A 55,720-nucleotide genomic window follows, 5' to 3' on the forward strand; every position below is an offset into this window, starting at 1 on the left:
GGAATGATTACACAGGCGTTCCGGATAACGTCCTGTCGCGTTTCTGATACAAAAAAGGGCAGTTTTCCAACACATTACAGAGTATTGCTGGAAAGCCTACTGAAGCGGTACAATATGTTTATTTTGCATATTGAGGCTAAGCGATATGCGTAAATCGCATGGCTAAAAAGCATCGGTCTCAATGGCAACACTGCCGGATTGACGGTTTTGAGCCGCTCGGGCACCGTGTCGTTCATGCCACAGCTATCCTGCCACTCACCTTTCGGGGCCCTTACCATCAGTGAAGATGAGGGCCAGATCGTCGCTCTGGACTGGGGTTGGGGGCGCGATCAGGAGGAGACTCCACTTCTTCTGAAGGCCCGCGATCTTTTGGAGCGCTATTTTGATGGGGAATCGGTCGATTTCGACACGTTGCCCTATCGTCCTTACGGGACTCCATACCGCCAGAAGGTCTGGGACGCGTTGCGCCGGATTCCTTACGGCAAGACGCGGACTTATGCGGATATCGCGGCCGAGGTCGGTGGGTCTGCGCGGTCGGTTGGCGGAGCGGTTGGAGCGAATCCGATTCCGATCTTGATCCCCTGTCACCGTGTTGTCGGTCGGGCGGGGCTTGGCGGATATTCGGGACTGGGAGGCATCGCGGACAAGCATGCCATGCTGCATCTGGAAGGTGTGCTGTAACAGACAGGCTTTCCCGTCATTCCGATAGACCGGACAACAAAAAAGGGGAGCCGGAGCTCCCCTTTTTCATGTCGGCCATGCTGATTCGGGATCAGTTGTTCATGGCGTCGAAGAAGTCCTGATTGGATTTGCTGTATTTGAGCTTGTCCAGCAGGAAGTCCATGGCGTCCATCGTGCCCATCGGGGCGAGGATGCGGCGCAGGACCCACATCTTGGACAGTTCGGCGCGATCGACCAGCAGTTCTTCCTTACGCGTGCCCGACTTGGTGATGTCGATGGCGGGGAAGGTGCGCTTGTCGGCGAGCTTGCGGTCCAGAATGAGTTCGGCGTTGCCGGTGCCCTTGAACTCTTCGAAGATCACTTCGTCCATTCGCGAGCCTGTGTCGATCAGGGCTGTTGCGATGATCGTCAGCGAGCCGCCTTCCTCGATGTTACGCGCGGCGCCAAAGAAGCGCTTGGGGCGCTGCAGGGCGTTGGCGTCCACACCGCCGGTCAGCACCTTGCCCGAGGAGGGGACGACGGTGTTGTAGGCGCGGGCGAGACGTGTGATGGAGTCCAGCAGGATGACCACGTCGCGCTTGTGCTCGACGAGGCGCTTGGCCTTTTCCAGCACCATTTCCGTTACCTGAACATGGCGGGTTGCCGGTTCGTCGAAGGTGGAAGAGACGACTTCGCCACGGACCGAGCGGGCCATGTCCGTCACTTCTTCCGGGCGTTCGTCGATCAGCAGGACGATCAGGAACACTTCGGGGTGGTTGGCGGAGATGGAGGCGGCGATGCTCTGGAGCATCACGGTCTTGCCGGTACGGGGCGGGGCGACGATCAGGGCGCGCTGGCCCATGCCGATCGGCGTCACGAGATCGATCACGCGCGGGGTATAGTCGCGCTGGTCTTTCTTGCCCTTGCCGCGCGGAGAGGATTCCGTGACGGCGGCTTCGGACTGTTCGACTTCCATCTTAAGGCGACGCTCGGGGTAGAGCGGCGTGAGGTTGTCGAAGTTGATGCGGGTCCGGACGGTTTCCGGGGCCTCGAAATTGATTGTGTTGACCTTCAGCAGCGCGAAATAGCGCTCGCCGTCGCGCGGGGCGCGGATCTGGCCTTCAACCGTGTCGCCCGGGCGCAGGCCGAAGCGGCGGACCTGCGTGGGGGAGATGTAGATGTCGTCGGGGCCGGGAAGGTAGTTTGCTTCCGGGCTGCGCAGGAAACCGAAGCCGTCCGGCAGGATTTCGAGCGTGCCTTCGCCGTAGATCGCCTGATCACGCTCGGCAAGGGTCTTGAGAATGGCGAACATGATGTCCTGCTTGCGCATGGACGAGACGTTCTCGATCTCCAGTTCCTCTGCATAATCCAGAAGGTCGGCTGGGGATTTTTTCTTGAGTTCGGCAAGATGCATGAAAGACGCGCCTTGATGTGCCGGTAGTGGCAGACCTGATAGGGGGAGGGATGCGCGACCGTACAGAAGGCGGGGCCACTGAACGGGAGCTGCTTGTGTCAGGCGGTGATCTGTGAGGATTTCGCAGGACGATGGAAGCAGGAAGCATCCGTAAGGAAAGGGAGACCGGGTGACAGGACGCCACCGGAAAGTCGTCCTTCGCTTACCGGAGCGCGCGAAGCAGTGTCAAGACTCCTGCGCAGGCTCCGGATCACTTTGATCTATGTCAGATGTCAATCAGACCTTCAGCATGGCCTCCGCAGTGCGCAGCGAGAGCGCCATGATCGCCAGAGCCGGGTTGGCAGCGGCGGCGCTCGGGAAGATCGAATGATCGGAGATCCACAGATTGTCGATATCGAAACTGCGGCCCACCGGATTGACGACATTGCTATCGGCGTCCGTGCCCATGCGGCAGGTGCCGATCATGTGGGCGGCGCGGTCGATGACGCGGATATCCTTTGCGCCCACGGCCTCCCACATCTGCGTCAGCAGGCGGGCGGCGTGGTGGTGCATGGCCCATTCGTTGGGGCCGTAGGAATGTTCGATCAGCGGTTTGGGAATGCCGAAAGCATCCTTTTCGTCCGAAAGCGTGACACGGTTTTCGGGGCGGGGCAGGCATTCGCCGTTGATGCCCATACCGGCGGAGCGGTTGTATCCGGCGAGCGCGCGAGCGAAGGCCGGCCCGCGTGTCGTGGTGCTGCGGGCGAGGTTCTGGCCCCATGTTGCGGGCATCATGCCCAGTGACTGAACGAGGTAGCCGCCTACGAAATCCGCGTCTTTGGGGCGCATCATGTCTTCGGTGATGGTCAGGGACGGGTAGCCGCGATTGGGGCGGATGTCTTCGTCGAACTCGCCCCAGACCTGTGTGGAGACATGGGTCATGTAGTTCTGGCCGACCTGGCCGGAGTTGTTGGCGAGACCATTTGTCAGGAGCAGGCGCGGGGTTTCGACGGCACCGGCGGCGAGGACGAGGCTTGCGCATTTCTGGCGGTGCTCGACGCCGTTCTGGCGGTAAACCACGCCGGTCACGCGGCCAGAGCTGTCGCGTTCGATCGTGTGGGCGAAGCAGCCGGGGCGGAGTTCCGCACCATAGGCGACGGCCATGGGAAGCCATGTGTTGTCCGTGCCCGATTTGGCACCGTTGCGGCAGCCCTGATGGCAGGCGCCGCAGTTGGCGCAGGCGTGGCGGGTGCCGAAATGCGGCTGTTCGATATCGCGCGTGATGAGAGCGGCGGGGCCGTCTGCGTGGCGCAGGCCGAGCGCGTCACAGCCTTCGCGCATTTTCAGCGCGGCGGAGTTGGCGGGCGGGGGCGGGTAGGCATAGCGGCGCTCCGGGTCCCATGGGTAATGGGCCGGGCCGGAGACCCCGATAAAGGATTCCACGCGCTCGATATAGGGCAGCAGTTCGTCCAGACCGAAAGGCCAGTCCACGCCCTTGCCGGTTTCGGTGTGCAGGTGGAAGTCGCGGGCGTCCATGCGCGGCATGAAGGCACCGTAATGGAGCATGGAGCCGCCGAGGCCGGTGCCGCTGTTATTGCCACCGAATGCCTGTGGGTTTGTGCCTGCGGAGAGGCGTTCGTGCAGCCAGTACAGTTCGCGGGCGGCCACTTCGTCGGGCGTGTGTCCTGTGGCGGGGAAAGCGGGGCCGGCTTCCAGCACCACGACGCTTTTGCCGTTGCGGGCGAGTTCTGCGGCCAGCGGGGCGCCACCGGCACCGCTGCCGATGATGAGGGCATCGACGATGTCCGTTTCGGCGAATGTCTTCATGAGGGGGCTGTTGCTCATTCGCTGGAGTCTGCCATCTGGAGAAGGGGGGCGGTGGCTTTGGGTTCAAAGGACTCGCGGCTGTCGGGGCCGACGTTTGTGAAGCCCTGAAAGACGGTGTCGCCGCCGGTGAGGCTGGAGGAGATACCGAGTGCCTGCTGGATGCGCGGGTCGCTCATGATGCAGTCCACGACCTCGCCACGCAGGTCTCCAGACCAGCGTTTCATCTGGGAAGCCGTGAGGCGGCCGTCGTGTTCGAGACCGATCTGCCCGTCCATGACGGCGTCGAGCAGGGCGCCGCGCAGGTCCGGGGCCAGATGGATGAAGGCGAGTCCGTGCTGTTCGGCTGCGACGTCGTCGAGGGTCAGGAGAGCGGATTCCCAGGCTTCGGCATCGGGCGGGAGGTCCGCGAAACGCCAGCCGTCACGCGGGCCGGAGAGCGCGGCGTCGATCCGGACTGTCATGGCGATGTCGGTACTGTCAGGCAGGATTTCGTCCAGCGGGAGCAGGACGGGCAGCAGCGCGTCGAGGATGGCATAGGCCCGGAGCGATAGGGTGCGCGGCTGTGCGGTGGAGACCGAAAGCCGCGATGTCAGGATCTCGCGGGTGCGAGTGGAAAGATGATCGGAGTCCAGAATTTCAGGACGGTCGGGCGGGTGGGACATTGCGGCCTCCTGTGTTTTGGTTTCAAAGTCCGGCGACGGGGATGGTTCCGCCTCCCGCTGGGAACGAAGATGCAGTATCCTGCATTCTTAACCTTTTCCGGACAGAGTGCCGGGTACGGCACAGACATTTCCCCGCTTCGCGGCGGGACGCAAGACAGGGAAGCAGCATGACGGTCGAAATCAGGGTTCCGGCGCTTGGAGAAAGCCTGACGACTGCGACTGTCGCGCGGTGGCTTAAAAACTCCGGCGACTATGTGCAGCATGACGAGACCATCGTAGAGCTGGAGACGGACAAGGTCAGTGTTGAAGTGACCGCGCCGTCCGCCGGGCGTCTGGAAGACTGTGTGGCGATGGGCACGGAAGTCGAGATCGGCGGGCTGCTCGGGGTGGTGGATGAGACGGCGGAGGCACCTGCTGCGGCCGAGCCCGCTCCCGCGCCTGAAGCTGCTGCTCCGGCTCCCGAACCCGTTGCGGCTCCTGTTGCATCCCCTGCGCGCATCACATCTCCTGCTCCTGAAGCGCCGAAGCCTGTCTCTGCTGTCCCGGCCCCCAAGCTGTCGTCGCATGAAGCGCGGGAGCGTCGCGTTCCCATGAGCCGTCTGCGTCAGACGATCGCGCGGAATCTGAAGGCGGCGCAGAATACGGCGGCCATTCTGACGACGTTCAACGAGATCGACATGTCTGCCGCCAAGGCGCTGCGGGCGGAATACAAGGACGAGTTCGAGAAGAAGCATGACGGTGCGCGTCTGGGGTTCATGTCCTTTTTCGCGCGGGCCGTGGTGGGTGCGCTGAAGGATTATCCCGCGATCAATGCGCAGATCGAAGGCGATGAGATCGTCTATCGCGATTTCGTCAATCTGGGCATTGCGGTGGGAACGGAGCGCGGGCTGGTGGTGCCGGTGCTGCATGATGCCGACCAGATGAGCTTCGCCGAGCTGGAGCGTCGGATCGCCGATTATGGCAAGCGGGCGCGGACGGGCGGGCTGAAGCTGGAGGAGCTGTCGCACGGGACATTCTCCATCACGAATGGCGGGATTTTCGGGTCTCTGCTCTCTACGCCGATCCTGAACACGCCGCAGTCGGGCATTCTGGGGATGCATGCCATTCAGGACCGTCCGGTCGTGCGGGACGGGCATATCGTGATCCGACCGATGATGTATGTGGCGCTGTCCTACGATCATCGGATCGTAGACGGGCGGGAAGCCGTAAGCTTCCTCGTCCGGATCAAGCAGCTTGTGGAAGATCCGAGGCGCCTGCTTCTGGATCTGTGATGCCTTTTGCGTGGCTGGTGCGTTGAAGATGTTCCAGTCATGCCGAACGCCGGACAGGTCTCTGTTCCCTCGCGTTCTGTTTGTTGTTCCGAACCCGAGGATGGTGCCCTGAAGATGCGTGATGTTTCCAGACTGACGCGGTTTGCAGTTCTGTTATGTGCGTCCACGACGATGGTCATGGGATTGTCACCGCTGACGGCCTGTGCGCGGCCGGATGGCGCGGGGCCGGAATTGTCCGGCCATCAGCCGGATACGACGCCGTCGCTGGGGGTATCGGTTCCGCCGCCAGCCAGCAATCCGCCGACCGATACACCGCCACGGCCCGATCTGGCACCGCCGCCTCTGGATATTCCGGATCTACCGGTTGTGTCCGATGAGGCCGCGCGGGAGGAGGCGTCGCGTCTTGCTGTGCTGATGAAGCATAATATCAAGGGGTTCAGCACCTATACGCCCGAACGCCGCCGGGCGTTCCTGACGCTTGCAAAGGAGCAGGTGACGCAGGCGAACATGCCGATTTCACGGCCGCAGCTTATTATGGTTGTGGATCGCAACGAGCAGATCCAGCATCTGGATTACGTTCTGGCATTGCCGGATGCGCCGTGGGAGTCTCTTGGCGGGACGCCGGTTTCAACCGGGACGACGGGGCGTAAATATTATTACATTACCCCGATCGGTGTTTTCCAGAACACGGCGGACCGTCTGGGCTACCGGGCGGAAGGCACCAAAAACAAGAACGGAATCCGTGGTATCGGCGCGAAGGGATCGCGCGTGTGGGACATGGGGTGGCAGACGGCGATGAAGGGCTGGCTGCCGCGACATGAAACCGGGCAGATTCGGCTGGAGATCCATGCGACGGACCCGCAGTTTCTTGAATGGCGTCTGGGGCATCCGGCGTCGGAAGGCTGCATTCGTATTCCGGCGACCATGAACAAGTTCATGGATCATTATGGTTTGATTGATGCTCTCTATGAACAGGCTGCGAGCTACGATCCGCGTTTTCAGGCATTGCTGCCTAAAGATCGGCAACCCACGCCGATTGCGGGAGATTTGGTGGTTGTGGTGGATTCAGGACCACTAACTGAACCGAAGATTGACCCTATTGCAGATAAAAGGCCGTTACCGTAAATATAAAATAAGAAATATTTCAAAATAAGTATGAAGATTTGAAGTAAAGCGTGTGAATGTTTTATTTCAGGAACGGTAAAGCGGTTTTCCTGACCTGAAGCCTTCCGTATGGAGTGCGCGCCAATCACTGGAGCCCACTCCCCATGACGTTCAAGATGCGTAACCATATCCTGCTTTCCGGGTGCTTTGCCGGTGCCCTGTTTCTGGGAGGAGGCGCGCAGGCTGATGTTCCTGATGCAAAACAGAAAAAGCATGAAGAGCATAAAACCAGAAAAGAAAAAGACGCGACGCCCGGTGTGGAAAACCTGACCGTTCTTGGTCATGCTGCGCGAATTGCGCCTGCGACAGTTCCGCTGGACATTACGGAGCCGACATCAAAAATTCAGTCCGGCTTTCTGAGCAACAATATTATTCCGCTTGCCAGCATCGACGACATCATCCGCTTTCAGCCGAGCGTTTATTCCCAAAATCCTAACGGTCCCGGAATGGGTAAAGCGGAGGCGATGAGCCTTCGTGGGTTTCAGGACGGCCAGTACAACATGACGTTCGACGGTATTCCGTTTGGCGATGCTACCGATCTGCATCACACGACATCGTCTTTGTTTATTTCGCATTTCCTTGGAGAGGCGCAGATTGATCGCGGTCCGGGAACGGGCTCGACGATCGGCAATGCCACCTTTGGTGGCACGATGGGTTTCACGTCCAAGACGCCTCCGGCCAAGAGGGGTGTGTCGCTGTATGGAACTTATGGTAGTTTTAATACGCGTGCAGGCGGTATCGAATTTGACAGTGGCAAGACGCGTTTTGGTCGGGCGTTTCTCGACATGCAGCACGAGGAGACGAACGGATATCTGACGAACTCGGCAGAGCGCCGGAGCAATCTGATGTTCAAGGATGTGATTGATCTTGCGCCCGAGACGACGCTGACATTTGAGACGACCTATAACAAGGAGTGGCAGTTTACGACTCAGGGCGCGACGCTCGCGGAATATGCGAAATACGGAGAGAATTACGGGCTGTGCAACGACCCGTCTAAGCAGTGTTATTATGGATATAACCCCAGCACCTACACGTCCGATTTTGATTACGTCAGTCTGAAAAGCCGTCTTGCGTCGTGGCTGACGATGGAAAACCAGCTTTATACGAGCGGTTTTGAGCATGATTATACGGAAAGCACGGATGCCAGCCAGACGAGCACGGCTGCGAACGGGGTGACGTTCTACAATACGGCTGGGAAGAAGGTGGCGACCTATGCCAATGATATTCCCGGGAAATATGCGGACGCCAAGTTCCGTTCTTATGGCGATACGTTACGGTTCAAGGCGCATACATCCTATGCTGATGTTTTGTTTGGCGTATGGGCGGATGTGCAGAAGGACCGTCGCTACACTTACGCGCTGGACTTGAGTAAAAATGCGATACCGGTTCCGTCCAAAACCGGGTCGGCTTACAGTTATGATATTTCGGATCTGAACACGACCATTCAGCCCTATCTCGAACTGGATATTCACCCCTGGAAGGGGGTGTTTATCAAGCCGGGTGTGAAATATTCCATGTTCACAAGGGACTATGATGCGGCCATCAACAAGTCCACGAAGGTGCCGCTGAATGATACGCAGCATTATGGATCTTGGCAGCCGTCTATTGCGATTAATCAACGGATTATGGAAAACTGGAGCGCTTATGCACAGATCGCGCGCGGTTTTCTGGCGCCTCCGATGTCGGTTTTTCAGGTGAAGTCGGTTGGAAACGTGAAGCCTGAAACGACGCTGAATTATCAGGTTGGGTCGGTCTATCACGGCAAGAACTGGATGCTGTCACTGGATGGATATTATATCGATTTTTCCAATTATATCGCCTCTGCACAGATTAAGGTCGATGGGATCGGAACGACATCCACATACGTGAATAGTGGCGGCGCGATTTATAAAGGCATCGAGCTTGAGGGGCAGTATGTCATTGGATATGGCTTCTCGCTTTATGGCAATTACAGCGTAAATGATGCGCGCTACAAACATAGCACCGTGCGCGTTGCGACGACGCCGGATTCATTGGCATCGTTCGGTCTGCTTTATGAAAATCCGAAGGGGCCGTATTTCTCGCTGATGGGGAAATATGTCGGGCATCACTGGGGGCTGGACAGTACCACGAATGCGGCCGGAAATGCGGTGTTTGAAAACCAGTACAAAATCCACAGCAATGTGACGGCGGATCTGGCGCTGGGGTGGCGCATTCATAATATCGGTGGTTTCATGCGCGACGTGACGCCGAGCCTCAAGATTTCCAACCTCTTCAACAACCGCTCCATCAGCGATTTTGCGGGCAACCAGTCTTATGGTGATGCGCCGCTTTACTGGCGTCTGGCAGGGCGCAGCGTCTTCTTCAACATGACGGCGACTTTCCCGTGAAAAAGACGCACTCTGTCGTTCTGTTGGCTTTGTTCCTGACGGGATGTTCGGGGGGTGCCTCTGTGCCGTCGGGGCCTGTTCTGGAAAAAGTCGTGCTGCTGTCGCGGCACGGAATCCGCAGTCCGACGGCTTCTTCGGGGGCTTTGCGCGAAAAGACCGGTTTTGACTGGCCGGAATGGTCTGTCGCGCCCGGAGAAATGACGCCGCATGGGGCTGTGGCACTTGGGGCTATGGTTCAGGCTGTCCGGACGCATTATGTGGATCTTGGATTTGATCCGTTGCGATCCTGTTCCGATAGTATGCGGATCTGGGCGGATGGCGCGGATCATCGGACGCAGCAGACCGGGCAGATCTGGGCACGAAATTTGACTCTGGACTGTCATGTTTCTGCGCAATGGCAGGAGCATGGGCCAGACCCTGTGTTCAATGCCATTTCGGCTGGACGCGCGGTGCCGTCGAAGCAGGAGACGGAACGGGGGTTTGCTTCCATGCTGCCTGTCTCAAAGAGTTCGAATGTTCGGCGTGGTTTGCAGGCTTTGCAGACATTGATGGCGCCCGGCGGGTGTGACGGTGCCTCGCATACGGTGTGGTGTCTGCGCGATGATGCCGTACTTGAATGGAAGAAAGGCGCGCCGCGTCTCTCCGGAGGGGTGGCGACGGCTGGCATGGCGGCGGAGAGTCTGTTGCTGCTGTATTCCGAGGGCTTTCCGCTGGATGTTTTCGGGTCTGCCAAAGCGGATGTTCCGGGGCTGCTGAAAACCGTTCTGCCGGTTCATGAAGCAGAGAGCCGGATGTTGCGGCGTCTGCCTGTCGTGGCGGCGGCGCGTAACGGGGTGATGGCTGAGAGCATCCGGGCGTTTCTGGCGGACCGTCCGGTGACGGAAATTCCGGGTGTGCCGGACTCCACGCGTCTGCTGGTTCTGGCGGGGCACGATACGAATCAGGATGCGCTGGCGGCGATCTTCGGACTGTCATGGACGTTTGACGATCAGCCGGACAGCACCGCGCCGGATACGGTTCTGGCGTTCGAGCGCTGGCGTTATCCGGACCGGCACGTTGTGGTCAGAGTGCGGATATTCCATCAGTCTCTTGAGGAACTGCGTGCGGGGCAGGCGTCCGGTGTGGAGCGTTCGATGCAGACGCTTGAGCCGGGGAAGGCAATCCTTCTCTGAGGTCAACGTTTCATAAAAAAAAGCCCGGCTATCACCAGCCGGGCTTTTTTCGTGATGGAGAGGACGCGGATCAGTGCGTCCAGTCAGCCGGAACCTTGCCGCCATTCTTGGCCAGTTCGGCATAGACCTGCTTGATGAGCCAGACATTCATCGTTGCGGTGTCGTCCGTGCTGCCCGAATAATGCAGTTCGCCTGCCAGTTCCTTGCGGGACTGGAGCGAGCTGTCGAGGCCGAGCAGCTTCAGGAGATCCACGATGGAAGTCTTGTAGTTCAGCGGCTGGCCAGCATTTGCTGCCAGACCGGACAGGACGGCGTCCACATCCACGGGCGCTGCTGCCGGGGCTGCTGCGGCGGCCGGAGCAGCATCAGCCGGAGCGGCTGTGGTGGAGGGTGTGGCGGCTTCTGCATGTCCGAAGATCTTGGACATGATCGTGCTGAAAAGACCCATGAGTGTAACTCCTGTTGGTTAAGGAAATCGGGAAAGGGCGCAACCGGGGTTTCGCCCTTCCTGACCGGCCTCGTCTTAGTAGCGGTATTCTTCGTGCTTGAACGGACCGTTGACGGGAACGTCGATGTAGTCCGCCTGTTTCTGTGACATTTTGGAAAGTTCTGCGCCGACCTTTGCGAGGTGCAGGGCAGCGACCTTCTCGTCCAGAGATTTCGGCAGGGTGTAGACCTTGACCTCGTACTGGCCGGGCTTTGCCGTCCACAGTTCGATCTGTGCCAGGGTCTGGTTGGTGAAGGACGCGGACATCACGAAGGACGGGTGGCCCGTTGCGTTGCCCAGATTCACCAGACGGCCTTCGGACAGAAGGATGATGCGGCGGTTCGGCGCCAGTTCGATCTCGTCAACCTGCGGCTTGATGTTGTTCCAGCGATAGTTGCGCAGGGCTTCGACCTGGATTTCGCTGTCGAAGTGACCGATGTTGCAGACGATCGCACGGTCCTTCATCTCGCGCACATGGTCGATCGTGATGATGTCCACGTTGCCGGTGCAGGTGACGAAGATGTCGCCGCGCGGGGCTGCGTTTTCCATCGTGACGACTTCATAGCCTTCCATGGCGGCCTGAAGGGCGCAGATCGGATCGACTTCTGTCACGAGCACGCGGCAGCCTGCGTTGCGCAGGGAAGCAGCGGAACCCTTGCCCACGTCACCGTAACCGGCAACCACGGCGACCTTGCCAGCCATCATGACGTCCGTGCCGCGACGGATCGCGTCCACGAGGCTCTCACGGCAGCCATACAGGTTGTCGAACTTGGACTTCGTGACGCTGTCGTTCACGTTGATGGCCGGAACCTTCAGCGTGCCCTTCTTGGACATTTCCCACAGACGATGCACGCCCGTGGTCGTCTCTTCGGAGATGCCGCGCACGTCCTTGAGCATTTCGGGGTACTTGTCGTGCATCATGATGGTGAGGTCGCCACCATCATCGAGGATCATGTTCGGCGTCCAGCCATCGGGACCATGGATGGTCTGCTCAATGCACCAGTTGAACTCCTCTTCTGTCAGGCCCTTCCAAGCGAAAACGGGGATGTTCGCGGCGGCGATGGCGGCGGCGGCGTGATCCTGCGTGGAGAAGATGTTGCACGACGACCAACGGACCGTGGCGCCGAGGTCGATCAGCGTCTCGATCAGAACGGCGGTCTGGATGGTCATGTGCAGACAGCCGGCGATGCGGGCGCCCTTGAGCGGCTGTGTGTCCTTGTACTCTTCGCGAAGAGCCATCAGGCCCGGCATTTCGCCTTCGGCGATGGAGATTTCCTTGCGGCCCCAATCTGCCAGAGTAATGTCGCGAACCTTGTAATCCTGCGTCGTCATGAAATGGCCCTTGCTGCCCATCTTTGGATGGCTGCCTGTATAAAGGCTTGGCGGACCCGCGCAAAGGGCGGGCCCGGCAATAGGCTTTTACCTCTTATTCCGGCGCGGACGTCTTGCTTGGGGCGGACGTCTTTTTATGCGTGTGATGGTGCTTGCCGGGAAGCGTGTGTACGTCCTTCTGGTTCGACGGGACGGGGCCGGTTTCGTTCGTGCTGCGGGTCATGGGGCTGGGGGCCGCGGGAGCGGGCTGGTCCGGCTGTTCCGTTATGGTGCGCGGATTGGTCGGCAGGGCGTTGTTCGGCTGGCTGACCGTAGAGTTCTGCGCTTTCTGGATCGCGGAGGTCGAGGTCTGTGGCTGGTCGTTGCTGGGTGCGCTGACAGCCTGAGCCATTGCAGGAGCGGCGATTGCGGTGCCGAGCAGAAAACTTGTGGCGAAGAATGCTGTGCGGATGGACATGGATATTCCTTTCCGGAGGAGCGCGCCCTTATGTCGGGGCTGACTCATTGCGATATGGTGTTTTAACTGTCTGTTTGGGGTGGAGTTGCATTTTCGTGACGGTTTGGGTGCGGAAAGGCGGGTATATTGCGTCTGTATGCAGGGCATGCGAGAAGCCGGAGAGGGCGCGTTGCCCCGTCGTTTCTGTTGAACCTGCATGCCGGTTCTGCCGGTCCTGAACCCCCTGAAAACAGGAGGATGTCGTGTCAGACAGCACTGCCTACAACTTCCCCTTCACGGTTCTGGACCCACAGCATCAGGAAACCGGCGCGCCTGCGTTCGCGAACGGACTTGTCTGGGCCGTGCACGCCGTTCCGGGGCAGGAACTGCGGACGCTGGGATCGGCTGAGGTGGAGGCGCTTCTGGCGCCGGGACGCCCGCTTGAGAATGAAGGCTGGTACTGGCTGCATTTCGATACGGTGCACAGTTCGGCGCGGGGGTATGTCGCGCATCTGCCGGATTTGCCCGAAGACGTCTGCGCGATGCTGGCCGAGACGGAATATGGCATTGCGCTTGAGGCGTTCGAGGATCTGATCTGGGGCGCGCTGCCCGCTTTTGACGATGCGCTGTCCGAAGAGGACCGGGAGATCTGTGCCTGGCGGTTTGCGATGCGCCCCGATCTGCTGATTACGACGCGGCGTAATCCCATTCCGGTGCTGGGGGCGGCCTATCGTTCCCTGAGGCCGGATCAGATTCCCAAAACGCCTGCGGGGATTATTGATCGTGCCTTGCGGGAATTTACCGGGACCGTGCGGCGTCAGCTCGGGCATCTGGATGATGAGCTGGACCGGGCGGAAGATGTGCTTCTGCTGATCGAGCATCGCTCCGATCTGGGGCATCTGGGCAGTATCGTGGGCAAGGTGCGTCGTCGTGCGACCGAATTGCGCCGGGTCGTGACGCCAATTGACCGTGTTCTGAAAGACGAGGATCTGGATCTTCCGGACTGGGCGGAGGACGAACTCCGGGACCGTGCGGAGCGGCAGGTTCATGCGGCGCTGGACGATCTGATCGCGCTTCAGGACCGTGCGCGGTCGTTGCAGGACGAACTCGGGTCCAATCAGGCGGAAGAGACCAACCGGCGGCTGTATATCGTCTCGGTCGGGACCACGTTGATGCTGCCCGCGACATTCGTAACCGGGTTCTTCGGCATGAATACCGGTGGAATGTTTCTGGCTCAGGGGTCTTTGGGGACCGTTGAGGCAGGCATTGTCTGTTTCGTTTTCATGAGTGTGACGTTTCTGTTCATGAAGGTCGCGCGTCTGCTCTGATGGTTGTCAGGTTTTTATACGGTACAAAAGAAAAACCCCCGTGTCTGACACGGGGGTTTTTCGTTAGAGACCTGATTATGATCAGGTGTTGATCAGGTATTTTGGGGCTTGCGGGAGTTTGCGGCTGCAACAGCCTTGCCCCACTGGACCAGTGTCTTGGTGCAGTCCGTCCGGTCGAGTTTGCACTCGATGAGGGTCGGGCCGCGGGTGTTCTTCTTGGCCTTGGCGATGGCTTCGGCCAGTTCTTCGCCCGTCGTGGCATGCAGGCCGAGACCGTACTTGCCGCTTTCCTCGCCGGGGACGCCCTGATTGAAGCACTGCATCAGAGCGGCGTAGTCCCAGTTCTGGATGTAGTTGTACGGGCCGTCATGGATGGCGATTTCGATGACGTAGCCGTGGTTGTTCACGAGGAAGATGATGACCGGCAGTTCGTAGCGGACCATCTGGGCCACTTCCTGCGCGGTAAGCTGGAAGGAGCCGTCACCGACCATCAGAACATGCTTGCGCTCCGGCGAGCCGGTGGCGTTGCCGAACATGGACGGAACGGACCAGCCGATATGGCCCCACTGCATTTCCGTCTCAAGCTTCGCGCCTTCGGGAAGGTGCATACGCATGGCGTTGAACCATGAGTCGCCGGTCTCTGCGAACAGGGTGGTGTTGCCATCGACCAGTTCGTTGATCTGGCGGGTCATTTCGTCGTTGGTAAGTGCCTTGGACGGATCGGCCTTCGGCAGGATGACGGGCTTGTATTCGCCGGTCAGGGCTGCGGACTTCTTCGGGGCCTTCTCGCTCAGGGCTTTGACGAATTCCTTGAGGCGGAAGCCGTCGAAGGTTTTGCCGTTGACGGTCACGCGGTCCGGATCGACCTCGAGAACCTTTTCGCCGCGCACGACGCTCTGCCAGCCACCCGAGGAGTAATCGTTCCAGACCGGTGCAAGGGAGATCACGGCATCCGCGCCTTCGATGATCTCCTGTGCGCCCGGGCTGCTGACATCGCCCCAGTACACGCCACGGAAGCCCGGATGCGTTTCGGGGAAGTAGCTCTTGCCTGCGGCCATGACCGTGACGGGGCAGCCGAGTTTGTCAGCCAGTTCGACCGTTTCCTTGAGGGCTTCGGCAGCGCGCAGCTTGGTGCCGACGAGGATGGCGACCTTGCTGGCCTTGTCGAGGAAGCTCAGGCTTTCGTCCAGAGCGGCCTTGAGGCTGGCTTCGTCAGGGCGCGGATGAGCGTGCAGGGACGACACCGGACCCGGACGGACGCATGGCGCGGCCGAGACGTTACAGGCGATTTCGAGATAGGCTGGCTTTTTCTCGCGCAGCATGGTGCGGATGACGTGGTCGATCTTCGCCGGGGCTGTTTCGGCGGAGGTGATGCTTTCGGCGGCACAGGTAACGTGCTTCGCCATTTCCATCTGGTAGCTGTATTCGGTCGTGCCGATCGTGTGATGCAGGACGTGGCCCGAACCGTGATCGTTAGTGTTTGGCGCGCCGGAAATCACGAGGATCGGCAGGTTCTCGGCGTAAGCACCGCCCAGACCGTTCATGGCGGAAATGGCGCCGACGCTGAAGGTGATGATGGCTGCGGCGGCGCCATTGGCGCGGGCATAGCCTTCGGCGGCGAAGGAGCAGTTCAGCTCGTTACAGTCATAGATCTGCTTGGTGCCGCCCTGTTCGATCATCTGGTCGAGCAGAACGAGGTTGTAGTCACCTGCGACGGCAAAATGATGCTTCAGGCCGATCTGCGTCAGGCGTTCGGAAAGATAATGTCCGACAGTGTAGGTCATGATTTCGATACCTCAAGAGCCATAGGGACGGTCAGATGACTGGATGGTCTGGCGTGCTGACAGGACCATGCAGTCATCTGACCAGAGACAGGCGGATGGCAGGTTGCGGGCTGGTGTCTGAAGCAGGGTTGCGAGGGATGATGTACTGTCAAGGAGAGCGGAAAATCATAAAATCCGGGATAGCGATTGTCTGTCGTTAAATAATGGGTGGGGTAAGACAATAAACGGTCCGGTCCGTTGAGACGGTCCCTGAAAACGGCAAGAAAAGAACCAGTTGGCGACATATCTTCCCATGACAGCCGGAAAACAGACCGGCTTCGTATGAAATACCCGCCTGCTTCAGACGCATAAATGTTTAGAACAAAAATTCTGTCTGTGAAGGACATCGATCAAAAATTACAATTAATTGAAAAAACCCTTTCACGTGAGGGAGAATACAATACAGACAGATAATTTCTGTAAAAATGATAAGGACTGGAATGGTCTTGTTCAGGTATTTTAAATAGCAGAATTTGTCATGGTGTGTCGAATATATAGGAGAAATATTTCCATATATTTCGTTTATGGGGATATTTTTATACTATTTCTGATTGGGTGGGTGTTTCGCGGGATACGGTAAAATTGACAGGTTGGGCGTCGGCATCCCATGTCAGTGCGATTTTGGCGATGGCGCCTGGCATGATCTGGCCGATCTGGATCAGGGTTGTCGTGTTCAGGAACAATGGGAGGGTCCTGTCGCCAAACTGGAGCACGAATCCTTGCTGGAGCGTGGGGGTAGGCAGGGTATTCCCCGCGTCGTCTTGCAGTTTTACGGTGTTGGGTTTGAGGATCAGAGACAATCCACGCAACATTTCGACGGTCATGGGAAAGAAAATTTCCCATTCTCCTGGCTTAGGGGCCCAAAAATCTACGGGCTCTGGACCAAGAGGGGAGCTTCTTAGATAGGTGCCGGTTCGCGGAATGAAAAAGACCACGCGGTTTGGGGGGAATTCCTGCATTTCCATTTCTGGAAAAGGGCGGGGCATTGAAACCCGCTTTTCCAGAACCGGAGGGCAGGGAAGCTGGAAAGGTAAGGGAACGGCGGTGCTGAGACCCGGAAGGCGGCCTTCCTGAAAGGGGGTGCGGTCGAGGGCGTCCCTTACGGAATTATGATCGAGCATCCAGCCGAACCAGTCCATGAACCAGAGGCGGAGTGTCGGCGGGGTCTCAGTCATCATGTCTCCGAAGGCTGTTGGGTGAGAGCCAGACATTTCTTCATGACGCCGGGCAGAGCGGCGCGTTTCGTTGAACGGAACGTCCCGAAAGAGGAATCGATCCCTGCATTATGGCCCTGTGGAAGGCAAGCCTCATAGACCGTGAGGAACAGGGTGAAATGGGTGAAGACGTGGCGGATTTCGCCTCTGTGGGTCCAGTTGGTCAGGCAGGGCGCATGGGTGAGGGCTTCGTCTTCGCTCCAGGGTGCGCTGCGCCAGTCCGTTCCGGGAAGCTCGTCCATGCCGCCCAGAAGGCCGGTGGGAGGGCGGGTTCGCAGCAGGATCTGACCGCTGGAATCGTGCAGGAGGAAATGTACGCCGTAACGGGTGGGGCGTGTCTGTTTGGGCTGTTTGGCCGGGAGTTGGGATGCGATTCCGCGGGCATGGGCGATGCAGGAGGTCTGCCAGGGGCAGGTCAGGCATGCAGGATTGCGGGGTGTGCAGATCGTTGCGCCGAGGTCGAACAGGGCCTGTGCGAAGTCGGAGGGACGGCTTTGGGCGACAGGGTCGGCGTTCAGGAGGGCGGCCTGTTTCGCCAGAAGGGGGCGTGCAGCCGGGAGCGGTTCTTCGGTTGCGTTGAGGCGGGCCGTAACGCGCTCGACATTGCCGTCGACGGGGACAACGGGGCGTCCAAAGGCGATGGCGGCGATGGCGCGGGCCGTGTAGGCCCCGATTCCGGGAAGGGTCAGTAACTCTGTGACCGTGTCTGGGAAGCCGCCGCGTTCGGAGACCCGTTTCGCACAGGCATGGAGATTGCGGGCACGGGCATAGTAGCCGAGGCCAGCCCAGAGGTGCAGGACGTCTTCGAGCGGGGCCGCCGCGAGGTCCTGGACTGTAGGGTAATGCGTGAGAAAGCGCTCGTAATAGGATATGACGGCTTTGACGGTCGTCTGCTGGAGCATGATCTCGCTCAGCCAGACGGCATACGAGTCTGGACGCTGGCCGGGCAGGCTGCGCCAGGGAAGGGCGCGGCGGTGGTGGTCGTACCAGCGCAGCAGGGCGGATGCATCAGGAGTCACGGGAACGGATATGACGAAGGATCGCGGTTCGGACAAGCGCCCGTTGCGAAATACGGCCCGAAAGAAACCGGCGCAGGAGCCTGATGGCTGGGTGCCCGCGCCTGATCGTAACTGGACGCCGCGTCGTTCTGGCACGAAGCAGATCGGGTCTTTCGTTCAGGCGCTGACGCAGCCTGTCTTCAAGAAGAAGCCGCCGGTTCTGGCACGCCTGATGATGGACTGGGCGGATTTCGTCGGCCCGCGTCTGTCCAAACAGACCGAACCGCGCCGTTTGTCGGCGGGAACGCTGACGCTGGCCTGTGCGGGGCCGATTGCCATGGAGCTTCAGCATCTGGCGCCGCAGATCATTGAGCGCATCAATGTGGCCTGTGGGCTGCGGGGCGAGTATGGGATCGAGCGTCTGAAGATTGTTCAGGATCTGGTGGCGTTCGAGCGACCGACGCCGAAGCGTCCGAAACCGTTGCAGATCGAAGTGCTGGATATCGAGGACGAGGAGCTTCGTCTGGCGCTGGAAAGCCTTGGGGGGCATCTGGGCGCGAAGCGGAAGCGAAGGTGACGGAAGTGTTTCACGTGAAACAAGTTGTTTCGTCATGGAAAGGCCCTCTTCCTACACGATCTGGTAATGCCGATATGGAAAACATGATCGGGCTTTCCCGCAGGAGACTTGCCATGACCCTCACATATAGACCGGCCGCTGCACTAATGCTGGCCTTGCTGGCGTCCACGATTTCCGTTCCCGCTTTTGCCCAGCATGGGGGGGGACCGGGCGGAGGCGGTGGATTTCATGGCGGCGGAGGCCCCGGTGGGGGCTTTCACGGTGGTGGTATGGGCGGGGGGATGAGGCCCGTCGGCATGGGAGGTGGCTTTCATGGTCCGGGCGGAGGTGGGTTCCGCCCTCCCGGAGGTGGATATCATGGAGGTTGGGGCGGCGGTGGCTATGGCGGTGGCCGTCCCGGCTGGGGGTTCCGTGGTGGCGGCTGGGGCGGAGGCTGGGGTGGGCCGCGCTTTGGCGGCTGGGGCTATCCGGGTTGGGGTGGCTGGAACGGTTGGGGTGGACCCGGCTGGTTCGGCTATGGCTGGGGGATGCCGGGTTGGGGCGGCGGCTGGGGCTGGGGCGGCTGGGGCCTTGGTGTCGGACTTGGCGTTGCGACCGGCATGGCGATCGAGGCTTCGCCTTATGGCTATGGTGGTGGGTACGGCGGATACGGATATGCGCCGGGTTATGCTCCTGGTTATTACGCCGCGCCGTCCTATTCGGGTGTGCCGCCTTACACCTGGGGATACTGATCAAAAAAAGCCGCCGGAGAATCTCTCCGGCGGCTTTTTCGTATTCTGCGGGTTTGAGCCCGGTCAGTCCGTGACGAAATCCTTCGCATGATAGCCCTGTGCGAAGAGATGCGCGCGCAGGCTGGCGAAGTTGATTTGGGTGGGAATGATGCGGCGGACATTCGGTTTGGCATGGAAGGCCAGACCGAGGCCCGCGCTGGCGAGCATGGGGATGTCGTTGGCGCCGTCGCCGGTTGTCAGGGCTGCGCGAAGCTGCACGCCGCGCTCTGAGGTCAGGCGTTCGAGATGATCGCGCTTGGCGTCGGGGCCGAGGATCGGGCCAGCGAGACGGCCGGTGATTTTGCCGTCCTCGATTTCCAGTTCATTGCCGTAGTTTTCGTCGAATCCGCAAAGCTCGGCCACGCGTTGGGTGAACCATGTGAAGCCGCCAGAGACGAGAGCCGTCCGGCCATTATGCTTGCGCATGGTCTGCACGAGTTCCCGGGCTCCTTCCGTCAGGGTGACGGATTCCCAGACCTGTTCGAGAACCGAAGCGGGCTTTCCGGCCAGAAGGGCCACGCGATGTTCGAGTGCGGTTTCGAAATCCAACTCGCCGTTCATCGAAGCGCGGGTGATGGCTGCGACGTCTTCCCCGCAGCCCAGAAGGTCCGCCAGTTCGTCCAGGGTTTCGCCAGTGACGATGGTGCTGTCCATGTCCGCGACGAGGACGGCTCGGCGGCGACCGCGTGTTTTGAGAAACAGCGCATCGACACGATAGGGCGCGAGGGTTGCGCGGATCGTGGTGATGTTGGCCGAACCGGGGCGCGGCGGCGGGCAGGGAATGTCGACCGCTTCGCCCGGAGACAGGACGATCGGCGCGTTACCCTTGACGAGCGCGCGGGCGATGTCGATGGCCTCGGGTTTGAGGGGACCGGATTTCCGGTCTGCGATGAGGGTCAGGACGGCAGGAAGGGACATGAGATCTCGTAACGGTCCGGCACGTGTGGCAGGAGGGGAGAATGAACGCCCCGAAGACAACAAAAACTGCGATCATTGTGGCCGGACCGACGTGCTCCGGCAAGTCAGCACTGGCGCTCGATCTTGCGCGACGCTTTGACGGTACGGTTATCAACGCGGATTCCATGCAGGTTTATCGTGATCTGCGGATTCTGACGGCCCGGCCTGACGACGCGGATGAGGCTGCTGTCCCGCACCGGCTTTACGGCGTTCTGGATGCTGCGGTACCGGGAAGTGTGGCTTGGTGGCGCTCCGAAGCCCTGCGGGAAATGGACGAGGCGTGGGCCGTGGGGCGCATGCCGATCCTGTGCGGCGGGACGGGGATGTATCTGCGGGCGCTGACGGATGGTCTGGTGGAGGTGCCAGACCCCGGAGAGGCTGCGCGGACCGAAGCGCGGGGGCTGGCGGAGGAGATCGGGCCGGAGGCGCTTCATGCGCGTCTGATGCAGGTTGATCCCGAAACGGCGTCTGGTCTGCGTCCGAACGACACGCAGCGGATTTCGCGGGCCTGGGAGGTCTGGGCGGGGACGGGGCATGGGCTGGTCTGGTGGCGGTCGCAGCCGGGTCTGCCGCCTGCGCCGTGCCGGTTTGTGTCCGTGCAGCTTGATCCCGAACGGGAGGGGTTGCGCCGGGCGATCGACTTCAGATTCGGGCAGATGCTGGAGGACGGGGCACTGGAGGAAGTGTCCCGTCTGCTGAAGCGAAGGCTTGATCCGGTTCTACCTGCCATGCGTGCTCATGGCGTGCCTGAACTGGCCTCCGTTCTGCGGGGGAAGGAAACGCTTGAGGACGCGCGGAAATCTGCGGTCCTTGCCATTGGACGCTATACGCGGCGGCAGGCGACGTGGTTCCGGCATCATGCGTTGGGAAAAGAGGGTGATGCAATGATTTCGTTGCGTAGATATACCCATTTCACGCAAGATTCGGAAAGTCATTATGAAAAAATAGAGAACTTTATATCGGAACGAGTTGACGCCGCCGCGTTGTCGTCCTAAATCCGGCGGCTCATACCTTGGGAGGAAACGGTGACGGCTGCTGAAAGAGACGCAGGAACAGGCAACGAGGCGCTGAATGGCGCGGAAGTGCTTCTGCGCGTTCTCGATGAAGAGGGTGTGGAGGTCATATTCGGATATCCGGGTGGGGCTGTCCTTCCGATTTACGATGCTCTTTTCAAGCAGGACCGGATTCGACACATTCTTGTGCGTCACGAGCAGGCCGCCGTTCATGCGGCAGAGGCCTATGCGCGCTCGACGGGCAAGGTTGGCGTGGTTCTGGTGACGTCGGGTCCGGGGGCGACCAATGCCGTGACCGGGCTTGTGGACGCGCTGATGGATTCCATTCCGCTCGTCTGTCTGGCGGGTCAGGTGCCGACGAAGCTGATCGGCAATGATGCGTTTCAGGAAGCCGACACGACGGGCATCACGCGCCCTGCGACCAAGCACAATTATCTCGTCCGGGAGCCCGGAACGCTGGCACAGATCGTGCGTGAGGCGTTCGAAGTTGCGCGTTCAGGGCGTCCGGGGCCGGTTCTGGTGGATCTGCCCAAGGACATCACGGTTGGCAAGGCGCCGCTGACGAAGCCTGCACTGTCGCGCCTCCAGCGGCTGCGTCATCAGGGTGGGCCGGATGCGGAGGCGATTGCCCAGACCCTCGAAGCCATGAAGACGGCGAAGCGTCCGCTCTTCTATACGGGCGGTGGCATCATCAATTCCGGGCCGGAAGCGTCGGACCTGCTGCGTCGTCTGGCGCGCAAAACCGGCTTTCCGGTGACGTCCACGCTGATGGGGCTGGGGGCGTTTCCGTCTCCTGATCCGCAGTTCCTTGGCATGCTGGGGATGCATGGTTCGGTCGAGGCGAACATGGCCACGCATGGCTGTGATCTGCTGATCGCTCTGGGATCGCGCTTCGATGACCGCGTGACCGGGCGTGTGGATGCGTTCTCGCCCAATTCGTTCAAGGTTCATGCCGATATCGACCCGAGCCAGATCGACAAGATCGTGCCGGTGGATGTGCGGATCGAAGGCGATGTGCGCGATACGCTTGAAGCTCTGCTCGAAGGCTGGGGTGAGACGCCTGCGCCGGATCTGTCGACCTGGTGGAACCAGATCGCGTCCTGGCGGAGTGTGGACGGGTTTGGCTTTACGCAGGACATGGCGCCGTCTGCCGTCATTCGCCCGCAGCACGCGGTTCGCCGTCTGTATGAACTGGCGAAGGAAACGGGTCGTGATACGTTCGTGTCCACCGAAGTCGGGCAGCACCAGATGTGGGCGGCCCAGCACTTCCAGTTCGACAAGCCGAACCGCTGGCTGACGTCCGGTGGTCTGGGAACGATGGGCTATGGTCTGCCAGCCGCCGTGGGCGCGCAGGTGGCGCATCCGGATGCGCTGGTGATCGACATCGCCGGTGAGGCGTCCACGCTCATGAACATTCAGGAACTGGGAACGATCGCGCAGTATCGCCTGCCGGTGAAGATCTTCATCCTGAACAACCACTATATGGGCATGGTCCGTCAGTGGCAGGAACTGCTTCATGGCTCGCGCTATTCGCAGTCCTACAGTGAAGCACTGCCGGATTTCGTGAAGCTGGCCGAAGCGTTCCATGCGACCGGGATGCGGGCGACGCATGTGGGCGAACTGGATGACGTGATTCGCCGGATGCTGGCGCATGATGGGCCGGTCGTGGCCGATATCTGTGTGGCGGAAGGCGAGAACTGCTATCCGATGATCCCATCGGGTGCGGCGCACAACCAGATGCTGCTGGGTCCGGATCAGGATTCCGAAGCGGCGGGACTGACCGAAGAAGGGAAGATGCTGGTCTGATGACGGAGACAATCCAGAATTCGGTCATTTCCGTCCTGATCGAGGACGAAAGTGGCGCGCTGGCCCGCGTGGTGGGCCTGTTTTCCGGCCGTGGCTATAACATCGAGAGCCTGACGGTGGCGCTGGTGGATGCGGAGCAGAAGCTCTCGCGCATCACGGTGCTGACGTCGGGCACGCCGATGGTGATCCAACAGATCAAGGCGCAGCTCAAGCGTCTGATTCCGGTGCATGACGTCTGCGACCTGACGGAAGAAGGTCCGTATGTGGGGCGTGAGCTTGCGCTGGTGAAGGTTGTCTCGTCCGGCGAGCGCCGGACGGAGGCCCTGCGCATTGCGGATTCGTTCCGCGCACGCCCAGTGGATACGACGGCCACGAGTTTCGTGTTTGAACTGACGGGATCGCCCGAAAAGATCGACGCGTTCATCGAGTTGATGCGCTCCCTTGGTCTGGCCGAGGTTTCGCGCACCGGGATTGCCGCCATTGGGCGCGGTCCTTCAGTCTTTCACCTTAACAAGGAGCCTGTCTGATGCGGGTATATTATGATCGCGATGCCGATCTGAATCTGATCAAGAGCAAGAAAGTCGCGATCATCGGCTATGGCAGCCAGGGTCACGCTCACGCCAACAACCTCAAGGACAGCGGCCTGACGGATATCGTCATTGGCCTGCGTCCGACGTCTTCTGCCGTCAAGAAGGCTGAAGAGGCTGGTTTCAAGGTCATGTCCCCGGAAGACGCAGCCGCGTGGGCCGATGTGGTCATGGTTCTGACGCCGGATGAAGGTCAGGGCGCCCTGTACAAGGACAGCCTTGAGAAGAACCTGAAGCAGGGCGCAGCCCTTGCCTTCGCACATGGTCTGTCCATCCATTTCCGCATCATTGAAGCTCGTCCGGATCTGGACGTGTTCCTGATCGCGCCGAAGGGCCCGGGCCATACGGTTCGTTCTGAATACCAGCGTGGCGGTGGCGTTCCGTCCCTCGTGGCCGTGGCGCAGAACGCTTCGGGCAATGCGCTCGAAATCGCCCTGTCCTATGCCAGCGCCAATGGTGGCGGCCGTGCAGGCATCATCGAGACGACCTTCAAAGAAGAAGTCGAAACCGATCTGTTTGGCGAACAGGCTGTTCTGTGCGGTGGCGTCGTTGACCTGATCCGCGCTGGTTTCGAGACGCTGGTTGAAGGCGGATATGCGCCGGAAATGGCCTATTTCGAATGTCTGCACGAGATGAAGCTGATCGTGGATCTGATCTACGAAGGCGGCATCTCCAACATGAACTACTCCATCTCCAACACTGCGGAGTATGGTGAGTATGTGACGGGGCCGCGCATCATCACGGCGGAAACCAAAGCCGAGATGAAGCGCGTTCTGACGGACATTCAGGACGGCACGTTCGTTCGTAACTTCATCCTTGAGAACCAGTCCGGTGGCGTTGGCTTCAAGGCCATCCGCGCCCGCAACGACGCGCACCAGATCGAGAAGACCGGTGAGAAGCTGCGTGCGATGATGCCGTGGATTGCCAAGGGCAAGCTGGTCGACAAGACCAAGAACTGATCAGGGGGGTCTGGAGGGCCGGATTCGGCCTCTCTGGATCGGGACGTATCAGCGTCTGTCGGGCGTCGGGATTTGGGGGGATTCGCTTCCCGCAGATCCGGCGCCCGAACTGTTTTCGGGGCTCGGGGATTTGTGAAATTTTTGGTCTCAGCCCTGTGTGCAGGAAAGGGAAAACCTCTTTCTCATGCAACAGGGACATGGGGCGAAAAAGATATGTGACATATTGGGGAATCGCCCCATAAAGTGCTTGCATCAGGGGGGAGGGGCCGGTAACTAGCGCGCTTCCTGGCCCAAGGGGGCATTCTTTGCCCAACAGGCTGTCTACTGGTTTGGGGGTACGTGATGAACGCACTTGCTCAACTGGGGATGGTATCGGAACTCCCGAGAGATATCCAGAACAGCGCCGCTCACTTCGTCGAGGATGAGCGCAAAGATTACTTCATTGAGCGTGATGGCGAGCGTTTTGCTGGCAATCACCTGCTGATCGATTTCTGGGACGCCCGGAATCTCGATGATCCGATGCGGATCGATGAAACGCTGTGTGAAGCTGCGGTTGCAGCTGGCGCGACGATTCTGCACAGCCATTTTCACCACTTCACGCCCAATGGCGGCGTGTCGGGCGTGATCGTGCTGGCGGAAAGCCATATTTCGATCCATACGTGGCCGGAACGGAATTATGCCGCTGTGGACGTGTTCATGTGCGGTGTGTGTGATCCGAACCTGTCGATTCCGGTGATGCAGCGCCTGTTTCAGGCTGGCCGGATCGAGGTCGACGCCATGCGGCGCGGCCGCGTGCAGGACAAGGCCGCAAAAGCGGTCTGAACTGATGAAAGGGCCGGATAAAACCGGCCCTTTTTCAATATACTCCGACAAGGAAACGATGATCCATGGCTGAAACATGGCTCAACGAGACACTGTACCCGGATTGGGGACAGCGTTTTCTCGTTACGCGCGAACTCGCACGGGTAAAATCCGATTTTCAGGACGTGGTGGTGTTCGAAAGCTCCAGCCACGGTCGCGTGCTGGTTCTGGATGGTGTCATCCAGATCACCGAGCGTGACGAGTTCGTCTATCAGGAAATGCTGACGCATGTGCCTCTGCTGGCGCATCCCTGTGCGAAGCGCGTTCTGATCATCGGTGCGGGTGACGGTGGCGTTCTGCGTCGCGTGTTGCAGCATGAGACGGTCGAGAAGGCTGTCATGGTCGAGATCGACGGTGCTGTGATCGAGTTGTCCAAGCAGTATCTGCCGAACATTGCCGGAGATGCCTGGAACGACCCGCGCGCCGAGGTCATTGTCGGCGACGGCATCGACTATGTTCTGAAGGCGGCTGATGGGTCGTTCGACGTAATCATCGTCGACAGCACCGATCCGATCGGTGTGGGCGAAGTGCTGTTCACGGATGAGTTCTACAGCAACTGCGCGCGCATCCTTTCGGACGAAGGTCTGATCGTGAACCAGTGTGGCGTTCCGTTCATGCAGGCTGATGAACTGCATGAGACGAGCCTGCGTCGTGCAAAGTTCTTCCCGCATGTCGGTGCGTATGTCGCGGCTGTCCCGACCTATGTCGGCGGGTTCATGACGCTGGGTGTGGCCTCCAAGGGGCAGGCGCCGAACACGCAGACGGTTGAGCAGATCCGCGCCCGTGCGGACGCTGCGAAGATCGTGGGCACGACGCGCTACTGGACGCCGGAGATCCATGTCGGGGCGTTCAATCTGCCACCCTATATTGCCGAACATCTTCCGAAGACCGGAAAATGATATCGCGCCTGCCTCTTCATTAAAGGGGCAGGCGGTTACAGTTGCTCTTTCAGGCTGCTGTTGATCCGTTCCAGAAGTGTTACGAGAATATCGCGTTCAAGGGGTGTAAACCCCTTGAGTGCTGTGTCGGTTAAATGTTCCATTATGGGAACGATATTCCGGCTTTTCCGCTGGCCGTCCGGCGTCAGTGTGACCAGTGTGCTGCGGCGGTCTGTTGGGTCTGGTTCGCGCTGGATCAGGCCGTCCCGCTCCATCCGGGCGAGCAGTGTCGTCATGCCCGGCTGTTCGATATCCGCAAAATCCGCGAGGGCTTTCTGATTGAGCGCCTTTCCGTCCTGCAGGGCCTGCAGCACGGGAAGCTGACCGATCCGAAGGCCCGTCTTTTTGAGGTCGCGTTCCAGCAAGAGCGTGAAGAGTCTGGTGGTGCGTGTGGTCAGGGCGCTCAGGGGAGACAGGGCGGTCATGCGGATTCCGGGGAACATGTGGATGAAATGCATAACATGTTATGCATTTGGAAAATGAAAAACCCGGCGGCCCCGTTCGGGCCTGACCGGGCTGGAAAATCAGGGTTTCATCTTGGCCAGAGGCGCGACGCAGCGGTGTTCGCGGTAGAGCGTCCATTCGTCGCAGATCTGATTGGGGGGGAAGGTGCAGGTGCCGGTTTCGCCGCCCGCAGTCCGCACGTCGCCATGTCGGCCGCCCTGCTGCGTGCAATAGACGCTGGCGGGGTTGGGGATACCGATCAGACGGGTGCGCGGATTATGCTGCGGATGGGACGCGCAGGCGGACACCGTGCCGCATAGGAGGGTGATGGTGAGGAGGCGTTTCGTGTTTGAAAGATGCATTGTTCAGGGAGCCCTTTTCTTCAGGAAGCGGACGCTGCGTTCCTTGATGTCGAGTTCTTTTACAGCGTTTGCGAAGACCTCGAAATGCGGGGTCCTGAGGTGTTCTTCGAAGGCTGCGCGGTCGGTATAGACTTCTACGAGGATGACGGTATCGGCTTCCGTTTCGGGGGAGAGGACCGTGAAGCTGTGGCAGCTGGATTCGTCGGCGACGGAGCGTTCGCTGTCATAGGCGCAGACCTTGAGAAATCTGTCATAGGTTGCCGGTGTGGTCTCAAATTCGGCAATGACCGTCAGTTCGCCAGCCATGGAGGTCTCCTTTGTGCATTTAAGGTCTCGGGACACAACGCAGGAGCGATCGTAACGATTGCGGAGTTTTTCGGAAACTGGCAGGATTGGGGTGACCGACACGGGAGAGACCGGCCGAGAGGCTGGCGCCGAAGGAGCAACCGCCCCGGAAACTCTCAGGCCAAAGGACCGAGTCGGTCAGGACATTCTGGAGAGAGGTGCGCTTGACGCATCCGCCGACGGGATAGCGATCTCAGGCGAAAGGACAGAAGGGGCGACGTTTTTCCGGCCGCGTTCTGCGGAGTGCCGGGGGCGTCTGCATCTTCACGTCTTTAGAGAGAATGGACCGGGCTTTTTCGTATGAGCGATTCCCTCCAGCGTACTCCCCTTTACGATCTGAATCTGGAACTTGGCGCGAAAATGGTGCCGTTCGCAGGCTTTGAGATGCCGATCCAGTTCCCTGCGGGGCTGATGGCGGAGCATCTGCATACGCGCGAGAAGGCCGGTCTGTTCGACGTGTCCCATATGGGGCAGATCCGCATTGCTGCGAAAAGCGGCGACGTGAAGGACGCGGCCGCCGCGCTTGAGACGTTGGTCCCTGCCGATTATGTCGGGCTTGCCGCCGGGCGTCAGCGTTATGGACTGCTGACTAATGACGAGGGTGGCATTCTGGACGATCTGATGGTCGCGAATATGGGCCATGATCTGCTGGTAGTCGTGAATGCGGGTTGCAAGGTTCAGGACGCAGACCGGATCGAGAAGGCGCTGTCTGATCGGTGTGTTGTGACGCGCCAGTTTGATCGCGGTCTTATGGCGCTTCAGGGTCCGGCGGCTGAAGCGGCTCTGGCACCGCTCTGCCCGGCCGTGAAGGACATGCGCTTCATGGATGTGATCGAGACGGAACTCGCGGGCGTGAAGGTGACGGTGTCGCGGTCCGGCTATACGGGCGAGGACGGGTTCGAGATTGGCTGTGCGGGCGCGGATTCCGAGAAGGTCGCACGCGCAATCCTGGCGCAGCCGGATGTGTTGCCGATTGGTCTGGGCGCGCGGGATTCGCTGCGTCTTGAGGCCGGACTGTGCCTGTATGGCAATGACATTGATGTCACGACCACGCCGGTTGAAGCCTCGCTGGGCTGGGCGATCCAGAAGGCGCGTCGTGAGGGCGGTTCCCGCGAGGGTGGCTATCCGGGTGCGGAAGTTGTGCTGAAGCAGACGCGCGATGGCGTGTCGCGTAAGCGCGTGGGTCTGCTGGCGGAAGGTCGGGCTCCGGTGCGGGCAGGGGCGAAGCTCTTTGCCGATGCCGAGGGACAGAAGGAAATCGGGGTGGTTACGTCCGGGGCGTTTGGCCCGAGCGTGAAGGCTCCTGTTGCGATGGGCTATGTCGCGTCGGATCATGCGGCGCTGGACACACCCGTCTTTGCGGAACTGCGGGGCAAGTATGTGCCGCTGCATGTGCGGGCGATGCCGTTCGTGGCACCCGGCTTCAAGCGCTGAACTTACAGTAGACTTTCAGATCAGGAAAAAGCAGCAATGACGACCTATTACACGAAGTCCCATGAATGGATCCGCGTCGATGGCGATCAGGCCACTGTTGGCATCACGACGCATGCCTCTGAAGAGCTGGGCGAACTGGTGTTCGTTGAAGCCAAGGACGAGGGCACGGAAGTTGCTGCCGGTGATGCGGCCGCGGTTGTCGAATCCGTGAAGGCGGCCTCCGACATCTATGCACCGGTGGCGGGTACGCTGGCGGGCTTCAACGAAGCGCTGTCCGATGATCCGACGCTGGTGGGCCGCGATGCGGAAGGCGAGGGCTGGATCTTCCGCATGACGGTTTCCAACCCGGACGACCTCAAGGGCCTACTGACGGCCGAGCAGTACAAGAGCCTCTGAGGCTCGCGGGGTCTGCGCTGGCAGGCCCCGTTTTTCTTTCAGCCTGTCCCAAATTCCTGCCTCCGCTTTTCATGAAATGCCAGAGAACCTGCCTGTGACGACCTTGTGGCCTGCCCAGACCGAAGATTTCAGCTCCCGCCATATCGGCCCGCGTCCTTCCGAAATCGGGGAGATGCTGCGGGTCGTTGGCGCGTCCAGTCTCGATGACCTGATCGACCGGACCATTCCGGCCGCCATTCTCGATCGCGGGGATCACGGGATTGGTGCGGCCCTGACCGAGCAGGATGCGCTGGCGCGTCTGCGTCAGATTGCGTCGCGCAATCAGGTTCTGACCTCCATGATCGGCCAAGGTTATTACGATACGGTTCTGCCGCCGGTCATCCAGCGGAACATTCTCGAAAATCCGGCCTGGTACACGGCCTATACGCCGTATCAGCCTGAAATCAGCCAGGGCCGCCTTGAGGCGCTGCTGAACTTTCAGACGCTGGTGGCGGATCTGACGGGGCTGGATATCGCCAATGCGTCCCTGCTGGACGAGGGCACGGCCTGTGCGGAAGCCATGGCGCTGGCGCAGCGTGTGGGCAAGTCGAAAGCAACGGCGTTCTTCGTGGATGCCGACACGCATCCGCAGACAGTTGCTGTGATCCGCACGCGGGCCGAGCCGCTGGGCTGGGATATTGTCGTGGGTGATCCGGAGACGGATCTGGATGCGTCCTCCGTGTTTGGTGCGCTGCTGTCCTATCCGGGCTCTTCGGGGCAGGTGCGGGATCTGCGCGGCGTGATTGCGGCGCTGCATGAGAAGGGTGCGATTGCGGCTCTGGCCTGTGATCCGCTGGCGCTCGTGGTGCTGGAAAGTCCGGGCGCGCTGGGCGCGGATATCGCGATCGGCTCGATGCAGCGTTATGGCGTGCCGATGGGGGCTGGTGGCCCGCATGCGGGGTTCATGGCGACGCGCGATGCGTTCAAGCGGCATATGCCGGGGCGTCTGGTTGGCGTGTCGCGCGACAGTGCGGGCAAGCCCGCCTATCGTCTGGCGCTTCAGACGCGCGAACAGCATATCCGCCGCGAGAAGGCCACATCCAACATCTGCACGGCGCAGGCGCTTCTGGCGATCATCGCGTCCATGTATGCGGTGTATCATGGTCCGGAAGGGCTGAAGGCGATTGCCGCACGCACGCACCGGATGGCGTCGATCCTGTCTGCCGGGCTGAAAGCTCTGGGCGCGAATGTTGAGACGGACGTGTTCTTCGACACCATCACCGTTCAGGTTGGTGCTTCTGCGCCGCAGGTTCTGGCGCGGGCCGTGGCGTCCGGCATCAATCTGCGCGATGCGGGGAATGGCCGGATTGGTGTGTCCTGTGACGAGACCACGGCGCCGGAAACGATCCGTGCGGTCTGGGCGGCGTTTGCGGGTGAGGGTGCGGATCTGGCGTCTGTCGAGCAGGCGCTTTCGGTGACGGATGCGCTACCGGAGGGCCTGTCCCGGACGGCGCCGCTGCTGACGCATCCTGTGTTCCATGCGCATCGTTCCGAGACGGATCTGCTGCGCTACATGCGCGCGCTGGCGGATAAGGATCTGGCGCTGGATCGGACGATGATCCCGCTGGGCTCCTGCACGATGAAGCTCAATGCGACGGCTGAGATGATCCCCATCACCTGGCCGGAATTTTCGCGGATTCATCCGTTCGCGCCCGCCGATCAGGTTCAGGGTTATGCCGAGCTGTTCACGTATCTGGAGCGCACGCTCTGTGCGATTTCGGGGTATGACGCCGTGTCGCTTCAGCCGAATTCCGGCGCGCAGGGGGAGTATGCCGGGCTTCTGGCGATCCGGGGTTATCACCGGGCGCGTGGGGATGAGAACCGCGACGTCTGCCTGATTCCGGCGTCCGCACATGGGACCAATCCGGCTTCGGCGCAGATGGTCGGAATGCGGGTTGTCGTTGTGGCCTGCGATGCGAATGGCAATGTCGATGTCGAGGATCTGAAGGCGAAGATCGCGCAGCATGACGGGCGCGTGGCGGCCATCATGATTACGTATCCGTCCACGCATGGCGTGTTCGAGGAGCGGATCGTCGAGATCTGCGAGCTTGTCCACGAAGCGGGCGGGCAGGTCTATCTGGATGGCGCGAACCTTAATGCGCAGGTTGGTCTGGCGCGTCCGGGGCTGTATGGCGCGGATGTGTCGCACTTCAACCTGCACAAGACGTTCTGCATTCCGCATGGCGGCGGCGGGCCGGGCATGGGGCCGATCGGTGTGGGCAAGCATCTGGCACCCTATCTGCCGGGGCAGCATGGTATTGCGGTGTCCGCGGCACCTTACGGCTCCGCGTCTATTCTGCCGATCTCCGCTGCTTACATCATGATGATGGGCGACGAGGGACTGCGTCAGGCGACGACGATGGCGATCCTGAATGCGAACTACATCGCGTCGCGTCTGGAAGGGCATTATCCGGTTCTGTATCGCGGCACGAACGGCTTTACGGCGCATGAATGCATCGTTGATCTGCGGCCGCTGAAGGATACGGTCGGTGTAACGGTGGACGATATCGCCAAGCGTCTGATCGACCACGGGTTCCATGCGCCGACGGTCAGCTTCCCGGTAGCGGGGACGTTCATGATCGAGCCGACGGAATCTGAAGGGAAGGGTGAACTGGATCGCTTCTGCGATGCGATGATCGCCATTCGCGCGGAGATTGCCGAAATTGAAGCCGGGCGTGTGGCGATGGAGGCCAGCCCGCTGCGGTTTGCGCCGCATACCACGGCGGATCTGGCTGGCGCGTGGGACCGTTCCTACAGCCGCGAGGCGGGGTGTTTCCCCCGCGGTGTGGACACGTCGAAATACTGGTCGCCGGTCGGGCGTCTGGATAATGCCTGGGGGGACCGGAACCTCGTCTGTTCCTGCCCGGATATTTCGACCTACGCTGAAGGCTAAACAGCTTTTTTAGTTTGGTATTTAGGAAAAGGCGTCTTCCTTTGGGAAGGCGCCTTTCTGCTGTCCGAGCTCTTTTGTTGTGATACCCGGCATGGGTTCTTTCTCACAAAACTGTGCGGTATGGTTTCACGTGAAACACTGCCCGTCTGCGGAAAGGTCGCGGCCGGGCAGTTGCCATTGTTGATGAGGAATTTCCCCATGAGTCAGACGGTTCACATCACGGCTGTTGTGACGGTCGCAGCGGACCACGCGGCGGCGGCAGAACATGCTTTTGCGGCCTGTATCGTGTCTTCGCGCAAGGAAGAAGCCTGCCGTCAGTATGTGGTCAGCAAGGATATCGAAAAGACTGGCCGGCTTGTGGTTTCCGAAGTCTGGACTTCGGAAACCGGGTTCGAGGCGCATCTGGCGTCACCGCATTTCAAGGCTCTGGGTGAGGCACTTGGAAAACTGGATGCGCAGCTCGACATCATGAAAGTCCGGCCACTGGATGAGGCTGCGGACGCGGTCTGAAAAAGCGGTTTTCATTTCTGTGGGAATATGCCCCATTTCGGGGATCGACTGCTTTGCGGAGCAGCCTTTAAAGACAGGAGAGTCTCTGATGGTTTCGATGGTGACGTTCAAGGTTGACGGGATGTCGTGCAACGGATGTTCGGGCAAGTTGCAGTCTGCCCTGTCCAATGTTCCGGGTGTGTCGTCGGCAGAAGTAACGCTCGATCCGGGGCAGGCTGCCATTCAGTACGATGAGCAGAAAGTGACGCCGGTGGCGTTGCAGCATGTTGTCGAAGATGTTGGTTTCGACGTTATCGCCTGAGAGGCGTTTGAACGCACCTGCCGCCTATCGTTTGTAATGCGGCAGGCCGAGTCCTTTGATGAGGGCTACGGCGCGCAGGCTGAAGCCAGCCACGACGGAAATTGCGGCCGCAAAGCTTGTATTGAGGCCCAGCGCCGTCAGGGAGACATAGCTTCCTGACGCCAGCGCGACGGCTGTGACGTAAAGTTCCGGTCGGATGATGATGGACGGCACGCCTGCCAGGATATCCCGGAAAATACCGCCCATGCAGGCGCTGACAATTCCCATGAGAGCCGCCGGGATCAACGGAATGCCGTAGGCCAGCGCCTTGGCTGAGCCAAAGACGCCATAGGCTGCGATTCCAAGTCCGTCGAACCATTCCACCGCGAGGGCTGGCCAGAAGCGTGCGGGGGTGAACCAGACGGCGATTGCTGAAAGCAGGCAGGCGGCAATGGGGACGGAAGCGTGCATCCAGAAGACGGGTGCGCCGATCAGCAGGTCCCGCACCGTTCCGCCGCCAACGCCCGTGATGGCAGCAAAGAACATGAATGTTACGATGGTCAGGCGCGCGCGGGCGGCCTCAATGGCACCCGAAATCGCGAAGACGATTGTGCCTGCGATGTCGAGGACAGGCAGGGCGGACGAGGAAAAGGTTTCAAGGGCGGGAGGAATCATCGGGCTGTCTTGGAGGGGGAATACAGAAAAGCCCGGCGTGAAGGCCGGGCTTTCCGTTAAAGCGATGTTGTGACCCGGATCAGACCGAGTAGTACATCTCGAACTCTACCGGATGCGGCGTGTGTTCGAACTTGTAGACTTCCGGCCACTTGATGTCGATGTAGCTTTCGATCTGGTCCTTGGTGAAGACGCCGCCTTCGAGAAGGAATGCGTGGTCTTCCTGAAGGGCTTCGAGCGCTTCACGGAGCGAACCGCAGACCGTCGGGATCTGGGCCAGTTCTTCCTTCGGCAGTTCGTACAGATCCTTGTCCATGGCGTCGCCCGGGTGGATCTTGTTACGGATGCCGTCGAGGCCGGCCATCAGCATTGCGGCAAAGGCGAGATACGGGTTTGCCATCGGGTCCGGGAAGCGGACTTCGACGCGCTTGGCCTTCGGGTTGGTTGCGTGCGGGATACGACACGAAGCCGAACGGTTCGCGGCGGAGTAGGCCAGAAGCACGGGCGCTTCGAAGCCCGGGATCAGGCGCTTGTAGGAGTTGGTGGACGGGTTCGTAAAGGCGTTCAGGGCCTTCGCGTGCTTGATGATGCCACCGATGTAGAACAGCGCGTCTTCGGACAGGTCTGCATACTTGTCACCGGCGAAGGTCGGCTTGCCGTCCTTCCAGATGGATTGGTGAACATGCATGCCCGAGCCGTTATCGCCCGAGATCGGCTTCGGCATGAACGTGGCCGTCTTGCCGTAGGAATGAGCGACGTTGTGCACGCAGTACTTGTAGATCTGCATGAAGTCTGCGGACTTCACGAGCGTGTCGAACTTCGTGCCGAGTTCGTGCTGCGACTGTGCGACTTCGTGGTGATGCTTTTCGATCGGCAGGCCCATTTCGCCCATCGTCGAGAGCATTTCGGCGCGCAGGTCATGCTCGCTGTCCACGGGCGGGACCGGGAAGTAGCCACCCTTGACGACAGGGCGGTGACCCATGTTGCCTTCCGGATATGCCTTCAGGGATGCGCCGGGGCCTTCGATGCTGTCGAGCTGATACGTGCCGAAATTCGGGCCTGTGCCGAACTGCACGTTGTCGAAGATGAAGAACTCGGCTTCCGGGCCGAAGAATGCCGTGTCACCGAAGCCAGCCGACTTAAGGTAGGCTTCTGCGAGCTTGGCGGTCGAGCGCGGATCCCGGTTGTAGAAATTGCCCGTCTTCGGATCAATGATGTCGCAGAACAGGATCAGCTGCGGCTTGGCCGAGAACGGGTCCATGACGGCCGTTTCCGGGTCCGGCAGCAGGACCATGTCGGACTCGTTGATGGCTTTCCAGCCCTGGATGGACGAGCCGTCGAACATGAAACCTTCGACGAAGGTGTCGTCTTCGATGGTCGAGACCGTCTGGGTTGTGTGGTGCCACTTGCCCTTGGGGTCCGTGAAGCGCAGATCGACGAATTCCGCCGCGTGCTCCTGGATCATCTCGAAGACGCGGGCTACGGCCAGCGGGTTCGGAGCGGGCGGCTTGCCGGACGCTGCCGGAGCAGTTTTGGGCGCTGCGGCCTTTGCGGGACGGCGCGCCGGAGCGGCCTTCGGTTTCACGGTAGAGGAAGTGGGGGCTTTCTTGGCCATCGATCTGTCGCCTTGCATCGTGTAAACGGCTGCAAAACGATTAAGCGACAAATGCCCGTCTGTCGAGTATGGGAAATTACGCCATTCTGCGGATTTGAGGTAGAATCTTGCGGAAGCGGATCAAAGCTTTCCACGTCTGGTCCGAAACTTGCATGCAAAGAGGGCAGCAAGACTCTTTTTGGGAAATATCCTCATGACCCGTGCTGCCGAATCTCTGGATGGCTGGAAAGACAGTGATCTGCTGTCTCTGCCGGTTGAACGTTATCTGCATGAATTTCGTGGTGGGCTGCTGAGCCTGCCCGAGAGCGAGCGCGATCTGATTGTTTCAGAAGTGCGGGCGCAGGTTGCAGCGCAGGCGCGGTTGGGCGATGGGGCCGTACAGGCGCTTTTGGAAAAGCTGGGAAAGCCGGACAGGCTCGCTGCACGCTTTACGATCCGGCATGAGCTGTCGGTCGGGGTGCAGCAGTCCAATCCGTTTGCTCTGCTTTGGGTTCTGCTGCGACTGGCTGCTGGAAGCCTTCTGGCTTTCACGGGTGGCCTTGTTGTCATTGTGTTCGGTCTGACGGGGCTTCTGCTCACGGCGATGCCTGTGTTGCGGTTTTTTGTTCCGCAGGACGTGTTCGTCAGGAATGACGGCCTGTTTACGATTACGGTTACGACAGGTGATGCACCGAAAAATGCCATCCCCCTTTCATGGGAAGCGGCCGTTGTTTCCTGTGGTGTCGGCATTGTTCTGATCGTGTTGGCGATGCTTCTGATGCGAGGGCTGGGGCAGATCCTGCTGCGCGATATGCGTCGGAAAACACGGATGCGGGATTGAAAGGCTTTTCAGTCCGGCGTTGGCCTGCAATGGTGAGGCGCTTTGTGTTTTTCGTGTGCTCTGGACCTCATCAATGAAAACTCCGAATCAGTATCTTGCGGGTCTTCCGACGACCATTTTCACGATCATGTCCCAGCTTGCCGTGAAGCACGGAGCGATCAATCTGGGGCAGGGGTTCCCGGATACGGAGGGGCCGCAGGATATTATTCAGGTGGCTGCGGAGGCGCTCCAGGACGGGCGTAACCAGTATGCGCCGCTGACGGGACTGCCTGAGCTGCGCGACGCTGTGGCGTCTTCCAACCGGCGTTTCTATGGGCTGGAGGTTGATCCGGCGACGGAAGTGGTTGTGACATCCGGGGCGACCGAAGCGCTGGCGGCTTGCCTCATGGCGGTGGTGGAGCCGGGGGATGAGGTGGTGGTGATCGAGCCGCTTTATGACACCTATCTGCCAGCACTCAGGCTTCTGGGAGCCGTTCCGCGTTGTGTGCGGCTCCAGCCGCCGCACTGGTCGCTGCCGGAAGCGGAACTTCGGGCGGCGTTTGGGCCGAAGACAAAGGCGATCATGCTTAACTCGCCGATGAATCCGTCAGGGAAGGTTTTTGTCCGCGAGGAGCTTGAACTGATTGCGGATCTGGTGCGGGAGCATGATGCGTATGCGATCTGCGACGAGGTTTATGAGCACCTGACGTTTCACGTGAAACACATGCCTCTGATGACGCTGCCGGGAATGCGTGAGCGGTGCATGCGGATCGGAAGTGCGGGCAAGAGTTTTTCCCTGACGGGATGGAAAGTCGGCTATGTGACCGCACCGGCCTCCTTGGCATCGGTGGTGGCCAAGGCGCATCAGGTTCTGGTGTTCGCGACCGCGCCGAACCTTCAGCGGGCCGTGGCTTATGGATTGAACAAGGACGAGAGCTATTATCAGGCTCTGTCGGCTCAGATGGAAACGCAGCGGGATCTGTTGCGGGACGGTCTGCATCGTCTGGGCTTTGAGACGTTGCCCGCCGATGGGAGCTATTTCATCGTGGCAGATATCTCGCGTCATGCGGATGGGCGGAGCGATGTGGACTTCGCACGCTGGCTGGTTGAGCATGCAGGAGTCGCGACGATCCCGGTTTCAGCCTTCTATGACCCTGAGGGGGATGCTCCGCCGCAGAACCTGATCCGGTTCGCATTCTGCAAAAAGCCCGAGATCCTGTCTGAAGCCTTGAAACGGCTGCAAAAAGCCCTTTCTTAAAAGCTCGGTTCTGTCACACGTTTTCTGTCTGGAGATTTTTCATGTCTGTTGCTGCTGATACTCTGGGCGCTCTTGCGACGACCGATGCCCTGTTTTTCGGGCGGCCTGATTCAAAGCTGACCCGTGAGGACGCCAAGGCGCTCGTTGATCGGGGGCTTGAGGGTGTGGATGACGGTGAGCTTTTTCTGGAATACCGGGAAAACGAGAGCATCAGTCTGGATGACGGGACGATCCGCTCCGCCAGCTTCAACACGTCTTCAGGGTTTGGTTTGCGGGCTGTTCTGGGAACGGAGACGGCGTTTGCCCATGCCGACGATATCAGCCGCGATGCTCTGGCGCGGGCTGTCAGTACGGTGGGGGCCGTTCGGCAGGGGCGGAGTGGTGTGATGGCGCCGGGGCCGCAGGCCACAAACCAGCGGCTTTACGGAGACTCCCGTCCGCTTGAAGGGACGGATTTTGCGGCCCGGGCTGCGGTTCTGAGTGAAATTGATTCCTATGCGCGGGGGCTGGATTCCCGTGTAGTGCAGGTCAGTGCCGTGCTGAGTTCCGAATGGCAGGCGGTGCAGATCATGCGTCGGGCGGATGCCGGGGGCGATGTTGCGGATCTGCGGCCTCTGGTGCGAATGAACGTATCGGTTGTTGTGGAAAAGAATGGCCAGCGTGAGAGCGGAAGCTGTGGTCTGGGCGGGCGGTACGAACTGGACCGTCTGCTGGCTCCGGAAACGTGGCGGGATGCGGTCGACAAGGCGCTGAAGCAGGCCCTGATTACGCTGGAAGCGGCCCCTGCGCCCGCTGGGGAAATGGATGTGGTGCTTGGCCCGGGCTGGCCGGGCATTTTGCTGCATGAAGCTGTAGGCCATGGGTTGGAAGGGGATTTCAACCGCAAAGGGACGTCGTCCTTTTCAGGAATGATCGGCAAACGTGTGGCCTCTCCGGGTGTGACAGTGGTTGACGACGGAACACTGCCCGAATGCCGGGGATCGCTCAGTGTTGATGACGAAGGTACGCCGACGTCCCGGACGGTGTTGATCGAGGATGGCATTCTCACGGGTTATCTTCAGGATCGTCTGAATGGCCGTCTGATGGGGACGAAATCGACCGGAAACGGGCGTCGTCAGTCTTATGCCCACGCGCCGATGCCTCGCATGACCAATACGCTGATGCTGGAAGGGAGTGCCACGACGGATGAGATGATCCGTTCGATCAAGCGGGGGCTCTACGCCGTGAATTTTGGTGGTGGGCAGGTTGATATCACGTCGGGGAAATTCGTATTTGCGGCTTCGGAAGCCTATCTTGTGGAAGACGGGAAAATCATCCGTCCGGTCAAGGGGGCGACCCTGATCGGGAATGGTGCGGATGCCATGAACCAGATCTCCATGATCGGGTCCGATGTTGCGCTTGATTCGGGGATTGGAACCTGCGGTAAAGCTGGTCAGGGCGTGCCAGTGGGCGTTGGTCAGCCAACACTGAAAATTTCGGGTCTGACGGTAGGTGGTACGGGCTGACCCTCGGGAAATCTCGATCGGGACGGCGAAAGCAATCAGCGATGGGACATAATTACGCAAAGCCGTTAACGGCTGAGGCCCGCATGGAACGGGTTTTCTCCCGCCTTCCTGAGGACTGGACCGTCAAAATGGAGCGCCAGCAGGGAGAAAAATGGTCAGTCCTGATGGAGCGTCCGGACGGGATGCTGCATCAGGAAACCGCTGACAGCCTTATTGAGGCGCTGGAAGAGGTGTGGCGCGCCCTGAGATAAAAGCTCTTAGAAGCTGCTCTGGGTTGCGAGCATGAAAAAGATCCGGTTTACGGCGGGATAGACCAGAAACTGAATCAGCAGCAGGACCACCATGGGCGCAAAATCCACGCCACCTGTGTTGGGCAGGATACTGCGGATCGGCGCCATGACAGGCTCGACGATCTTGGCCAATGTGTTGAAAATGGAATAGAAAAAGCGGTTGCGGATATCGAGGATGCCGAAACCAAGCAGCATCGACAAAATGCAATACGCCAGAAGAATCCATACGAAAGCCTGGATCAGCATCAGGATAATGGTGTGCAGGGCAACCATGCAAAAACCTCGTCGAATGTCGGTTAGGGCAGCCGAAAGGCCGGTCGGAAAACGCTTGTAGCCATAGCAATAGCACAGAACAACATCCTGCGCTCAGGTCTGCTTGACAGCGTGAAGGAAGAGGAGAACTATCGTTCGACCGTGGGGCTGTAGCTCAGATGGGAGAGCGCCTCGTTCGCAATGAGGAGGTCAGGGGTTCGATTCCCCTCAGCTCCACCACGGTTTTCTCTCTTCTTTAAATAAAGCAGTGTGCGAAAATTGCTTTTTCCTGTTGCTGACCCGTCCGGAAATGCGTCTTCGATTTTCAATCGAAAACAGGACATATGCTGCACGATGTTTGCGCAACATATGGCCTGTCGGGTTTATTGATCAGGGAAAATCGTTGTTATTCAGCCGATGTGGCAGCGGCAGGCTTTTTGGTTCGGGTTTTAGTCTGAGTTTTTCTCGTCGCGGGCTTTTCCGTGGCAGGAGACACCTTTTTCGGTTCAACCGTGAATATCGGGGCGTCCCAGAGAGGGCGAATTTTCTTTCTGGAAGACGCGAGAGGGGGATAACGCGTTTCGTCCACGCCCGGGATTGTCAGATCATAAAAGACCTGTCGATCGAGGGTGAAATGCGGGTTGTAAAATGGGTCCGTACGGAGCGTTTTGCCCCATTTTTCAATCATGAACTGCGTTTCGTGGAAGAAGCGGCGCTCTGTTGAAGGGCGATCGTCGCTGCCGCGGCTCAGGCTTTCATGATGCTCTGCACAGAAGTCAGGTGTCCAGATGACCTTGTAACCAGCGTCGCGAACTTTCAGGCACAGATCGATATCGTTGAACGCGACTTTGAGATGTTCTTCATCAAAGCCTCCAACCAGTTCGAAGGCCGGACGACGGATCAGCATTCCGGCTGCGGTTACAGCCGAAATTTCCTGTGGGAAGTAGGCACGACCGGCATAACCGCCTTCGTTTCGCGGGATGCCGACATGGGCATGGCCGGCGACATCACCGATCCCGAGAAGGACTCCGGCGTGCTGGACGGTCTGATTGGGATAAACGAATTTACCGCCAACGATTGCGACCTGCGGATCTGCGAGAGCTTCGTTGACCAGAATTTCGAGCCAGTTTTCCTGTTCAACAAAGACATCGTTGTTGAGGAATAGAAGAAAATCAGACGCTTCGTCTTTTGCCGCGAGATTGTTGATGCGGGAATAGTTGAAGGGCTCCTTGACAGTCAGAATCTCGACATTGGGAATCTCGTCGACTTTTTTTGCAAAAGCCTCTGCCTCTTTCGTGATCGACCAGTTGTTGATCAGAATGACCTTGTAATTCGGATATCGGGTATATTTCTGGATGGCATCCAGGCATCGCTCGGTGGTGGGAATTTCATCCTTGTAAGGGATGATGATCGTGACCGACGGAGACTGATTGAACTGCCAGTCCACTGTGTAGAGTGTCATTCCCATTTGGGAATCGACATTGGCAGGCAGATTACGACGTTCAAGGTGATCGTTCACGGCCTTGATGCCCGCATCAATGGCGTAACGCTTATTGCCAATGTCGGAGGCTGTCGAATTGGCGGTGATGCGCCAGTGATACAGAATTTCGGGGACGTGATGGATTTTCTCAGCGGGAATATGCTCGGAGGCGCGGAGCAGGAAATCGTGGTCCTGTGCGCCGTCATAGTCCTTGTTGAGGCCGCCGACTTTCTGCAGGGCAGAATGACGGATCATCACGAAATGGCAGACATAGTTGACGCCGAGAAGAAGCCGGTAGTTCCAGTCGGTCTTGAAGGCGGGTTCCCGGTAATAACCGCTGGCGTCAATTTTATCTTCGTCTGAATAGATCAGATCGGTGCGGCTTCTCGTCGCTTCCCGCAGCATGTATTCGACAGCGACATCTGCAAGAAGATCATCATGATCGAAGAATGCGACCCATTCACCCTGAGCAGCTTCGAGGCCCGCATTGGTCGCAATGCTGATGCCGCCATTCTTTTCTTGGAATATTGGCTTGATGCGAGGGTCAGCCTTGGCAAAATCTTCGATGACGGCGCGCAGCTCGGCATTTTTGCTACAGTCATCAACAAGGATGAGTTCCCAGTTCTGCCACGTCTGGGCACGGACACTTTCGATAGCTGCTGTGAAATCCGTAAGATCCGGATTCCAGACCGGGCAGACAATACTGACCAGTGGGTCGCCGGCGATAAGATCATTATCGCGGGTGCGATCGACATATTTTCGCAGAACCGGGAAGTAGGCCGTTGCCCAGGAATGATAATCGGCAATGGTAAATCCGGGTTGGGGAAGAATTTCCCGGACCTTGCGACGCAGACGGGTCAATTCCACATGTAGAGCGTCAATCTGATCAATCACGTCTATAATTAGAGATTCGTTTGCGTCCGTAACAAAACTGGTCAGGCAGGGGCTGTTGGTCACTTCCAGCATGTCGGGCAGGACGTAGAAACGGAATTCTTGCTCGTAGGGTTTGCGATACAGATCCGGCGGCGAAAACTGGAAACCGCAGTAGGGATCGCAGGACAGCGCTTTTCCGACGTCCCCACGATATCTGTTGGCTTCGATTTGGGCAATTTTCTGACCATTGCAGGTCACGAGAATTTGTTGGTTTCCCTTCCATCCTTCAATGTCGTTGCCGCAGACAACCCAGCCGCTCAAGGCGCCTTGTTTCAGACCATCGACAAAGGAACGTGTTTCTACCGGAAGCCTGCCAGAGAATGAGATATGCTCCAGCTTCTGATTTTGTGAGTAGAGTTCAATTTGTTTGAGGCGGTTTTTGAAGGTGATATTATGTTTTTCGCCATCCAGAAGGCTGGGAGGCATTGGTATCTGGAAGCCGGTATTTTTGGATGGAATGCCGGAAGCGTGAACATCGTCACGCAGATCTGTACAATGGAACTGAAGAAATTCCTGACCATCTGCCAACGCGTGAAGGAATACAGGCTGTGATGGATTTTCGGTATCTGTTGCCCAGCCTCGGATGCCATGAACAGAAAATTCATCAATCTGGCAGATAATCATTAATTTTCCCCTGACAAGTTATTAATATTTTAATTCTGAAATAGTATTTCAATCCTAGAATAAAAACTGTCGCCTTCAAAGACTTAGTCCAGATGATTTTTTCTCATCAAATATCGGAGTGTAAGGCATGAAAAGCTCCAGTATCATGATACGCAAGACGTGCCATTAAGATCCCGTATTTTCTCAAGTGTCGTCTGAATTTTAAAATGTGCGGGTTTATCGAGGCGCAAAAAGCCCTAAATCAAGATGGTGCCCGTTTGAATAATTGACGCCTTGGAGGCGACCATATTCAACACTATCGAGGCCATATTTGGTTAAGGCGTCATTAAACGCGGCCTCATCGCGGCGATCAATCAACGCCAGACTACATTGTGGATGGTCGTGTAGATACTCTGCGGCGGCTGCTGGCCCGATAAGTTGGGTGTTGGGACCCGCAAGAAAGACAAGACTTGGTTCTGAATAAGATGAAGACACGAGGGTGCTGTTCGTACAAGGGCGAACATTCTCGAAAAGGTCAGCGATTCTGGGGCTGAGACGGATAGTCTGCAGGTTAGGGATAACGCCCAGAAAGAGACCTGCATGAGCGATGACGGCGGCGCCCATCGCGCAGAAGGCGGCCTGTTTGCGCTCCTGTTTCAGCAGCATTATGACGGCGCCGAGCATCAATGGCAGGGCGCCACCCAGCGCGATAAGGGCTGAGGGAGAGACTGTATGTTCAAGGCTATAGAGCGCGACACTCCCAGCGAAACAGAACGCGAGACCGATAATCGTCCACAAGACGCCGTAAGCACCAAGCAGGGCTTTGGCCCATCGCGGGGTTTTGGGAATGGGCCAGAGCATCAGACTGGCTGCGGTGAGAATGGCAATCGCCGGATAGGTTGGCAGGACGTAGTGGGGGAGTTTGGTCGCGATCAGTTCGAACACCAGCCAGTGGGGAAGAATCCAGCTCAACAGGAAGCGGACCTGTGGCAGTTTTCTGTTCTTCCAGACGGACGGGATGGCGAGGGCGGCGAAAAGCGATCCGGGCCAGAAGGCCAGTCCGAAGACCAGAAGGTGAAAGCCGGGGGGAAGCCCGTGGGCTTCCTGACCATGAGCCACCTTGCCAAGAAAGTTACGCCCGACCGCGCGGGCAAAGAAGTCTCCGCCGCTGATGACTTCAATGGCGACGCACCAGGGAACGACGACGGCAAGCATGATGAGCCAGCCCCAGCGGGGGCGAAGACGAGACCACCATGACCGGTCGCGCTCCATCAGCCACAGGGCCAGCGGGGTACCGAATCCCGGAATGAGGACGACGGGGCCCTTGAGCATGAGGCCCACACCCAGAGCGAGCCAGTAGGCAATGGCCACCCGGAGATGCGTTGGGCGATTTTTCTGCCGATCTGTAAAGGCGCATAAAAGCGCGGCCTGAATGCAGAGGATGTCGAGCAGCAGGACGGTGTCGATGGTCGCCATATGGCATTCGGCGACGAACAGGGTAGAGACCATTAACAGGCCAGCGGCCATCAGGCCGGTGGGACCTCCGAAGAGGGTCGCGCCGATCCAGGCTGTTAACGGTATGATCGTCGCTGCGGCGAGCAGGCTTGGAATCCGGTACGGCCAGGTTTTGCGTAGAACGGAAGGACCGAAGATTTTTTCTGCTGCTGCTGTTGAGGCTGCTTCCAGCCAGTAGATTCCGGCCGGTTGCAGATAGCGTGGCTTGTCCTGAAAGCGGACGTCGATGAAGTTGTGCGAGAGGAGCATCTGTTCCGATGCTTCCATGTAGCGCGGTTCGTCCCGATCAAGCGGCGGAAGTGTCGTGCGGCCTGGTAGGGCGAGCAGAAAGGCAAGCAGCCCCAGAAAAGCATAATGCCGGAGGTTCAGGATCATGGGCACTCTCCGCGCCGTTCTGTCAGGCCGGACGTGCGGCAGGGAACCGCGGCAGCGGGACCCGGTGACGGTTTCAGTGTTCGGTCAGGTGATCGGGCAGGTGCGTGCGGTTCTGGAGCCACATGACGCCCAGAAGGTCACGGATTCCCACGAGGGCCCGGTTGAAATTGGTATATTTCGAGCTGCCATGCAGTCTGGCGCGATGCTGGACTTCGATGCAGATCAGAGGCGCGCCGTAATGTCCCAGCAGGGCAGGTAGGAAGCGGTGGACGCCTTCAAACTGTGGGATTTTTAGAAAGAGGTCGCGCGGGAAGAGCTTGAGCGGTGCGCCTGTATCGGGGCAGCCGTCGTTCAGGAGGCGACGGCGCAACCCGTTTGCGAAGCGCGTGGCGATCCGGCGGGACAAACGGTCATTGCGCTTGCGCCGGACGCCCACCACCAGAGGCGGTGCACCTTGCGTCGATGTTGCACGCTCCAGCATTGTCAGAATGGCGGAAGGGTCATCCTGCCCGTCGCCGTCAATGGTGGCGATCCACTGCCCGTTGGCAGCAGTAATGCCGGTCCGGAGGGCGGCTGATTTTCCGAGGCGCTTCGGATGGCTGATGATGCGCAGGCGGGGCAGCAGCGTTTGCCGGGCTTCCAGAAGCTTTTTGACGGTGGCGTCTGTGCTGCCGTCGTCAATGGCCAGAATTTCTATTGAAGAGTCGGCACCGAAGGTTTCGGCCAGTTCCTGACAGACGGGGAGGATGTTATCCGCCTCGTTCAGAACGGCCATGACGACGGAGAGCCTTGTGGGCTGTCCGTCGTCATGAAAGGAACCTTGCACCGTAGAGGTGGGCATCGGATCAGGCGGCGGAGCGCCGAAGGGCTTCCGGCAGGCTGTTGATGCTCTGATCGAGCAGGCTGGAGGCGATGTCGGGGCTTTCCGTCAGACGGGTCGACACAACGTCGCGGGCTGCGGCGACTGCGATCTGGGCAGCGCGATCCTGAATTTCACGGATGGCCGAGCGTTCGGCTGCGTGAATCCGATCCTGCGCCATCTTCTCGTAGCGGGCTGCGGCGGCTTCAGCGTCCTTGCGGGCGCGCTCTGCCAGACCGGCGGCTTCGGCCTCGGAGCGTGCAAGCATGGCCTGTGTTTCGGCCAGGGTCTTTTCACGCTCGCGGGTGGCATCTTCCAGCATCTGCTCGGCTTCGCGACGCAGGCGGGCTGCTTCGTCGAGGTCGTGACGGACGCTTTCAGCGCGGGCGTCCAGATGGCCGGTGATGGCGATCCAGAGCTTGCGTCCGAAAATGACGAAGAACAGGACGAAGGCGAGGGCGGTCCAGAACCGGGGATCGTGGAACATCATCGTCTCCTTCAGGCGTTGACGCGTTTGACGGCGCTGGCGACAGTCTGTTCGTCCTGAGTGCCGATCAGACGCGCAACCAGATCCTGAGTGGTGCTGGTGGCGATCTCGGACAGGCTGGACAGGGCCTGTTCACGGGACTGGGTGATTCGGGTCTCGGCGTTTGCGATCTCGGCTTCGAGACGCTTGGCCGTTTCCGCAGCGTGAGCATCCGCGCTGGCGCGGGCTTCGCTCTGGATCCGCTCCACATGGGCGCGGGCCTGCTCGGCTGCTTCATGACGGGCGCTGAGGAGTTCCGCGCTGGCGCGGTCAGCCTCGGCTTTTGCCTTGCGGGCAACATCCAGATCGCTCTGGATGCGGGTCCGACGGTTGGTCAGGACCCGTTCGACACGCGGCAGTGCGAAGCGGCTCAGGCCGAGATAGAAGCCGCCGAAAATGACGGCTCCCCAGACGACCTGTCCGATCAGCAGCGGATCGTGAAAGTTCAGCTGTGGCATGCCCGCAGCCACGGCACGGCCCGGCACGGCCGCAAGCGGAGCGGCGAACAGGAAGAGGCGTGGCGTACGGTACATGTTCGACCTCAGGCGAACAGGATCAGGAACGCGATCAGCAGGGCGAACAGCGCGACGGCTTCCGTCAGCGCGAAGCCCAGCATGCCGATGCCGAAGACATGCGGACGCGAAGCCGGGTTGCGGGCAACCGAGCTGATCAGCGTCGAGAAGATGTTGCCGAGACCCATGCCGACGCCGGCGAGGGCGAAAACGGCAATACCGGCACCGAGGTCACGGGCGGCCTGGGCGATGCTGATGCCGAATTCGTGAGCGGCTTGAACGTCCATTGTCAGGTTCCTTGTTGGGTCGATTAAAGGGTTAGTGCGAAGCTGGTGTGGCTCAGTGAGCGACGGCCTCACGCAGATAGATGCAGGTGAGGATGGCGAACACATAGGCCTGCAGCACACCCACCAGCAGTTCGAGGGCCGTCAGCGCGATGTTGATCGCGATCGGGGCGATGGCCAGAACATGGCCGAATGCGCCCAGACCGGCGAGCATGATCGTGAAGCCGGCAAACACTTCCAGAAGCACGTGACCCGCCACCATGTTGGCGAAAAGTCGGATCGACAGGCTGACCGGACGCGAAAGGAAAGAAATGAGCTCGATCGGCACCAGCAGCGGAGCAAGCCAGACAGGCGTTCCAGCGGGTAGGAAGTGCTTGAGGAAGCCGACACCCTGAAAGCGGATGGAAGCAAGGATCGAGATGACGAACACCATGATGGCCAGACCGAAGGTCACAGCGATATGGCTGGTGTACGTGAAGGAGAAGGGCAGCAGACCGAGATAGTTGCCAGCCAGAATGAAGAAGAAGATCGCGAAGACGAACGGGAAGAACGTCGCGCCGTTTTCGCCGATCGTGCTGACGGCGAGGTCATGCACGAAGTCGTAGCTGATCTCGGCAGCGGCCTGAAGGCGACCCGGCACAACGGCGGCAGGACGCATTCCGACATACAGGAAAACGAGAACGATGGCGACGGCGATCAGCATGAACAGCGGTGACTGCGAGAACCGCAGGGCTTCTCCCAGATGTCCGAGAACCGGATGGAGCTCGAACTGTCCGAGCGCGTCAATCGTCGATCCGGCTGCCACGCTGGCTTCTCCCGTCATCTTTCGGTCCGGACACCATGTCCGAATCCTTCAAAACCCGCCAGACATTCAACATGCCGGCACCACATCCTGCCAGGGCGAAAACGGACAGGAACAAAGCCCTGTACCCGAACCAGTGACCCAAGGCGTAGCCTATGGCTACACCGACCGCGAGCCCGGCCACAAGGTCGGTTCCCACGCGGATCGCCAGTCCAAGGGATGACATGGAACTTTCATCATTGCCCGTGTCGGTTACGGCGAATTCCCCTGAGCGGGGATCGAGCTTCTGACGGGCGCGCTTGAGGCGTTCGTCGAAGTTTCCGTCGTTACCGGCAGGGGCGTGTCCCATGAGATCTGATCCCTTACCCTGTACGCATCGTTTTCACCCGGTCATTCAACCGGATTCCTTCTCAGCGCAGGCGCTAGCTACCGGCGAGTCCGTTGACTGTCAATGTATTCTGCTCGCCGGAGCCTCTGAAACCCGTTTTCGTCCTAGCTGACCAGTTTCAGTCGTCGTCCCCGGTCCTTCCATTCCGGGCTTTCGCCGGAGCTGCGCCCGAAAGGGAGCATGGGGGCGGGATCTTCCGAACTGGGTTCGAGGCGCGGGGCGTCGGGCATGGGCTGACCCAGATAGGCGTCCGACAGTGTGCGGAAGGCATAATCCAGCATTGAGGTTGCATAGGCGGTGGAGGGATCGCCTTCCACGGTGCCTGCGGGGCCGAAGCGCGTATAAGCGAATCGCTCCACGAAGGATTCCAATGGGGCGCCATATTGCAGGCCGATGCTGACGGCATGACCCAGACAGTCCATCAGGCCGCGGGCCATGGGGCTTTCGCGGGGCGGGGTGAGGCTGATTTCGCCGAGCGTTCCGTCTTCGAACTCGCTGGTGCGCATGAAGAGGCTGTGTCCTCCCACTGCGGCGCGCTGGGTGAAGCCGGTCTGGCGCATCGGAAGCGGACGACGCACGCCGCGGGCCAGTCTGGCCTGAAGGTCGGCGAGATCAGGTTCGGGAACGGCGGGCAGGAAATCCACGGCGTTTTTGAGGGCCGCGTGCATGGCGCCTTGTGCTTCGGGGCGAACGGGCGGCAGCGGGGTTTCGCCCGCAAGCGCCAGTGCGAGTGCGGATTCGGGCGTCAGGCCGCGGCAGGCCAGCCGGGCCAGTGTGGAGGCGCGCAGATGTCCGTCTTCGCGCAGGGGGGAGAAGGCCGGGGCGAGACCGCAGGTTTCCACACCCAGAAGGCCCTCGGTCGGACCGGGAGAAGAAAAGCCGGTTTCGATCGGGCAGAAGTGCCGACCATCTTCCGTATTGTAGGCCGAAGCGGCGGCGGCGCGCAGGTCTGCCAGCGGGGATTCCGGGATGGCGGGCGGCGGCAGTTTCGTTCCGGCGCGGGCAACCGTGGTGGCGAGTGCTGACAGGGCGCGGGCCGCATTCCGGGCGTCGTCGCTGTCATAGTCGAGGCCGAGGGCCGCCAGGCAGGCGTCCAGATCGGTCAGCAGGACCAGGCCTGCAGCTTCGTCTTCAGGCTTCGCAGGCAGATCAAACAAGGGCAGCTCGCCAGTGCGTTCGATCCGTGTTGCGGCATGAAGGCGGCGCAGGGCGTCGCAGGCCAGACGCAGGCAGGCGACGAAATGTTCCGTGGCGAATCCGGAATCCTGCACGAAGCTGGACAGGCGGATGGTGAAACCCGGCGCTTCGTCCGGCTGGCACTGCCACAGCGCCGTATTGGGTGCCATCTGCTGCATCAGCAGAAGATAGGACAGGCTACGCCCCGGAGCGGGGGTGTTCGCCGGAGTGCCGGGCAGAGGCGGGCACGCGTCGATTGTGTCCACCCAGCGCGCAGCCTCAGCGGCAAGTCTGACCGGCCCGCCGTTCAGGGTGATGCGCGCAAGGGCCTGTGCGGCCTCGTCATCCCAGGCAGCGGGAAGGGTGACGGAGCGCATGGCGCTGTCGTCGGGGTCGGTCATGACCTGAAGCGTCCTCATGCGAACGCCGGTCCAGTGAAGGCGAGCTGTCATGACGTAAATCTACGCCCTGCGCCGGTTGGCCCGTAAGCCGGAAAAGGGCCTCCGGAAGGGCGCTAATGGATGGGAACATGGGGATATGGGGGATAACATTTTTCCCACGCCTGATCGGGACGATTTCTGCGGGGGGATTGGACGCGGGAAGCGGAGTCGGGTAGTGCAGGAAGGATGATTTTCACGAGGGTATTGTCATGACCGCTGTTACGGTCCGCCATGACCGGCTGGAGCTTCTGGCCGGGTTCGCAGTCCTTGTCTGTCTTGCAGGACTTCTGGTGGCGGCGATGGTCGGGCATCATCAGGGCAATGACGGAGGCTATCCGGTTCATGCCTCGTTCAGTCAGATTGACGGGCTGAATGTGGGGTCGGATGTGCGTCTGGCCGGAATTACCGTCGGGCATGTGACCGGCACGACGGTCGATCCGAAGACGTTTCAGGCGCAGGTGACGTTCACGCTGGCGCCCGATGTGAAGCTGCCCACGGATTCCGCTGCGATCGTGACGTCTGACAGTCTGTTGGGCGGCAAATATATCGCGCTGTCTCCGGGTGGGGCGGATTCGCTGGTAAAGCCCGGCGGTGTCATGACGGAGACCCAAGGCTCCATCAGTCTGGAACAGCTTCTGAGCAAGTTCATTTTCTCCGTGACGGATTCTTTACAGAAGAGCCAGAAAGCTGCTGCGTCCAAGCCGGCTGCGGGCAGTCTGTCGGACGAGCCCTGAGCCATGACGCAAGCGCGTGAGGGTGCTTTTCTGTGGGTCGACCATGAGGGAAACCCTGTGTCCTGCGTGGAGAAAGTGCAGCTTCTGCGTGAGAACGACGCGGAATTGCGTCAGGCCCTTCAGGATGCGTTTGAAGACGGGGTTCTGATGGGGGTTGCGCCACAGGCGATGTTGCAGGCGTTTCAGGCTATGCTGTCGGATCTGAAAAATCCTTTGCAGGGGCGCTCCGGGGGAGAACCGTCATGATGAAACGGTATGTGGGCGTCGCACTGCTGTGTGGCGCGGCAGGGTTTTTGGTGTCCGGTGCAGCGCAGGCTGCGGTGGGTGTCGCGCCTCCGGCCATGTATCCGGCTGCGACCTGGCAGGGCCAGTCACAGGCGGTTCTGCGGGTGCTGGACCGGCTGGACGGTCATCTGGAGCTTCTGACGGTTCCGGTTGGCGGGAGTGCGACCTATCGCAGTCTTGCTGTTGCAGTCGAGGCCTGTGTGACCCGGCCGCAGACGCTGGCGACGGATGCTGGTGTTCTGCTGCATCTAAAGGACAGCAGCGATCCTCAGCGGCCATCTTTTGACGGGTGGATGCTGGCGCAGGAACCTTCTGTCGCAACTTATGGCAGCCCTTTGTACGATGTGCGCGTTGTGTCGTGTGCGGGTGTGCCGACGGCACCGCAGGCGGGTCCTCTGCCTGTGGTGAAGGCTCCCGTGCTCGCCGGTACGGAGGTTCCGGTTGAAGAAGGCGGCGATGCTCCGGCATCCCCGCCCGCTTCCGCCTCAGGTGGTCCTGTACCGCTTGCTCCGGACAGTCATAATCCCATTCCGCTCGCACCGTCCTACGGTGCGGCACCGTCCCTTGCTCCGGCTGCACCAGCGCAGTCGTCGGGGCAGCCTTTACCGCCTCCTCAGGCCGATCCCGGTCTCGAATAAGGCTGGACGGGGCGGAATGACCCAGAAACAGGAAGAAATGACAGCTTCATGATTCAGGTTCCCTTTTCTCCGTCCCGGGCGGCTCTGCTGCTTGATTTCGACGGAACCCTTGTCGATATCGCTCCCACTCCTGAAGGTGTACATGTCCCGGAAGGGCTGACGGCCGATCTGCTGCGGCTGCGCGAGATGCTCGATGGTGCGCTGGCGATCATCACGGGACGCCCCATTGCCCAGATTGATCATTTTCTTCCGGGGATTCCTTATGCTGTGGCAGGGGAACATGGTGTTGCGGTGCGCCCGGCGCCGGATCAGGATGTGCGCCAGCGTGCGCTGCCTCTGGTGCCGTCTGACTGGACCGAGAAAAGCACGGAACTCGCTGCTCGGTATCCCGGGGCCAGCATTGAACACAAAAAAGCTGGAATGGTGCTGCATTATCGCCAAGCTCCCGAGGCGGAATCGGCGTTTCGGGATCTGACGTCGGTCTGGCCCGTGGAAAGCCACGGGTTTCATCTTCAGGACGCGCAGATGGCCATCGAGCTTCGGCCTCTGGGAATCGACAAGGGCAAGGCGCTTGAGGAACTGATGGCGGAGCCGCCTTTCAGGGGGCGTCTTCCGCTGTTTGCCGGCGATGATGTCACAGACCGGGATGGGGTGAGGGCTGCGCGCCAGATGGGTGGTGCGGGCTGGCTCATTCCTGATGATTTTCCAGATGCGGCCACGTTCCGGCGCTGGCTGCACGAGCTTTCGGAGGGACGCGGATGGGGCGCCTGATCATTGTATCGAACCGCACACCCGCTCCAGGGGAGCGGACACAGCCTGCGGGCGGGCTGACGGTTGGCCTGTATGATGCTGTCCAGACGCGTGAAACCGTCTGGGTTGGATGGTCGGGTCATCAACATGCGGATGCGGCCGATCGGCCTGTCCAGCGCGAGCAGGTTGGGAATGTCAATTATGTGACGTTCGACCTGACGCAGAAGCAGCATGACCGGTTCTATCTGAATTTTTCCAATGGTGTGCTCTGGCCCTTGTGTCATTACCGCACCAATCTGATCCGCTACACGCGCGAGGACTGCGACGTCTATTATGAGGCGAACCGGGTTTTTGCGGATCGGTTGATCGCACTGCTGGAGCCGGGTGATACGATCTGGATCCATGACTATCATCTGTTCCCGCTGGGTCAGATGCTGCGTGACAGGGGGGTGACGGGACGCATTGGATTTTTCCTGCATATTCCGTTCCCGCCTTGGAGCGTGGCGCGGCTTTTGCCCAAGCTCGACATGCTGCTGACCGGTCTTGCCGCCTGTGATCTGATTGGTGTCCAGACGGTCGAGGACGAGGCCAATCTTAGAGGGTGCTTCGCGGCCTACGGTCTGAAGGCCGCCGTCAAGGCGGTACCCATCGGGATTGACCCCGTGAGTTTTCGTCAGCAGGCGATTGAAAGCGCGGTCTCCGACGAGGTCGTGAAGATCGTCGATACGCTGGAAGGGACGCGGCTGATTATCGGGGTGGACCGGCTGGATTATTCCAAGGGTCTGCCGGAGCGGATGAAGGGATTTGAGGCTCTTCTGAAGAATTACCCCGAGCATCGCGGGCAGGTGACGTTCCTTCAGGTCACGCCGGTGTCGCGGGGTGGGGTGGAGAGTTACCGGCTGCTCAAGGAAGAACTGGACGGGCTGGTCGGGACGATCAATGGCGCTTATGGCACGCCGGACTGGGTGCCGATCCGCTATACGACCTGGCCGATCGGGCGCGATATTCTGGCGGGTCTGTACCGGATGGCGGATGTGGGGTTCGTCACGCCGTTGCGCGATGGCATGAATCTGGTGGCCAAGGAGTTCATTGCGGCTCAGGACGAGGAAGATCCCGGCGTTCTGGTGTTGTCGCGGTTTGCGGGAGCGGCTCCGGAAATGCCTGAGGCGCTGCTGATCAATCCGCTGGATGCCGAAGGCATGGCGGATGCGCTACATATTGGCCTGACCATGGACGTCAAGGCTCGTCATGCGGCATGGTCGGCGATGTATGAGGAAGTTTCCCGCAATACCGCAGGAAGCTGGTCCAAGCAGTTCCTTGATAGTCTGGAGGAAATCCGTTCGTGCCCATGAACAGACCACGCCGCCCCGTTTCCACGACTGCGTTGGGTGGCTTTTATGTTCTGGCCGGAGCGGTGGCGCTTGGGGTTGTCTGGTTTGCCGAACACTGGCTGAAGCTCGCGCCCTGCGAGCTTTGTCTGTGGGAGCGGCGTCCGTGGTGGGTGCTGATCGGGATTGGCGTTGTCACAGCTTTGCTTCCGAGGCGTTATGCGCGGTACACGGTGTTTGCAGGGCTTTTATGCTTGATGACCAGCATTGGTCTGGCCGTGCTGCATGCTGGTGTGGAGCACAAGTTCTGGCCAAGTCCCGCGCCTGAATGCCGTGCCCCGTCTTTTCACGGAGGTAGTTTCAAGGACTGGATGGCGGCGATGCCCGCCCGGCCGAACAAGCCATGTGATTCGCCGGATTATCTGTTCGGGCTGCCCGTTTCCATGACGGAGCTGGGTGGTCTGTATGCTGTCGCGGTTTTCGTGATTGCCCTGATCGGGAGCGTCCGTATGGGACGCTCCCGACGCTGAGAGCTGTGCTCAGAGGCGTGTGCCGCGTCCGCGGCCGAAGATGAGGCTGATGACCAGCAGCACCAGGAAAATGAAGAAAAGGATCTTGCCGATATAGGCAAAGTCTGCCGAAATTCCGCCAAAGCCCAGCACCGCAGCAAACAGGGCCAGGATCAGGAAGGCAATGGTCCAGCGTAGCAGGTCCATGAAATGTCTCCTTTGTCAGTCGCGCCCTCCGACGGAGAAGCGGGGTTTGAAAAGGTGAACGGCGGCGGGATGAACGGGTTCATTTTCGCAACATCCGTTTTATGTGGGGGCCGGGCGCGCGGTTCCTGTTTTCGTGAAGCCTGCCCGCCGGAGGATTGTCATGACCCTGTTCCGTTCTTTGTATCATCAGGGGTTTGCCCGGATCGCAGCCTGTACGTTGCCGGTGACGCTTGCTGATCCTCTGAAGAATGCGGAGCGGACGCTGGGCGTTTTGCGGGACTGTGACCGGCAAGGTGTGGCGGCGGTGGTTTTCCCTGAACTGGGGCTGACGGGCTATACGCTGGACGATCTGCGGTTTCAGGACGTGGTTCTGGATGGGGCGCTTGAGGCGCTTCGGTGTGTTGTCGCGGGATCGCGGGATTTGTTGTCCGTTGCAGTGGTGGGGGTGCCACTGGTGCGGGACGGTCTGCTCTATAATTGTGCGGCGGTTGTGCATCGGGGGCGGGTTCTGGGTGTGGTGCCAAAATCGCATCTGCCGCGCTATCGTGAGTTTTATGAGCCCCGGCATTTCACGTCCGGGCTTCGGACTACGGGGACCATTCGCTTGTTTGGGGGGGATGTGCCGTTTGGCGCGGATCTGCTGTTTCAGGCGGAGGATGTTCGTGGGCTGACGCTCGGCGTGGAAATCTGTGAAGATCTGTGGGTGGCGTCTCCGCCGAGTGGAAAGCTGGCGGAAGCGGGCGCGACGGTCATTCTCAATCCGTCCGCCTCTCCCGTGACCATCGGGCGGACGGATGACCGGTCTTTGCTGTGTCAGGCGCAATCCATGCGGACGCTGACGGCCTATGCTTATGCGGCGGCAGGCGAGGGAGAATCCACGACGGATCTGGCGTGGGACGGTCAGGTTTCACTTCATGAGGGCGGGCGGCTTCTGGCGCAGTCGGACCGTTTTCCGCAGGGCGAGCGGCTGGTTGTGGCGGATGTGGATCTGGATCTGTTGCGGCAGGAGCGGATGCGGACGGGGCAGTTCGGACAGGCGGGGCAGGAATTCCGGACTGTCGGGTTCACGCTCCAGCCTCCGATGACGGATCTGGGGCTCAAACGGGAGGTTGTGCGGTTTCCGTTTGTGCCATCCGATGCGCGTACGTTGGCGCGGGACTGTTACGAGGGCTGGACCATTCAGGTTAGCGCGTTGCGGAGGCGGTTGCAGGCCAGTGGCGCGCAACGGGCCGTGATCGGGGTGTCGGGTGGGCTGGACAGCACACTGGCCCTTCTGGTGGCGGTGCGGGCGGCGGATGAGCTTGGCTGGCCGCGAACGCATGTTCTGGCCTACACGATGCCGGGGTTCGCGACCGGAAGTGAAAGCCGCTCTCTGGCTCATGCGCTCATGAAAGCGCTGGGTGTCGAGGTAAATGAGCTGGATATCCGGCCCACGGCGCAGACCATGCTGGCGGGGATCGGCCATCCCTTTGCGGAAGGAAAGCCGGTTCATGACATCACGTTCGAGAACGTGCAGGCGGGATTGCGGACCGATTTCCTGTTCCGGATCGCCAATTACCGCAATGGAATTGTGATCGGGACGGGCGATCTGTCGGAATTGGCGTTGGGCTGGTGTACTTACGGCGTGGGGGACCAGATGTCCCATTACAACGTCAATGCCGGGATGCCGAAGACGCTG

57 protein-coding genes, 1 tRNA gene and 2 riboswitches (1 of these 60 only partly in view) are annotated in these 55,720 nt (G+C 59.8%); of the genes, 32 read left to right on the forward strand and 26 right to left on the reverse strand.

Translation table 11 applies throughout. The features are described 5' to 3' along the window. Window positions 1-234: 234 nt before the first annotated feature. Window positions 235-681, forward strand: a complete 447-nt coding sequence (locus tag HKD28_RS05225) for a methylated-DNA--[protein]-cysteine S-methyltransferase (RefSeq protein WP_086647993.1) — start codon at window positions 235-237, stop codon at window positions 679-681. A 91-nt stretch (window positions 682-772) separates the two neighbouring features. On the opposite strand, the gene rho is transcribed toward HKD28_RS05225, so the two are convergent. The 3 genes from rho to HKD28_RS05240 form a co-directional block, all read right to left on the reverse strand. After that, complete coding sequence (gene rho, locus HKD28_RS05230; protein WP_194267381.1) at window positions 773-2,074, reverse strand: transcription termination factor Rho; 1,302 nt, start codon at window positions 2,072-2,074, stop codon at window positions 773-775. A gap of 276 nt (window positions 2,075-2,350) precedes the next feature. Then, window positions 2,351-3,880: a GMC family oxidoreductase gene (locus HKD28_RS05235; protein WP_194267486.1), complete on the reverse strand. Its 1,530-nt coding sequence runs from the start codon at window positions 3,878-3,880 to the stop codon at window positions 2,351-2,353. A 14-nt stretch (window positions 3,881-3,894) separates the two neighbouring features. Next, window positions 3,895-4,542: a gluconate 2-dehydrogenase subunit 3 family protein gene (locus HKD28_RS05240; RefSeq protein ID WP_194267382.1), complete on the reverse strand. Its 648-nt coding sequence runs from the start codon at window positions 4,540-4,542 to the stop codon at window positions 3,895-3,897. Window positions 4,543-4,709: 167 nt separating this feature from the next. Between HKD28_RS05240 and sucB the strand changes: the two genes are divergently transcribed. From sucB to HKD28_RS05260, 4 genes are all read left to right on the forward strand, one after another. Beyond that, on the forward strand, window positions 4,710-5,813 hold the full coding sequence (sucB, locus tag HKD28_RS05245) for a dihydrolipoyllysine-residue succinyltransferase (RefSeq protein WP_194267383.1): 1,104 nt from the start codon (window positions 4,710-4,712) through the stop codon (window positions 5,811-5,813). A gap of 114 nt (window positions 5,814-5,927) precedes the next feature. After that, window positions 5,928-6,938, forward strand: a complete 1,011-nt coding sequence (locus tag HKD28_RS05250; protein ID WP_194262988.1) for a L,D-transpeptidase — start codon at window positions 5,928-5,930, stop codon at window positions 6,936-6,938. Window positions 6,939-7,081: 143 nt separating this feature from the next. After that, window positions 7,082-9,346, forward strand: coding sequence for a TonB-dependent receptor (locus tag HKD28_RS05255; protein ID WP_194267384.1), 2,265 nt, complete (start codon window positions 7,082-7,084; stop codon window positions 9,344-9,346). Continuing rightward, window positions 9,343-10,518, forward strand: coding sequence for a histidine-type phosphatase (locus HKD28_RS05260; protein ID WP_194267385.1), 1,176 nt, complete (start codon window positions 9,343-9,345; stop codon window positions 10,516-10,518). Before HKD28_RS05255 ends, HKD28_RS05260 begins: the two co-directional genes overlap by 4 nt. Window positions 10,519-10,588: 70 nt before the next feature. Here HKD28_RS05260 and HKD28_RS05265 read toward each other — a convergent pair whose 3' ends face one another. From HKD28_RS05265 to HKD28_RS05275, 3 genes are all read right to left on the reverse strand, one after another. Further along, window positions 10,589-10,966 carry a DUF3597 domain-containing protein gene (locus tag HKD28_RS05265; protein ID WP_194267386.1) on the reverse strand — a complete coding sequence of 126 codons (378 nt, stop codon included), beginning with the start codon at window positions 10,964-10,966 and terminating at the stop codon, window positions 10,589-10,591. A 75-nt stretch (window positions 10,967-11,041) separates the two neighbouring features. Beyond that, complete coding sequence (gene ahcY, locus HKD28_RS05270; RefSeq protein ID WP_062107190.1) at window positions 11,042-12,337, reverse strand: adenosylhomocysteinase; 1,296 nt, start codon at window positions 12,335-12,337, stop codon at window positions 11,042-11,044. Between the two features lie 94 nt (window positions 12,338-12,431). Further along, window positions 12,432-12,794: a hypothetical protein gene (locus tag HKD28_RS05275; RefSeq protein ID WP_194267387.1), complete on the reverse strand. Its 363-nt coding sequence runs from the start codon at window positions 12,792-12,794 to the stop codon at window positions 12,432-12,434. A gap of 242 nt (window positions 12,795-13,036) precedes the next feature. Here HKD28_RS05275 and HKD28_RS05280 point away from each other — a divergent pair, with 242 nt between their 5' ends. Further along, window positions 13,037-14,101, forward strand: a complete 1,065-nt coding sequence (locus HKD28_RS05280; protein WP_194267388.1) for a transporter — start codon at window positions 13,037-13,039, stop codon at window positions 14,099-14,101. A 92-nt stretch (window positions 14,102-14,193) separates the two neighbouring features. On the opposite strand, the gene HKD28_RS05285 is transcribed toward HKD28_RS05280, so the two are convergent. The 3 genes from HKD28_RS05285 to HKD28_RS05295 all read right to left on the reverse strand — a co-directional run bounded on the left by HKD28_RS05285 (window position 14,194) and on the right by HKD28_RS05295 (window position 18,157). Further along, window positions 14,194-15,885, reverse strand: coding sequence for an alpha-keto acid decarboxylase family protein (locus tag HKD28_RS05285; protein WP_194267389.1), 1,692 nt, complete (start codon window positions 15,883-15,885; stop codon window positions 14,194-14,196). Window positions 15,886-16,460: 575 nt separating this feature from the next. Continuing rightward, entirely contained in the window at window positions 16,461-17,102 is a 642-nt protein-coding gene (locus HKD28_RS05290; protein WP_194267390.1) for a hypothetical protein, read from the reverse strand. Continuing rightward, complete coding sequence (locus HKD28_RS05295; protein WP_194267391.1) at window positions 17,099-18,157, reverse strand: A/G-specific adenine glycosylase; 1,059 nt, start codon at window positions 18,155-18,157, stop codon at window positions 17,099-17,101. The genes HKD28_RS05290 and HKD28_RS05295 overlap by 4 nt, the downstream gene beginning before the upstream one ends. Window positions 18,158-18,167: 10 nt before the next feature. On the opposite strand from HKD28_RS05295, the gene HKD28_RS05300 reads away from it, so the two are divergent. Together HKD28_RS05300 and HKD28_RS05305 are read left to right on the forward strand one after the other, a co-directional pair. Then, window positions 18,168-18,713 carry a DUF721 domain-containing protein gene (locus HKD28_RS05300; RefSeq protein ID WP_194267392.1) on the forward strand — a complete coding sequence of 182 codons (546 nt, stop codon included), beginning with the start codon at window positions 18,168-18,170 and terminating at the stop codon, window positions 18,711-18,713. 113 nt (window positions 18,714-18,826) lie between these two features. Then, the gene (locus HKD28_RS05305; protein ID WP_194267491.1) at window positions 18,827-19,444 is read left to right on the forward strand and encodes a hypothetical protein; all 618 of its coding nucleotides are present in this window, start codon (window positions 18,827-18,829) and stop codon (window positions 19,442-19,444) included. A 63-nt stretch (window positions 19,445-19,507) separates the two neighbouring features. On the opposite strand, the gene serB is transcribed toward HKD28_RS05305, so the two are convergent. After that, entirely contained in the window at window positions 19,508-20,401 is an 894-nt protein-coding gene (gene serB, locus HKD28_RS05310) for a phosphoserine phosphatase SerB (protein WP_194267393.1), read from the reverse strand. A gap of 41 nt (window positions 20,402-20,442) precedes the next feature. Here serB and miaA point away from each other — a divergent pair, with 41 nt between their 5' ends. From miaA to speE, 6 genes are all read left to right on the forward strand, one after another. Next, a complete protein-coding gene (miaA, locus tag HKD28_RS05315) occupies window positions 20,443-21,435 on the forward strand; it encodes a tRNA (adenosine(37)-N6)-dimethylallyltransferase MiaA (RefSeq protein ID WP_194267394.1) in 993 nt (330 codons plus the stop codon). 30 nt (window positions 21,436-21,465) lie between these two features. Then, window positions 21,466-23,259, forward strand: a complete 1,794-nt coding sequence (ilvB, locus tag HKD28_RS05320; RefSeq protein ID WP_194267395.1) for a biosynthetic-type acetolactate synthase large subunit — start codon at window positions 21,466-21,468, stop codon at window positions 23,257-23,259. Then, window positions 23,259-23,786, forward strand: a complete 528-nt coding sequence (gene ilvN, locus HKD28_RS05325) for an acetolactate synthase small subunit (RefSeq protein ID WP_099285904.1) — start codon at window positions 23,259-23,261, stop codon at window positions 23,784-23,786. The genes ilvB and ilvN overlap by 1 nt, the downstream gene beginning before the upstream one ends. Further along, window positions 23,786-24,805, forward strand: coding sequence for a ketol-acid reductoisomerase (gene ilvC, locus HKD28_RS05330; RefSeq protein WP_099285903.1), 1,020 nt, complete (start codon window positions 23,786-23,788; stop codon window positions 24,803-24,805). The genes ilvN and ilvC overlap by 1 nt, the downstream gene beginning before the upstream one ends. Before the next feature lie 342 nt (window positions 24,806-25,147). Beyond that, a complete protein-coding gene (gene speD / locus HKD28_RS05335; RefSeq protein WP_099285902.1) occupies window positions 25,148-25,627 on the forward strand; it encodes an adenosylmethionine decarboxylase in 480 nt (159 codons plus the stop codon). 65 nt (window positions 25,628-25,692) lie between these two features. Next, window positions 25,693-26,565: a polyamine aminopropyltransferase gene (gene speE, locus HKD28_RS05340; RefSeq protein WP_099285901.1), complete on the forward strand. Its 873-nt coding sequence runs from the start codon at window positions 25,693-25,695 to the stop codon at window positions 26,563-26,565. Between the two features lie 35 nt (window positions 26,566-26,600). On the opposite strand, the gene HKD28_RS05345 is transcribed toward speE, so the two are convergent. From HKD28_RS05345 to HKD28_RS05355, 3 genes are all read right to left on the reverse strand, one after another. After that, complete coding sequence (locus tag HKD28_RS05345) at window positions 26,601-27,029, reverse strand: MarR family winged helix-turn-helix transcriptional regulator (RefSeq protein ID WP_235993309.1); 429 nt, start codon at window positions 27,027-27,029, stop codon at window positions 26,601-26,603. A gap of 99 nt (window positions 27,030-27,128) precedes the next feature. Continuing rightward, window positions 27,129-27,410 carry a putative hemolysin gene (locus HKD28_RS05350; protein ID WP_194267397.1) on the reverse strand — a complete coding sequence of 94 codons (282 nt, stop codon included), beginning with the start codon at window positions 27,408-27,410 and terminating at the stop codon, window positions 27,129-27,131. A 3-nt stretch (window positions 27,411-27,413) separates the two neighbouring features. Further along, window positions 27,414-27,716, reverse strand: a complete 303-nt coding sequence (locus tag HKD28_RS05355; protein WP_194267398.1) for a putative quinol monooxygenase — start codon at window positions 27,714-27,716, stop codon at window positions 27,414-27,416. Window positions 27,717-27,807: 91 nt separating this feature from the next. After that, window positions 27,808-27,897: riboswitch (glycine riboswitch) on the forward strand. Next, window positions 27,898-27,974, forward strand: a riboswitch (glycine riboswitch). 81 nt (window positions 27,975-28,055) lie between these two features. On the opposite strand from HKD28_RS05355, the gene gcvT reads away from it, so the two are divergent. The 5 genes from gcvT (at window position 28,056) to HKD28_RS05380 (ending at window position 33,328) form a co-directional block, all read left to right on the forward strand. Beyond that, window positions 28,056-29,189 (forward strand): glycine cleavage system aminomethyltransferase GcvT, encoded by a 1,134-nt coding sequence (gene gcvT / locus HKD28_RS05360; protein WP_194267399.1) that lies wholly within the window; start codon window positions 28,056-28,058, stop codon window positions 29,187-29,189. A gap of 36 nt (window positions 29,190-29,225) precedes the next feature. After that, the gene (gene gcvH, locus HKD28_RS05365) at window positions 29,226-29,585 is read left to right on the forward strand and encodes a glycine cleavage system protein GcvH (protein WP_194267400.1); all 360 of its coding nucleotides are present in this window, start codon (window positions 29,226-29,228) and stop codon (window positions 29,583-29,585) included. Window positions 29,586-29,661: 76 nt separating this feature from the next. Beyond that, window positions 29,662-32,517, forward strand: coding sequence for an aminomethyl-transferring glycine dehydrogenase (gene gcvP / locus HKD28_RS05370; RefSeq protein ID WP_194267401.1), 2,856 nt, complete (start codon window positions 29,662-29,664; stop codon window positions 32,515-32,517). A 198-nt stretch (window positions 32,518-32,715) separates the two neighbouring features. After that, a complete protein-coding gene (locus tag HKD28_RS05375; protein WP_194267402.1) occupies window positions 32,716-33,027 on the forward strand; it encodes a putative quinol monooxygenase in 312 nt (103 codons plus the stop codon). Between the two features lie 88 nt (window positions 33,028-33,115). Next, window positions 33,116-33,328, forward strand: a complete 213-nt coding sequence (locus tag HKD28_RS05380) for a heavy-metal-associated domain-containing protein (RefSeq protein WP_077803642.1) — start codon at window positions 33,116-33,118, stop codon at window positions 33,326-33,328. 24 nt (window positions 33,329-33,352) lie between these two features. Here HKD28_RS05380 and HKD28_RS05385 read toward each other — a convergent pair whose 3' ends face one another. Together HKD28_RS05385 and glnA are read right to left on the reverse strand one after the other, a co-directional pair. Continuing rightward, entirely contained in the window at window positions 33,353-33,982 is a 630-nt protein-coding gene (locus tag HKD28_RS05385; protein ID WP_194267403.1) for a trimeric intracellular cation channel family protein, read from the reverse strand. 79 nt (window positions 33,983-34,061) lie between these two features. After that, a complete protein-coding gene (gene glnA, locus HKD28_RS05390) occupies window positions 34,062-35,444 on the reverse strand; it encodes a type I glutamate--ammonia ligase (RefSeq protein WP_194267487.1) in 1,383 nt (460 codons plus the stop codon). Window positions 35,445-35,787: 343 nt separating this feature from the next. Between glnA and HKD28_RS05395 the strand changes: the two genes are divergently transcribed. From HKD28_RS05395 to HKD28_RS05410, 4 genes are all read left to right on the forward strand, one after another. Further along, a complete protein-coding gene (locus HKD28_RS05395; RefSeq protein WP_194267404.1) occupies window positions 35,788-36,414 on the forward strand; it encodes an HAAS signaling domain-containing protein in 627 nt (208 codons plus the stop codon). Between the two features lie 73 nt (window positions 36,415-36,487). Next, window positions 36,488-37,651: an aminotransferase gene (locus tag HKD28_RS05400; RefSeq protein WP_194267405.1), complete on the forward strand. Its 1,164-nt coding sequence runs from the start codon at window positions 36,488-36,490 to the stop codon at window positions 37,649-37,651. Between the two features lie 41 nt (window positions 37,652-37,692). Further along, window positions 37,693-39,156: a metalloprotease TldD gene (tldD, locus tag HKD28_RS05405; protein ID WP_194267406.1), complete on the forward strand. Its 1,464-nt coding sequence runs from the start codon at window positions 37,693-37,695 to the stop codon at window positions 39,154-39,156. 41 nt (window positions 39,157-39,197) lie between these two features. Next, on the forward strand, window positions 39,198-39,407 hold the full coding sequence (locus tag HKD28_RS05410; RefSeq protein ID WP_194267407.1) for a hypothetical protein: 210 nt from the start codon (window positions 39,198-39,200) through the stop codon (window positions 39,405-39,407). 6 nt (window positions 39,408-39,413) lie between these two features. Here HKD28_RS05410 and HKD28_RS05415 read toward each other — a convergent pair whose 3' ends face one another. Continuing rightward, window positions 39,414-39,719 carry a YggT family protein gene (locus HKD28_RS05415; RefSeq protein WP_194262964.1) on the reverse strand — a complete coding sequence of 102 codons (306 nt, stop codon included), beginning with the start codon at window positions 39,717-39,719 and terminating at the stop codon, window positions 39,414-39,416. Window positions 39,720-39,862: 143 nt separating this feature from the next. Between HKD28_RS05415 and HKD28_RS05420 the strand changes: the two genes are divergently transcribed. After that, window positions 39,863-39,938 (forward strand) — tRNA-Ala (locus HKD28_RS05420). Window positions 39,939-40,104: 166 nt separating this feature from the next. Here HKD28_RS05420 and HKD28_RS05425 read toward each other — a convergent pair. Beyond that, a complete protein-coding gene (locus tag HKD28_RS05425; RefSeq protein ID WP_235993310.1) occupies window positions 40,105-42,372 on the reverse strand; it encodes a glycosyltransferase family 2 protein in 2,268 nt (755 codons plus the stop codon). Window positions 42,373-42,504: 132 nt separating this feature from the next. On the opposite strand from HKD28_RS05425, the gene HKD28_RS15685 reads away from it, so the two are divergent. After that, complete coding sequence (locus tag HKD28_RS15685; RefSeq protein WP_228125578.1) at window positions 42,505-42,663, forward strand: hypothetical protein; 159 nt, start codon at window positions 42,505-42,507, stop codon at window positions 42,661-42,663. Window positions 42,664-42,951: 288 nt separating this feature from the next. On the opposite strand, the gene HKD28_RS05430 is transcribed toward HKD28_RS15685, so the two are convergent. The 8 genes from HKD28_RS05430 to HKD28_RS05465 form a co-directional block, all read right to left on the reverse strand. Next, the gene (locus HKD28_RS05430; RefSeq protein WP_194267408.1) at window positions 42,952-44,604 is read right to left on the reverse strand and encodes an ArnT family glycosyltransferase; all 1,653 of its coding nucleotides are present in this window, start codon (window positions 44,602-44,604) and stop codon (window positions 42,952-42,954) included. A gap of 73 nt (window positions 44,605-44,677) precedes the next feature. Beyond that, window positions 44,678-45,445 (reverse strand): glycosyltransferase family 2 protein, encoded by a 768-nt coding sequence (locus HKD28_RS05435; protein WP_194262962.1) that lies wholly within the window; start codon window positions 45,443-45,445, stop codon window positions 44,678-44,680. A 4-nt stretch (window positions 45,446-45,449) separates the two neighbouring features. After that, the gene (locus tag HKD28_RS05440; protein WP_194263005.1) at window positions 45,450-45,950 is read right to left on the reverse strand and encodes a F0F1 ATP synthase subunit B family protein; all 501 of its coding nucleotides are present in this window, start codon (window positions 45,948-45,950) and stop codon (window positions 45,450-45,452) included. 11 nt (window positions 45,951-45,961) lie between these two features. Then, on the reverse strand, window positions 45,962-46,522 hold the full coding sequence (locus HKD28_RS05445) for a F0F1 ATP synthase subunit B family protein (protein WP_194267409.1): 561 nt from the start codon (window positions 46,520-46,522) through the stop codon (window positions 45,962-45,964). An 8-nt stretch (window positions 46,523-46,530) separates the two neighbouring features. Continuing rightward, window positions 46,531-46,758 (reverse strand): ATP synthase subunit C family protein, encoded by a 228-nt coding sequence (locus HKD28_RS05450; RefSeq protein ID WP_024717170.1) that lies wholly within the window; start codon window positions 46,756-46,758, stop codon window positions 46,531-46,533. Window positions 46,759-46,840: 82 nt separating this feature from the next. Beyond that, entirely contained in the window at window positions 46,841-47,590 is a 750-nt protein-coding gene (locus HKD28_RS05455; protein WP_141353213.1) for a F0F1 ATP synthase subunit A, read from the reverse strand. Next, a complete protein-coding gene (locus HKD28_RS05460) occupies window positions 47,568-47,936 on the reverse strand; it encodes an AtpZ/AtpI family protein (protein WP_194267410.1) in 369 nt (122 codons plus the stop codon). Before HKD28_RS05460 ends, HKD28_RS05455 begins: the two co-directional genes overlap by 23 nt. A 143-nt stretch (window positions 47,937-48,079) precedes the next feature. Then, a complete protein-coding gene (locus HKD28_RS05465; RefSeq protein ID WP_194267411.1) occupies window positions 48,080-49,603 on the reverse strand; it encodes a TSCPD domain-containing protein in 1,524 nt (507 codons plus the stop codon). A gap of 197 nt (window positions 49,604-49,800) precedes the next feature. Between HKD28_RS05465 and mlaD the strand changes: the two genes are divergently transcribed. Genes mlaD through HKD28_RS05495 form a run of 6 tightly spaced genes read left to right on the forward strand, consistent with a single transcriptional unit; the run spans window position 49,801 to window position 53,856 of the window. After that, window positions 49,801-50,325 (forward strand): outer membrane lipid asymmetry maintenance protein MlaD, encoded by a 525-nt coding sequence (gene mlaD, locus HKD28_RS05470; protein WP_062030554.1) that lies wholly within the window; start codon window positions 49,801-49,803, stop codon window positions 50,323-50,325. A gap of 3 nt (window positions 50,326-50,328) precedes the next feature. Further along, window positions 50,329-50,571 (forward strand): hypothetical protein, encoded by a 243-nt coding sequence (locus tag HKD28_RS05475; protein ID WP_194267412.1) that lies wholly within the window; start codon window positions 50,329-50,331, stop codon window positions 50,569-50,571. Next, on the forward strand, window positions 50,568-51,248 hold the full coding sequence (locus tag HKD28_RS05480; protein WP_194267413.1) for a DUF2155 domain-containing protein: 681 nt from the start codon (window positions 50,568-50,570) through the stop codon (window positions 51,246-51,248). The genes HKD28_RS05475 and HKD28_RS05480 overlap by 4 nt, the downstream gene beginning before the upstream one ends. A 48-nt stretch (window positions 51,249-51,296) precedes the next feature. Continuing rightward, complete coding sequence (otsB, locus tag HKD28_RS05485; RefSeq protein ID WP_194267414.1) at window positions 51,297-52,019, forward strand: trehalose-phosphatase; 723 nt, start codon at window positions 51,297-51,299, stop codon at window positions 52,017-52,019. Continuing rightward, complete coding sequence (locus HKD28_RS05490) at window positions 52,007-53,350, forward strand: alpha,alpha-trehalose-phosphate synthase (UDP-forming) (protein WP_194267415.1); 1,344 nt, start codon at window positions 52,007-52,009, stop codon at window positions 53,348-53,350. The genes otsB and HKD28_RS05490 overlap by 13 nt, the downstream gene beginning before the upstream one ends. Then, entirely contained in the window at window positions 53,347-53,856 is a 510-nt protein-coding gene (locus tag HKD28_RS05495) for a disulfide bond formation protein B (protein ID WP_194267416.1), read from the forward strand. The genes HKD28_RS05490 and HKD28_RS05495 overlap by 4 nt, the downstream gene beginning before the upstream one ends. 9 nt (window positions 53,857-53,865) lie before the next feature. On the opposite strand, the gene HKD28_RS05500 is transcribed toward HKD28_RS05495, so the two are convergent. Beyond that, the gene (locus HKD28_RS05500; protein WP_077803655.1) at window positions 53,866-54,042 is read right to left on the reverse strand and encodes a DUF1328 domain-containing protein; all 177 of its coding nucleotides are present in this window, start codon (window positions 54,040-54,042) and stop codon (window positions 53,866-53,868) included. Between the two features lie 160 nt (window positions 54,043-54,202). On the opposite strand from HKD28_RS05500, the gene HKD28_RS05505 reads away from it, so the two are divergent. Next, a protein-coding gene (locus HKD28_RS05505) for an NAD(+) synthase (RefSeq protein WP_194267417.1) crosses the window boundary here: on the forward strand, window positions 54,203-55,720 show its 5' portion. Its footprint extends 516 nt past the window's final position; only the first 1,518 of its 2,034 coding nucleotides appear in the window; it begins with the start codon at window positions 54,203-54,205; its stop codon lies off the right edge, out of view.

Origin of the sequence: Gluconobacter cadivus (genome assembly GCF_015244745.1) — a bacterium.
GTDB classification, from domain to species: domain Bacteria; phylum Pseudomonadota; class Alphaproteobacteria; order Acetobacterales; family Acetobacteraceae; genus Gluconobacter; species Gluconobacter cadivus.

Coding starts and splice junctions, on each gene's coding strand:
- HKD28_RS05225 (WP_086647993.1), top strand. CDS start 235: ATGCCACAGCTATCCTGCCACTCACCTTTCGGGGCCCTTACCATCAGT.
- rho (WP_194267381.1), bottom strand. CDS start 2,074: ATGCATCTTGCCGAACTCAAGAAAAAATCCCCAGCCGACCTTCTGGAT.
- HKD28_RS05235 (WP_194267486.1), bottom strand. CDS start 3,880: ATGAAGACATTCGCCGAAACGGACATCGTCGATGCCCTCATCATCGGC.
- HKD28_RS05240 (WP_194267382.1), bottom strand. CDS start 4,542: ATGTCCCACCCGCCCGACCGTCCTGAAATTCTGGACTCCGATCATCTT.
- sucB (WP_194267383.1), top strand. CDS start 4,710: ATGACGGTCGAAATCAGGGTTCCGGCGCTTGGAGAAAGCCTGACGACT.
- HKD28_RS05250 (WP_194262988.1), top strand. CDS start 5,928: ATGCGTGATGTTTCCAGACTGACGCGGTTTGCAGTTCTGTTATGTGCG.
- HKD28_RS05255 (WP_194267384.1), top strand. CDS start 7,082: ATGACGTTCAAGATGCGTAACCATATCCTGCTTTCCGGGTGCTTTGCC.
- HKD28_RS05265 (WP_194267386.1), bottom strand. CDS start 10,966: ATGGGTCTTTTCAGCACGATCATGTCCAAGATCTTCGGACATGCAGAA.
- ahcY (WP_062107190.1), bottom strand. CDS start 12,337: ATGACGACGCAGGATTACAAGGTTCGCGACATTACTCTGGCAGATTGG.
- HKD28_RS05275 (WP_194267387.1), bottom strand. CDS start 12,794: ATGTCCATCCGCACAGCATTCTTCGCCACAAGTTTTCTGCTCGGCACC.
- HKD28_RS05285 (WP_194267389.1), bottom strand. CDS start 15,885: ATGACCTACACTGTCGGACATTATCTTTCCGAACGCCTGACGCAGATC.
- HKD28_RS05290 (WP_194267390.1), bottom strand. CDS start 17,102: ATGATGACTGAGACCCCGCCGACACTCCGCCTCTGGTTCATGGACTGG.
- HKD28_RS05300 (WP_194267392.1), top strand. CDS start 18,168: ATGACGAAGGATCGCGGTTCGGACAAGCGCCCGTTGCGAAATACGGCC.
- HKD28_RS05305 (WP_194267491.1), top strand. CDS start 18,827: ATGACCCTCACATATAGACCGGCCGCTGCACTAATGCTGGCCTTGCTG.
- serB (WP_194267393.1), bottom strand. CDS start 20,401: ATGTCCCTTCCTGCCGTCCTGACCCTCATCGCAGACCGGAAATCCGGT.
- miaA (WP_194267394.1), top strand. CDS start 20,443: ATGAACGCCCCGAAGACAACAAAAACTGCGATCATTGTGGCCGGACCG.
- ilvN (WP_099285904.1), top strand. CDS start 23,259: ATGACGGAGACAATCCAGAATTCGGTCATTTCCGTCCTGATCGAGGAC.
- ilvC (WP_099285903.1), top strand. CDS start 23,786: ATGCGGGTATATTATGATCGCGATGCCGATCTGAATCTGATCAAGAGC.
- speD (WP_099285902.1), top strand. CDS start 25,148: ATGAACGCACTTGCTCAACTGGGGATGGTATCGGAACTCCCGAGAGAT.
- speE (WP_099285901.1), top strand. CDS start 25,693: ATGGCTGAAACATGGCTCAACGAGACACTGTACCCGGATTGGGGACAG.
- HKD28_RS05345 (WP_235993309.1), bottom strand. CDS start 27,029: ATGACCGCCCTGTCTCCCCTGAGCGCCCTGACCACACGCACCACCAGA.
- HKD28_RS05350 (WP_194267397.1), bottom strand. CDS start 27,410: ATGCATCTTTCAAACACGAAACGCCTCCTCACCATCACCCTCCTATGC.
- HKD28_RS05355 (WP_194267398.1), bottom strand. CDS start 27,716: ATGGCTGGCGAACTGACGGTCATTGCCGAATTTGAGACCACACCGGCA.
- gcvT (WP_194267399.1), top strand. CDS start 28,056: ATGAGCGATTCCCTCCAGCGTACTCCCCTTTACGATCTGAATCTGGAA.
- gcvH (WP_194267400.1), top strand. CDS start 29,226: ATGACGACCTATTACACGAAGTCCCATGAATGGATCCGCGTCGATGGC.
- gcvP (WP_194267401.1), top strand. CDS start 29,662: ATGCCAGAGAACCTGCCTGTGACGACCTTGTGGCCTGCCCAGACCGAA.
- HKD28_RS05375 (WP_194267402.1), top strand. CDS start 32,716: ATGAGTCAGACGGTTCACATCACGGCTGTTGTGACGGTCGCAGCGGAC.
- HKD28_RS05380 (WP_077803642.1), top strand. CDS start 33,116: ATGGTTTCGATGGTGACGTTCAAGGTTGACGGGATGTCGTGCAACGGA.
- HKD28_RS05385 (WP_194267403.1), bottom strand. CDS start 33,982: ATGATTCCTCCCGCCCTTGAAACCTTTTCCTCGTCCGCCCTGCCTGTC.
- glnA (WP_194267487.1), bottom strand. CDS start 35,444: ATGATCCAGGAGCACGCGGCGGAATTCGTCGATCTGCGCTTCACGGAC.
- HKD28_RS05395 (WP_194267404.1), top strand. CDS start 35,788: ATGACCCGTGCTGCCGAATCTCTGGATGGCTGGAAAGACAGTGATCTG.
- HKD28_RS05400 (WP_194267405.1), top strand. CDS start 36,488: ATGAAAACTCCGAATCAGTATCTTGCGGGTCTTCCGACGACCATTTTC.
- tldD (WP_194267406.1), top strand. CDS start 37,693: ATGTCTGTTGCTGCTGATACTCTGGGCGCTCTTGCGACGACCGATGCC.
- HKD28_RS05410 (WP_194267407.1), top strand. CDS start 39,198: ATGGGACATAATTACGCAAAGCCGTTAACGGCTGAGGCCCGCATGGAA.
- HKD28_RS05415 (WP_194262964.1), bottom strand. CDS start 39,719: ATGGTTGCCCTGCACACCATTATCCTGATGCTGATCCAGGCTTTCGTA.
- HKD28_RS15685 (WP_228125578.1), top strand. CDS start 42,505: ATGTTTTTCGCCATCCAGAAGGCTGGGAGGCATTGGTATCTGGAAGCC.
- HKD28_RS05430 (WP_194267408.1), bottom strand. CDS start 44,604: ATGATCCTGAACCTCCGGCATTATGCTTTTCTGGGGCTGCTTGCCTTT.
- HKD28_RS05435 (WP_194262962.1), bottom strand. CDS start 45,445: ATGCCCACCTCTACGGTGCAAGGTTCCTTTCATGACGACGGACAGCCC.
- HKD28_RS05440 (WP_194263005.1), bottom strand. CDS start 45,950: ATGTTCCACGATCCCCGGTTCTGGACCGCCCTCGCCTTCGTCCTGTTC.
- HKD28_RS05445 (WP_194267409.1), bottom strand. CDS start 46,522: ATGTACCGTACGCCACGCCTCTTCCTGTTCGCCGCTCCGCTTGCGGCC.
- HKD28_RS05460 (WP_194267410.1), bottom strand. CDS start 47,936: ATGGGACACGCCCCTGCCGGTAACGACGGAAACTTCGACGAACGCCTC.
- HKD28_RS05465 (WP_194267411.1), bottom strand. CDS start 49,603: ATGACAGCTCGCCTTCACTGGACCGGCGTTCGCATGAGGACGCTTCAG.
- mlaD (WP_062030554.1), top strand. CDS start 49,801: ATGACCGCTGTTACGGTCCGCCATGACCGGCTGGAGCTTCTGGCCGGG.
- HKD28_RS05475 (WP_194267412.1), top strand. CDS start 50,329: ATGACGCAAGCGCGTGAGGGTGCTTTTCTGTGGGTCGACCATGAGGGA.
- HKD28_RS05480 (WP_194267413.1), top strand. CDS start 50,568: ATGATGAAACGGTATGTGGGCGTCGCACTGCTGTGTGGCGCGGCAGGG.
- otsB (WP_194267414.1), top strand. CDS start 51,297: ATGATTCAGGTTCCCTTTTCTCCGTCCCGGGCGGCTCTGCTGCTTGAT.
- HKD28_RS05490 (WP_194267415.1), top strand. CDS start 52,007: ATGGGGCGCCTGATCATTGTATCGAACCGCACACCCGCTCCAGGGGAG.
- HKD28_RS05495 (WP_194267416.1), top strand. CDS start 53,347: ATGAACAGACCACGCCGCCCCGTTTCCACGACTGCGTTGGGTGGCTTT.
- HKD28_RS05500 (WP_077803655.1), bottom strand. CDS start 54,042: ATGGACCTGCTACGCTGGACCATTGCCTTCCTGATCCTGGCCCTGTTT.